Source organism: Sphingobacterium sp. E70 (assembly GCF_019285695.1).
GTDB classification, from domain to species: Bacteria; Bacteroidota; Bacteroidia; order Sphingobacteriales; family Sphingobacteriaceae; genus Sphingobacterium; species Sphingobacterium detergens.
Genome location: NZ_CP079104.1, coordinates 2,970,224 through 3,025,899, shown reverse-complemented (window position 1 = coordinate 3,025,899; position 55,676 = coordinate 2,970,224). Strand labels below are relative to the sequence as shown.

The window sequence follows — 55,676 nt, the reverse complement described above, 5'->3', positions numbered from 1 at the left end:
TTCACCAAGTTTGGCACCAAATCAGCGCGGCGCTGGTACGCATTTTCAACCTGTGCCCATTTCCTTTGACGTTCTCATCTTGAGAAACCATCGTATTGTAACCACATGAGTTTAATGACACTAATGCAAATAAACCACATAGGGCTACTAAAAATCTTTTCATTTTCATTGTTCAAAGAATTAAATACTATTCAAATTATATGGTTACACTATCAAAGCATATACCAAGCTCTTACTAAGATAAGAATATTTTTATTTCCAAATCGGCAAACAGCCAATATTCCGTAACTTTGTCGCGGTTTTGGGATAAAAACCCAGCCCTTTATCTTATGCAAAAAGAAATTGAGATTGCTATCCTTCCCGAAAAAATCGAAGATGAGCAATATATTCTACAACAAGGTGTAAAAGCCCTACGTCTGAAACCACAACAGGTCAAAGGTTATAAAATCCGTAAACGTTCTATCGATGCCCGCAGTAAGCAGGTGGTCTATCGAGCAAGGGTCATTTATTATATCGACGAACTTCCGGTACCGGAGATTTATGAAAACCACTTTAAGTCTGTCCAGGATGGCAAACCGGTCATTATCGTTGGTGCTGGCCCTGCTGGCTTATTTGCGGCAATTCGCTGTATTGAACGTGGCCTCAGACCGATTGTCATCGAAAGAGGAAAAAAAGTACAGGACCGAAGACGTGATCTTGCGAAACTGAACCGCGAAGGTGTTGTAAACCCTGAATCCAACTACTGTTTTGGAGAAGGTGGTGCAGGAACTTATTCAGACGGGAAGCTCTATACTCGCTCCAATAAAAGGGGATGTAGACAAAGTTCTCAAACTTTTTGTATCTCATGGAGCGACAACAGACATCTTAGTGAATGCCCGCCCCCATATCGGTACAAACAAGCTCCCTCATATTATTGAGGCGATGCGGGAGAGTGTGATTGAATTTGGCGGTGAATTTCTTTTCGACCAACGTGTAGATAATATTTTGGAATCCTTTGGTCAGGTTCGTGGTGTAAAATTAGCCAGTGGGGAGGAAATCAAAGCTGATCATGTTATCGTGGCCACTGGCCACTCCGCTAGGGATATTTTTGAACTGTTTCATCGCAACAACTGGCTGATCGAAGCAAAAGCCTTTGCCTTAGGCGTCCGCATAGAACATCCACAAGCAATTATCGATCAGGCACAATACCATTGCCAAGTCAGAAGTGAGCATTTACCTCCAGCTTATTATAGTCTGGTCGAACAGGTTAATGATCGTGGTGTATTTTCATTCTGTATGTGCCCCGGTGGCGTCATCGCTCCCTGTGCAACAGACCGTGATGAAATCGTGGTCAACGGATGGTCGCCTTCCAAACGTAATAATCCACATGCCAATTCAGGCACCGTCATCCAGATCAACCTCGAAGATGTACCTAATGCCCTAAATGATCCCTTTGCTTTACTTGATTTTCAAAAGCAAATTGAACGCAAAGCTTTCGAGGTTGGTGGAGGAAGTCTTGTTGCCCCCGCACAACGAATGGTTGACTTCGTTGAGGGACGGGTCTCGATGGACCTACCGGAGAATTCGTACAAACCTGGGACATCTTCGGCAGACTTGAGGGAGGTTTTACCGACTTTTGTGCATGAAGCCCTTCGTGGTGCCTTACCAATATTTGGAAAAAAGATGAAAGGGTATTATACAAATGATGCGATTTTGGTCGGTGTAGAATCGAGGACATCTTCACCCATACGTATACCTCGAAACAAAGAAAATCTGCAACACCCTCAGGTCAAAGGACTTTACCCTTGTGGGGAGGGAGCCGGCTATGCAGGCGGTATTATTTCGGCTGCTATAGATGGAATTAATTGTGTCGATGCAATTGATTTAAGTTAAGATTTTTTATTTTTTCTCTTGCAGAATAAGAAGAAATGCCTTACTTTTGTAGCATCAACGCGAAAGTAGCTCAGTTGGTAGAGCACAACCTTGCCAAGGTTGGGGTCGCGAGTTCGAATCTCGTCTTTCGCTCCAAATAAAAACGCTTCCAAAATTTGGAAGCGTTTTTTATTTGTGTTCAACTTACTTTTCCGTGTGTCCTAAACTCATAATTGATGCATTGAAAAAGACAGTAGCCCGACCAATACAACAATAAGACCCGCAATAATAAAAGCTGTTGCCACTCCGATTACGTCTGCGATAAAGCCTGTAAAAAGAAGTCCTATCATACTCGGTAAAATGGCTATGCTAAAATAAAGCGAGAAAACACGCCCCAACATTTCTACTGGTACCTGTTCTTGAATAATTGTCATAAATGATGCCGAGAAGATAGACATGGAGACTCCACCTAAACCTGTCATGATGACAAATGGAACAAACCAGGTCGAGGGAAACCAACCCGATAGCGCAAAGGTTATCCCCAATACAATATGCATGCTATTCACTAATACTACTTTTGATAGGGATACTTTTGCAAGTCCCAAAAAACTGCCCCCAACAAGCATACCTATCCCCAAATAATCTCAATAATACTCATCTCCCACTTGCCACCGCTATAATGACCGATCGTCAGCAAGGGAAACATAATGGCAACGGGCATAATACAGAAAGTCGCCACCATGGCATATAGGAACAACATTTTTAGTCCTTTATTATGATAGATAGCATGCATTCCCTGTTTAAGATCATCCAAAACAGCAGCAATAGAAGGTTTTACATCAGAACGGGACAGGTGTGGGATAGTCACAAAGAGTAAAGATGTAATAGCTACTGCGGCACCGATGACATCCAGATACAAGACACTCGAAATAGGAAAATAGCTGATAGCCAAGGTTCCCAATGCGGGACCTGCAATACTACTTACCGACTGTAACATTTGATTAATACCTGAAACACGTAATAATTTGTCTTCCGGAACGAGAAGTGGCGCAATTGCCTGCATGGCTGGCGAGTGAAATGCCGAACCGATCGAACGACAGGCCATTAACAGATAAATCAGAAACATATTGGTACCATCACTTTTGAGTACAAAGGTCATTCCTAATGTACAGAGCGCTATAAAGCCATCTGCAAAGATCATGACTTTCTTTCTATCCCATCGATCAATATAGACACCAGCAAATGGCCCGATGATCGCTTGCGGCAATAAGCCGGCGATAGCAGCAAAAGCCAATACTTCAGCAGACTTGTGCGTCAAACTCAACCATATCATGATCGAAAAGTTGACAGCTGAACTAGACAGCAAAGAGATAAATTGCCCAGTCCATATATAACTATAGGTACGAAACCAGTTATTTTTTTCCATAAAATTTTATATAAAATACAACAGGTGTATGATCAAGAATGACCAACACATTAAAGTAAAACGTTTATTACGCATGTCAGACCAACGAAATAAAATAGAAGGAAGTTCTTCCACGAGTATCAAATCAGTTAAAGCTGATTTTTTGATATCTCAGTATGAAACAAGCCATTCCTTTCGTGAACGGATGCGTTCTATTAAGATTTTAAAAACGTAAATGAGCTATAAAACCCAAGGTTTATAAGCGTAAGTTGTATATAAAGACGTGTACATAGCACTACAAAAGTAAAAGAAAAAGACCGAAAAAAAGGAATATTAATAAAAAAATAAGGCGTTTACCGAATTAGTAAACGCCTTATCAAGTGTATAGTTTGTGTGATTTAGTTTAGTTCGTTCTTAAACTTTCTTCCACCAATTCTTCCACATATCTCCGAACGATCTCATTTGAAAAACGAGTTGTTACGTCAAATGCGAAAGCATGTACGAGAAGAATACGTGCTGACTCCTCACCAATTCCGCGTGCTCTCAAATAAAACAAAGCTTCATTATCAAACTGACCGATCGTACATCCATGTGAACATTTCACATCGTCTGCAAAAATCTCCAGTTGGGGCTTTGTATAAACCGCTGAACTATCGGACATCAACATATTATTGTTCTGTTGGAAAGCATTGGTTTTTGTGCATCCTCCCGAACAAAGATTTTTCCGTTGAAAACAGCTGTAGATTTATCTTGAGTAATATTCTTATACCATTCGTACGATTCACAATGTGGTTTAAGATGATCTACGACAGTGTGATTATCCACCAATTGATCTCCTGCGGTCAAGTTAATCCCGTACAAATGACTTTCTACATTTTCTGCATCCAAGCGTACATTAATATTGTTACGGATAAAAGATGCACCCGGGAAATTACAATTGTAGTTATTGTAAAGACTGTGTTTCTCTTGGTATACTTCCGTATGATTAAAGTAACGGCTTACAGATTGAGCCACTTGAAGATAGTAATGTTGAACTTTAGCATTCTCTTTTACGACAATCTCTGAAACTTTATTATGCACATTGCTTGCAGCACCATCTGCAGTGATAAAGCTTTCGATCAATTCAAGTTCAGCATTAGCTTCAACAACAACCAAATTCCGTGTTTGTGCAAAGAAATCTTCTGTTCCTGTAGCGAGGTGAATAATCTGTATAGGCTTATCAAGTACAACACCTTTTTTAAATGGATAAATACACCATTGGTAAAAGCAGCTGTGTTAAGCGCCACCATGATATTATCGGATTTATCAGCGTACTTCGCAAAATGCGCTTGAAATGCAGGTTCAGTAACAGCGTCATCCATTGGAATAACAACAAGTCCTTTTACCTTTTCCAGCTCACTCACCGCCAATACATACTGGCCATTAACCAGAATAATACGGTACGCATCCAAATTTGGGATCTCTCCCGCACTAAAATCCAAGCCCTCGATATCCACATCTACATCAAGCGCATAGGGCTTATTGATAATACTGTGGATGTTTGTATATTTCCATTCTTCATTCTTAACTGTGGGAAAGCCTGCAGCTTCGAAACGTTCGAATGCTTGTTGACGTGCCTCTGTAAAGAAAGCAGGTTCGTCTGAAACACCTTGCTCTTTAAAAGCTCCCAACACTTGTTGAAGTAATGATTCTGAAACTAATGTACTCATGTTATTTTTTAATCAAATCGCCAAAATTCTCTTCCACTCCTATTTTACCGGTGTAAAAGATTAGGCGTTTTGTGTATCATATTCTTTTAACCAATCGTATCCTTTTTCTTCCAGCTCTAAAGCCAATTCTTTAGGGCCTGATTTCACGATACGACCATTGTATAATACGTGAACAAAATCTGGAACGATATAATCTAATAAACGTTGGTAATGTGTGATGACAATAAAAGCATTGTCTTTAGAACGCAACTCATTCACACCATTTGCGACAATGCGAAGAGCATCGATATCCAAGCCCGAATCTGTCTCATCCAAAATTGACAATTTAGGATTCAGCATCGCCAATTGAAAAATCTCGTTACGTTTTTTCTCACCACCGGAAAATCCTTCATTCAAAGAACGGTTAGCTAAGTTGGCTGAAAATTCAACCAGCTTTTGCTTGTCTTTTACCATTTGTAAGAACTCTTTCGCTTCCATCGGAGGCAAACCTTTATATTCACGGATATCATTTACTGCTGTTTTCAGGAAATTGATATTCGATACTCCTGGAATTTCAACAGGGTATTGGAATGCCAGAAACAGCCCCTCACGGGCACGGTCTTCCGGAGAAAGATCCAATAGATCTACTCCATCCAATAAAGCAGAACCTTCACTCACTTCGTATGATTCACGTCCAGCCAATACATTCCCTAAAGTACTTTTTCCAGCTCCATTAGGTCCCATAATAGCATGGACTTCCCTGCTTTAACTTCTAGGTTTAATCCTTTTAATATTTGTTTGTCTTCTACAGACGCATGTAAATTTTTAATGCTTAACATTTTATTCTTATTGAGTATTGAACGATAGGCCAGTATTAGCTGGCTTGCTCAATTATTTTTTATCTATCCTACTGAACCTTCTAAAGAAATCGCCAATAATTTCTGTGCCTCAACAGCAAATTCCATTGGCAGCTGATTTAACACCTCTTTGGCATAACCATTAACAATTAATCCCACCGCTTTTTCAGAGTCTATACCGCGTTGGTTCAGATAAAACACTTGATCTTCACCAATTTTTGATGTAGTTGCTTCGTGCTCTAATTTTGCAGTCTTATTCCGGTTTTCGATATATGGGAATGTATGCGCACCACATCTATCACCGATCAACAAAGAATCACATTGGGTAAAGTTTCGGGAATTATCTGCATTAGGTCCGATTTTCACCAAACCTCTGTAACTATTATGGCTTTTTCCAGCAGAAATTCCTTTTGAAACAATTTTAGACTTCGTGTTTTTACCTAGGTGGATCATTTTCGTCCCTGTATCCGCAACCTGAAAATTACGGGTCATCGCTACAGAATAAAACTCACCGATCGAATTATCGCCTTTTAGGATTACCCCTGGATACTTCCAGGTAATTGCTGATCCGGTTTCAACCTGCGTCCAGGAGATTTTACTATTATCACCTCTACAGATTCCACGTTTTGTTACAAAGTTAAAAATACCACCTTTACCATCTTTGTCACCAGGATACCAGTTCTGCACAGTAGAGTATTTAATCTCAGCATCGCGTTCAGCGATCAATTCTACCACAGCAGCATGCAGTTGATTTTCATCACGCATAGGTGCAGTACAACCTTCCAGATAGGACACATAAGCGCCTTCATCCGCAACGATTAATGTACGTTCGAACTGGCCTGTATTCTGTGCATTAATACGGAAATAAGTTGATAACTCCATTGGACACCGCACGCCTTTTGGAACATAAACAAATGATCCATCCGAAAAAACAGCAGAGTTTAATGCCGCGTAGATATTATCTGTTTGAGGAACTACTGTTCCCAAGTATTTCTTTACTAAATCGGGATGTTCTTGAACCGCCTCGCCAAACGAACAGAAAATTACGCCCTGTTCTTTCAGCTTCTCGCGAAATGTTGTTTTTACCGAAACGGAATCAAAAACAGCATCGACAGCAACCACACCTGCCAAGATCTTTTGCTCATCCAAAGGAATACCCAGCTTTTCAAAAGTCGCAATCAACTCAGGATCAACTTCGTCCATGGAATTCAGCTGTGGCTTTGCTTTAGGGGCAGCATAATAAGATAGATCTTGAAAATCAATCTCTGGAGCTCTGAAATTTTGCCAAGTAGGCATCTTTAACGTCAAAAAATGACGAAAAGCTTTCAATCTCCACTCCAATAACCATTCAGGTTCATTCTTTTTGCCGAAATAAAACGCACCGTATCCTCTGTAAGGCCTTTGGCTGCAATTTCCATTTCGATGTCTGTCGTGAACCCGTATTTATATTCTTCGAGCTCCAGCTCTTTTAATAAATCGTCGTCTTTAGTACTCATATTGCGCTCTCACGGTTTAACTAATTCGGGAGGAGTCTAGCCTCCGCAACTATCGAACTGCAAAGTTACAATTTCAAAGCCAATAAAATACATTTTATGTACCCTCACACAGGTATTTTTAATAAAAAAATGACATTTATCACTCCATTTCATTGAAATGCGCACATTTCAAACGATTATGACAGTCAAATGATTTTAAATCAATTAAACTTATAATATGGATTGAATAATATAGTCAAAATCTATTAATCGTCAATAATTTTGTATATTTTTAAATTTCCAAATATAATTTTGTATATTTACAAATACAATTGATTATTAAGACTCTAAGATATGCCGTTTGCACCAGACAAAACAGATTTAAAAATTCTTAAGCTATTACAAGAGAATGGCCGCATTACCAATTTGCAATTAGCATCAAGTATTGGCCTTTCTCCCGCACCCACGTTGGAACGTGTAAGAAAACTTGAAAATTCGGGCTTCATCAAGAGTTATCATGCTTTTGTTGACGAAGAAAAACTAGGACTTGGGATCAAATCGTTTATACAGATCTCATTGGACTTCCATACACACAATGCAATTCCCGAATTTGTTGCTGCCGTAAAAATGATCCCTGAGGTCACCGAATGTCATCACGTCACCGGAAATTGTGATTTTATCCTCAAAGTCTATGTGAAAGACATAAAGGCCTATGAAGGCGTTATCATGGAGAAGATTGCCAAAATTCCATTTGTAAAAACATTCCAGACAATGATGATCATGTCTACCAGTAAAAGGAACCGATTATTCCTTTGGAATATTAAACGAAAAACTTATGAAAACATCATCCCAATATCAGGATCTAGCGATGATCCTTGCTTGGCCTGATGCTACAATCCGTGGTGATGAGGCATGGATGATGTTTTTCAAGAAAATAGGATTTGTTAAAAACCTGAACTTTAAGGTCGGTCATACAGGTATTATTCTGATTGAGCGCGATACAGGTGAACTTCATTTTTACGATTTTGGCCGATACATTGCGCCGAGAGGATATGGAAGAACTCGCTCGAAAGATTCCGATCCCAAATTAACAATTAAAGCTAAAGCACAAATTGACGGCGACCGCATTGTAAACCTACTCGAAATTGTCCAGTTTTTTGAAGAAATAAAAGATGCGATGCAGGGTGTGGGTGATCTTTATTTTTCTATTGTCCAGGGAATAGATTTTTATAGCGGAAAAGCTTTCGCAGACCAATGGGTCCATAGAGGTTCATACCCTATGGTGCAGTAGCCTTCAGTAACAATAACTGCTCCCGATTTATTGCAAGACTCCTCAACCATGCCTCCAAAAGATTTCATTTCTGGCATTCCATCAATTTCCCCGAAACGATAAAAGCAAGCCCAATGAGCAATGTGGTAAATGCCTCTCCGAATAGATCGATCTATAAATATACAGAATCAGGCGGCCTTGAAATGATGAAAATGAACAGATTCGCATCGCTAATATTTTTATTAAAAAAACTACGAACGAATATCTGTCGTGATCTCGCAGAGTCCCTACCTGAAGATATTACAATCGGCGGAATAGTACAAAAGGACAAACCTGACTCCATCCCAACCAAAGCACAATATCTTGGTGGCGTTGGCGAAGGAGCCTGGTTCTATATCGAACCCATTGGCACCAGTCAGGCAATCATACATCGCTTTACTCCGAAAGGGGAACTAGAATATACTGTACTCGGAAAAGCCTGCCAATCAATCGATTTTGAAAGCCCTTATCAGATTACTTATGACAGCCATTTTCTATTCAGCCATATTCTACAAGCTAATAATATCATTAGACTGGAACATATTTGTGTGCTGACTGCTGGTGAAAAAGGTTTTTCTAAGAATGACAAATATGCCTAAGACAACCGCCAGTCAATCGGAGCCTTACCATGTTCCACCAAATATTTATTTGCCTTTGAAAAGTGTTTGCTACCAAAAACCCCTATAAACAGAAAGTGGTGACGGATGCACTGATGTCAAAATAAGATGTTTCCGAGCATCAATCAACACACTCTTCTTCTGCGCATAGCTTCCCAAAGCAGAAAAAACCACATGCTCACACTGTTCCGAAATAGCATGTATGATACTATCAGTGAAAACTTCCCACCCCTTTTTGATGTGATCCAGCTAAATGTGCCTGCACAGTCAACGTTGCATTGAGTAATAATACCCCTGTTTGGCCCAGGATGTCAGATCTCCAGAGCGAGGTTCTACAAAGCCTTCAATATCATCTTGTAATTCCTTAAAGATATTTTTTAGCGAGGGAGGTAAAGCAATCCCTTCTGGCACAGAAAAAGACAAACCATGTGCCTGACCATCGTTATGATACGGATCCTGTCCCAGAATAACGACCTTAACATCTTGGATCGGCGTAAGCTTAAAAGCATTCATCACCAGATCAGCAGGCGGAAACACCTTTGCCCGCTGGCGTTCCTCTTGCACAAAGGCAGACAGCTGTTTCATATAGGGCTGGCTGAACAAAGGTTTCAGCACCGATGCCCAAGATTCATCATATAGTTTTTCCATAAACCAAACTTAGATAAAGTTGTATGTAATGACAAATTTTTTCACTTGCATCTTTTCACAAAGCATTTATAGCGGCAGCATGATCGGCTACCCTAAGGAATCTTTGATAGTCATCATCTACATTAAAAACATAATTTTACAAAATAACCACTTGAACGAGTTGCTTAAACGACGAAATTAACGGATATTTGCAGAATTAAATTGAACACAAATATTTTTTAAACAAAGATTTATGTCAAATCTCGTTAGAATCATCATTTGCAGTGCATTGCTGATTGGAACAGTTGCCTTATTTTGGACTGGAAATTGGGGATGGGGAATTCTAGGCGTCTTGATCACTATCCTAGGTTTTGTCACTGTATTTTTTCATGAATACATGCTCATCGCGCAATGGTATATGCGCAAACAAGATATGGCTAGCGCCGAAAAATGGTTGAGGAAAATCACGAATTATGAAAAACAATTGATCCCACAACAACACGGTTATTACAACATGTTGATTGGATTGATTGAATCTCAACGTGCTCCGATGCAATCCGAAAAATATTTCAAAAAAGCACTGGCATTAGGGCTCCACATGGACCACAACATTGCATTGGCAAAATTGAGCTTAGCAGGTGTTGCCATGGCAAAACGCAATAAGCGCGAAGCAGAAAAATTACTTCAAGAAGCTAAAAAAGCAGACAAGAATAAATTGTTGGCTGATCAGATCAAAATGATGAAAGATCAGATGGGCATGCTGGACAAACAACAAATCCGATACAACCGATAGGTTGAGGCAAATTGCTAAAGACTAAAAAGCGCTGTAATCTTCATAGATCACAGCGCTTTTTAGTCTTTAGCCGCTCCGATCAACTATTTATTCAGCAAGATAGGGACATCCAAAAATTTACCTTCCTCCTCACTACTCTCAAAAACAAGCTTAATACTACTGGGTTTATCTGTCTTCTTCCAGTCTTTCACAATGACCTGGATATCTACCGGCTTGTCCTCCTCAAGCAAGTAATGCAAATAGTTCTGTTTGTCCTCAAATCTTATCTGGACATTTCCCATCTGAATCGAAGAGAAAAAGCGAGGCTGTTTCTTCTGATCCAAAATCTGTGTGGAGAACGTATTCATTTTAAACTCCCGAGGATCTTTGCTATAAGAGATTGCAAACAAATTAATAACCAATTCATTTGTTGCCTTGTCTACATGAAACTCTTTTAAATCAAACTGAATATCATCAACCACCAATAATGAATCTGCTGACTGGGCCTTTACCGCACCGCCCACAAAGCAAAGAAAAAGCAGCGTGGCAGTACAACGAAAAATTACATTCATATTTTATACCATTTAAAAAGCCACGCTAACCGTGGCTTTCCATATTAAAAATCTATTTAAATAAAATTATGCACGCAAACGATCAGCTGAGCGAATCAATTTTTCATCCCGTCGCACTCCACCTAATGCTAGCGCACAGAAAATAATTGATATCGGCAGCAAAAAGAAACCTACTCCAATATTACCTGCTCCCAAAAATTGATTAACGGTAGTGAGATGTGTACTTGCTGAAGAGTAAAGCCAGATCGCGAAAAAGATAATCGCAACAATCTCCACCCATATCAGCAGAAGCTGTACCTTACGCTGTTTAAATTTAAAGATCGTGAAGATCGGGAGCAATCCCAATAGGACTGTCACGATGGTCTGCAGGATATAACCAAAACCACCTTCATGCACCGGCTGTCCGGCAGCAACACCATAAACACCGGTCACCTTCACATTCTTTCCCAAACCGACTAAATCACTGTAATTTACATAAGGGAATAAAAACAAGCCGAATATAACTAATCCTGCCACTAATAAATAAACAGTTTGGATACGTTGAATCATATTTTAATTTTTGTATATCAACAAATATAATAAGCTTTCTTTCTATTTAGAAATCAGAACAATCGAAAGGGCTATTTTGTTGCAACTTTTGGTAGATAAAACACGCCCTTTGACCTTTAAGTCACCTATAATTTACTCCAAACTCATTCTTTGTGGCAGCGGAATGCCCACTATACCGTGTACGAATCTAATACCAGTCCCGATTCACTATTCCACTATAGATGCGAGCTACCTCATGGAGTTCTTTTCAGAAAGCACTATCTTTGCACAAATTTAAAAGATCATGCTATACATATATGGAGCAACAGCACATGCAAAAACTGCGGTAGATGTTGCAGAGGATTTAGATATCGAAATCGGTGGCCTTATTGACAAATCTTTGTTGATAGAGGATGTATTTGACTATGAGGTCCAACTCCACCATCGGGTTAAAGATGCTGCAGAAAATTTCTTTGTTGCCGTTAAAAACCCTGGTCTCCGTGAAAGAATTGTCTCTGAAAATCCAGAATGGAATTTTCAATCCTTAATCCACCCTAAAGCCTATGTTTCAAAAAAGAGCTGAAATCGGCGAAGGCTGTATCATTCTTCCTGGAGCAACCATAGCCCCAGATGTACAGATTGGCAATCATTGTATCATCTCAGGTTCGGCGGTCATTGAAAGCAACACCATCATTGAGGACTTTGTGAACGTTGGGCCAAACGTCTCCATTGGGGCCAATGTACTCGTAGGTCGAGGATCGGAAATCAAAGCGAATACACATATTGAAGACGAAGAAACCATCCCCAAAGAGAGTGTCGTTTAACGACTAAATTCCTGCGGAATGGAACTGTAGATCGTATAGCTTTTTATAGTAACCATCAAAAGACAAAAGCTCTTGATGTGTCCCGATTTCCTTAATTTCACCTTTATCCAATACGATGATCTTGTCTGCCTTTTGAATGGTGGACAAGCGGTGCGCAATGACAATGGAGGTCCGTCCCCGCATTAAATTGTCAATTGCACTTTGGATCATTTCCTCTGTTTCAGTATCAACGGAAGAAGTCGCTTCATCCAAGACCAGAATTCTCGGATCATGTACCAATGCCCGAATAAAGGAAATTAATTGCGCCTGTCCTGCTGACAGTGTAGCTCCCCTTTCCCTGACATCATAATCGTATCCGCCCGGAAGTCGCATAATAAAATCATGTGCGCCCACTTCTTTCGCTGCCTCGATGACCTGCTCCCTCGAAATTGAAGGATCTCCTAATGTAATATTATTGATGACAGTATCTGAGAACAGAAACACATCTTGTAACACCGTTGCAATGGTATTTCTTAAATAATCAAGATCATAATCGCGAATATTTACACCATCTAGCAAAATTTCCCCTTATTGACTTCGTAAAATCGACTTAGGATGTTAATAGTCGATGATTTTCCGGCTCCCGTAGCTCCAACTAAAGCCAATGTTTCACCAGGTTGTACGCTAAAATTCACATCTCTTAACACCCAACTCTCATCATTATAGGCAAACCAAACCTGCTTAAAAGCAATTTCTCCTTTGATATGATCGGGCTTCAATGTCCCCAAATTAGGCGTCATCTCGTCCGTATCCAGAACCTCAAAAATACGTTCAGCACTAACCATACCCATTTGAAGTGTATTGAATTTATCGATAAGCTCACGAATAGGCCGAAAAATCATGTTGATATACATGATAAAGGCAACGACCACGCCCGGTGAAATCACGTCACCCATAATCTGTTTGGCTCCAAACCAGACCAACAGACCTAGTGAAATAGCCATGATAATTTCCAGAACAGGGAAAAAGATAGAGAAGTACCAGTTCGTACGGATATGAGCATTCCTATGCTGTGCATTGATCTCCTTAAATTTATCCATCTCCTGCTTTTCGCGTGCAAAATATTGGATAATCCCCACCCCGGTGATATGCTCTTGCAAAAATGTATTCAAATTAGACACCCATTTCCGGACATCTATAAACGCTGCTTTCATTGCCTCTTTAAATACATAGGTTGCAGCAATCATCAAAGGCATAGGGATGAGCACGATCAGCGTCAATTTCCAATCTGAGTAGAACATGACCCCCAATATCACAGCCAGTTGCAATAGGTCACCAATAATCTGAATCAATCCCTCAGAGAAGATATTGGAAAGTGTTTCTAGATCAGATATCGTCCGTGTAATCAACTTTCCTAAAGCTGTGCGATCAAAATACTTAAGACGCAACTGGACGATATGATTAAAGACCTGGATGCGAATATCCTTGATAACAGACTGCCCCAGGGTATTTGTCATCAGGGTATGATAATAACGGATTAAGGTCTGCACAATGACCAATGCCAGCATGGCAATCAACATATAAGACAATCCCCCAGTGTCAAAGTTCAAGATATAATTGTCTAGTGTATGCTGGATCAGCATAGGTAGGGCTGGCGCTACAGCCGCCAATAGGATTGTTAAAACGACCGATATCCAAAATGCAACATGATAGGGTCGCATATAGCGACTCATGCGTCGCAACAAATTGACATCGTATGTTTTACCTGTTATTTTATCTTGACTCACGTTAATATTTATATATAAGGGTATGCTACTTCTGTTAAATACAATCCATGTGCAGGGACAGATACACCCGCTTTGCCACGACTTTTGCTCTTGATCACTTCTTGCATAAAGGACGCTGGTTTACCCTTCAGTCCGATCTCTAACGAAGTTCCTACAATAGCACGAACCATATTGCGCAAAAAACGATCAGCGGTAATATGAAAAACGAGATCCTGCTCGTTATGCCATAACCATTCTGCTCTACGAATATCACAAATATTTGTAAAGACTTGCGTATGAGACTTGCTAAAACATTCAAAATCTTGCCTACCCAACAAAAACTGGGCAGCTTCGTTCATTTTATCGACATCAGGGCGGTCGCGCATGAAACAAGAATAGGGATAAATAAACGGATCCTTATGGAAATGAAGGTGGTACTCATAAGATCTATGCGTCGCATCGAATCGGGCATGTGCATCATCGGCAACTTCAATTAATCTTTTAACCGCAACATCAAAAGGCAATAGGGCATTAAGTGAATGAATAAAACGCTCTGGTTTTGCTAATATCCCTACAGGAGCTGCATCAAAATGAGCATACAATTGCTTCGCATGTACACCGGTATCTGTCCTCCCGGCTCCGGTAGTCTCGATAGGCTCACGCAACAAGGTCTCCAAAGCAACATTCAATACTTCCTGTACAGAAATCGCATTGTTTTGAACCTGCCAGCCATGATATGATTGCCCAAAGTAGGCTATTTCTAAAAAAAAACGTCTTTTGTCCATTATACGATACAAAGGTACATTTTTCCAAATGAGCTACATTTCCCCGAAGGACTATTTTGCTCATTTTCGTCAATATTTAATCCTCACATGACAAAACTTAAGCCGCTTTTAGATTTAACTTAGCACCTTGAGCCCACATCAGCTCCGCATCAAGTCCACCTTTTTAAGTGCACTCAGCATGAAAACATTGCGCTGGTAGGTCAGACAAAGTCCAACCTTCATACCTGGTTGACCTTAAGAAAAATAAAAGGAACTTACAGTATGTCTATCAGATTTTCAAAAGCCATACCACGGGAAGCTTTTAATAATATGGTAGCTCCGATAATCGGTTTTTCTTGCAAGGCAGTCTTCGCTTCGATTGTCATTTCATAAAACTCGGCATCATCATTTCTATGTTCAAAAATGCCTTTCCGACAAAAATCTTGCGATCAGCGAACATACTCTTTACATTATCCACGATTTTCCGATGTTCTTCAAAAGATTCTGCTCCAAGTTCAAACATATCCCCAAGATAACCGCCTTCTTATCGGCCTCAATAATCCGAATATTATCCAATGCAGCAGCCATACTCGTTGCATTGGCATTATAATAATCACAGATCACTGTATTTTGAGCTGTCTTCATGATCTGCGAGCGATTGTTGGTCGGTGTATAACCTTCGATACCCGAATTGATCTCCTGTGGAGAGACATTGAAATGTAGGCCCACTGCAATAGCGGCTAAAAAGTTTTCTGTGTTGTATGAACCTGTAAGTTGCGTATCGATCACATAGATCTGTGGATCTTCTTTTGTCTTCCAGGAAATCTGCAACAACGGGTTTGCTTTCATCAATTTACCGATGATATCATTACTCTCTGAAAATCCGTAAGTCACAGTTTTAGCAATTTGACGGGCAGCAGCCATTTCGCCAAGATGTGGGTTATCCCCTGCAAAAAAGTGTTCCTTGGTGATCCTGGAGCCAATCATATAGTTCTCCTTTGGTTTTCTTAACACCTTCAAAAGAACCAAATCCCTCCAGATGTGCCTTACCCACATTGGAGATCAGTCCATGTGTTGGTTCAGCGATTGCACATAAAAAGGCTATTTCTCCGAGATGATTTGCCCCATTTCTATAATGGCAACCTCAACAGTTGCATCAATGGCCAACAAGGTCAAAGGAACGCCAATATGATTATTTAAATTCCCTTTTGTGGCATAAGTCTTATATTTCTGAGAGACAACCGAATATAATAATTCCTTTGTTGTTGTCTTTCCATTCGTTCCTGTTACACCGATAACAGGAATATTTAGCTGTTTCCGATGATGGTTTGCCAGCCCTTGCAGTGTTGTCAACACATCTTCTACCAAGATATATTGTTCCCCTTTTTATAAATTTCCTCATCAATGACAACATACCTCGCTCCGATTTCAAGAGCCTGTTCCGCAAAGGTATTTCCGTTGAAATTTGCGCCTTTCAGTGCAAAGAAAATACTATCCTTCTCAATTTTACGCGTATCTGTTGTAATATTTGGATACTGTTTATAAATCTGATATAGCGATTGAATGTCCATGTTTAGAAATTTGATGAGCAAATATAACCATTCTGCCTGATTTCAGATAAATCGGGAAGCACATCTAAAATAATTAGATCCCAAATACAATCCCCGATAACGTTTGCGCATTTATTTTAATCAATTTCCTTTAACTAAGGCTTTAATATTGCTAATTTCATTGACCAATTAGACAGTTTGAAATGCGGACGACCAAACTTTAAACTCTTTTGCAATTTTTTCTTTCCTTTCGCCTCAACAGCGAAAGTTATGATACTTTGTAATCGCAAAAACGGTACTGTAGTAAAATAGAATACAAGCTTATAAATTATATATATGAAAGCTTTCTTAGACGAGAATTTTTATTAAACAACAAAACAGCAGAAGAGTTGTACCACAATTATTCAAAAGATCTACCCATCATTGATTACCATAACCACTTGATTCCGGAGCAAATAGCCAACGATATCAAGTTTGACAACATCAGTCAAGCCTGGCTTCATGGAGACCATTACAAATGGCGGGCTATGCGGGCAAATGGGGTCAATGAGCGCTATATTACTGGAGATGCATCGGATGAAGAAAAATTCATCAAATGGGCCGAAACTGTTCCTTATACATTACGGAATCCGCTTCATCATTGGACCCATCTTGAGCTGCAGCGTTATTTTGGTATAACGGATTTACTTTCCCCAAAACCGCATCCCAAATATATGCAGACACCCAAGCCAAACTACAACAAGACAGTCATTCCGTACGCGGGCTGCTTCGGATGATGAATGTTGAGGTCGTATGTACAACCGATGACCCGATCGACAGCCTCCAATATCATCAACAGTTTGCCCAAGAAAAGGAATCTTTCAAAATGCTTCCGGCATTCCGCCCAGATAAATCCATGAATGCCGACAACATCGCAGCACTTAATCAGTATATTGACGAACTTGAAAGAGTAAGCAATCGGCAAATCAGTGATTTACAGGACTACCTGAATGCATTGAAATCGAGACATGATTTTTTCGCTGCCAATGGTTGTAAGGTTTCTGACCACGGGTTAGAGCAAATTTATGCGGAGGATTATACGGAACAGGAGATTAAGGATATATTCGATAAGATCAGAAGTAAAAAGAAATTAGTCTTATCGAGAATCTAAAATTCAAATCGGCCATGTTGATCTATTTTGCCGAATGGGATTATGAAAAGGGCTGGGTACAACAGTATCATATTGGCCCACTGCGCAACAACAATGCCCGCATGCACCGTTTGATCGGCCCAGATACGGGCTGGGACTCGATCGGTGATTTCAGTCAAGGACGCGCTTTGTCAAAATTTTTGAATAAATTAGATAATGAGAATAAACTGACCAAGACAATCTTATATAATCTGAATCCGGCAGACAATGAACTCTTTGCGACAATGATCGGGAATTTCAATGATGGTTCTGTAAAAGGGAAAATACAGTTTGGTTCGGCTTGGTGGTTTTTGGATCAAAAAGATGGCATGACAAAACAGATCAATACCTTATCAAATATGGGCCTGTTAAGTCGATTTGTTGGTATGTTGACTGATTCTAGAAGCTTCCTTTCCTTTCCACGGCATGAATATTTCAGGCGATTACTCTGTAACATCTTCGGACACGATATCGAAAATGGCGAAATCCCGAATGATATCCAGTGGGTGGGAAAAATTGTACAGGATATCAGCTATAATAATGCAAAAGAATATTTTGATTTTTAATAAAAATGCACGGTAAAGTATTAAGTTTCGGCGAATTGTTGCTGCGGATCTGTCCAGACATCGAGCAGGATTGGATTGAACAGCATCAACTACCCTTCTATATTGGAGGAGCAGAATTAAATGTGGCTACGGCATTGGCACTCTGGGGAGTGCCATCGTCTTATCTATCAGCCATTCCTCACAATGCAATCTGTGAAGCAATTGATCTCTATTTAAAACGAAAAAATATAGACACCTCTCCCATGCAATGGACAGGAGATAGGCTAGAATTTATTATCTACCTAAAGGAAAAGATCTGAAAAACGCAGGGGTAATCTATGACCGGGCCAACTCCTCATTTGCTAGCCTAAAAGTAGGCAGTATAGACTGGGATCAGGCATTTTCGGGTGTTCAATGGTTCCATTTCTCTGCGATCTGTCCTGCGATCAGTGCAGACATTGCCGACCTCTGCCTTGAAGCTGTTAATGTGGCGCAAGAAAAAGGGATTTTTGTGTCTTTAGATCTTAATTACCGTTCAAAGCTCTGGAAATATGGTAAGGATCCCAAAGACATTATGCCAAAGATCGCAAAACACTGTAATCTAATTATGGGCAACATCTGGGCTGCACATCAAATGCTTGGCACGCAGCTCGACAGTAAGTTCATCACACAGTCAGCAGGATACGAAGAAGAGGAATTATTACGGCAGGCAGAGCAAACAAGCAAGGAGATCATAGCGAACAACCCGCTGTGTCAATATGTTGCCAATACCTTCCGATTCGACTATGAATCCAAGGGAATAAAATATTATACCACCCTATTTAATCAGGGTAATTTAATTGAATCATCGGAATTCCGCTCGGCAGAGATTTTGGATAAAGTAGGTAGTGGAGACTGTTTTATGGCGGGCCTGATCTATGGCCTGTATTCCAACCTTTCGCCAACGGAGACACTGGAGTTTGCAACGCTCGCTGCATTTGACAAACTATTTATTCCCAGCGATGCCACAACAAGTACTGTTGAAGATATAAAAAATAGAATGATAGCATGAGTTTGAAAGAGAAAGTATTAGAAAAGATTATTGAACAGGGATGCTTCCTTTGTTCTTCCATCATGATAAAGAAGAGAGCATTGATATTCTCCGCACTTTATATCAGGCAGGAATACGTGTTTTTGAATTTACGAACCGTGGGCCTGAAGCACTAAGTGTATTCGAAAGCTTGCTCGCCGTGAGAGACCTTGAGATGCCAGATCTTTATCTGGGTATAGGTACCATTAAATCCGTCGAAGACGCAACGCAATTTCTCCAAATCGGTGCAGATTTTATCGTTGCACCACTGGTCAATCCTGCGGTTGGAGCGCTCGTACATGAACAAGATAAACTTTGGATTCCGGGTTGTATGACACCGACTGAGATTTATACTGCTCAACAGCAAAAAGCCGCACTCATCAAATTGTTTCCGGCAAATATCTTGGGGCCAGCCTTTATGTCATCTATACGCGATCTTTTAAAGGTCAAAAATTTATGCCTACAGGGGTGTAGAGATCGAAATGGAAAATTTAAAAACATGGTTCAAGTCAGGAGTATGTGCTGTTGGTATGGGCAGCAAGCTGATCGATCCAAAAATACCGACCGACTAGCTGAAAACACAAAGCTAGCACTCGAGTTCGTGTCGAAAGCACGATAAACTTAAAAACAAAATTATAAACCTATTATGATGAATACGGAGAAAAAGGGAAATTACCGTTGGGTAATCTGCTCCCTACTATTTTTTGCTACTACGATCAATTATTTAGACCGTCAGGTACTCTCTTTGACCTGGAAAGATTTTATTAGCCCCGAATTCCATTGGACAAATACAGACTACGGTAATATTACGGCCTTATTTTCGATTTTTTACGCCATCAGTATGCTTTTTGCAGGTCGGTTTGTAGACTGGATGGATACAAAAAAGGATTTTTATGGGCTATTGGCATTTGGTCTATTGGCGCCATATTGCACGCTTTTTGTGGCATCGCAACCTCCGGTATTGTCGCTGGTGAATGGTTTGTAGGCTTTGAGGGCGCAAAAGAAGCGATTTCTCACGTTAACAATGCGGGTCTTGTCATTAGCGTCAGTGTCAACCTATTTATCTTTGCCCGCTTTATCCTCGCCGTTGGAGAGGCAGGAAACTTTCCTGCGGCAATCAAAGCTACCGCCGAGTACTTCCCAAAGAAAGATCGGGCGCTGTCGACAAGTATCTTCAACTCAGGAGCAACAATAGGTGCCCTGGCTGCACCTTTGACCATCCCTGTTATCGCCGCACATTGGGGCTGGGAAATGTCATTCATTATTATTGGTGCCCTAGGATTCGTTTGGATGGGTTTCTGGATCTTTCTTTATAAAAACCTGATGAAAATCCGAAAGTAAATGCTGCGGAATTAGCCTATATCAATCAGGATGATCACGAGCAGCAGCCGGAACTACAGGGGAATACAAAAGTCCCAAGAACAACAATTTCTGAATGCCTTAAATACAAACAAACCTGGGCCTTTGTCTTCGGAAAATTTATGACAGACGGTGTTTGGTGGTTTTTCCTATTTTGGATGCCAGCCTACCTCTCCGCCGTATACGATATAAAATCGTCCGATACTGAAGGACAGCTGGCTATATTCGTGCTCTATGCAATTACAATGCTTTCCATTTATGGCGGCTGGTTACCGACCTATTTCGTTGATAAGAAAGGTATGAATGCCTATGAAGGTCGTATGAAAGCCATGCTTTTATTCGCCTTTGTTCCATTAGTGGTTCTCCTGGCACAACCATTGGGACATATATCCTACTGGATACCTGTAATCTTGATCGGTTTTGCAGGCGCAGCGCACCAATCATGGTCCGCTAATATTTTTTCTACAATCGGAGATGCATTCCCAAAACGTTCCATTGCAACGGTTACTGGAATCGGTGGACTTGCGGGTGGCGTTGGTGCTTTTATCATCAATAAAACATCAGGATGGTTGTTCGATTATGCCAAGGAAACGCAAATGACCTTCATGGGCTTTAAAGGTGAGGAAGCAGGATATTTTATCATCTTCTCTTTTGCGCGATTGCCTATTTGATTGCATGGATCGTAATGAAAACACTAGTACCTAAACTAATTTTAATAAAAAATTAACATATATTGTAAAATTTATATTATATTAGCAATATCATTACAAATATCAATCTAAACCATTTTTTAAAAACAATGAGCTTAAACTTAGAAGGTATCTTCTACGAGGAGAAAGACATTCCCGCAGAATTTACACTGGACGAACAGGTCGATCAAAGAGAGTTCCTTTCCAATGGAGAAATGATTTCTTGGACGGGTCAAGTAAACGAGGTATTTTCACCGATTTGTGTGAAGACCAAGGATGGCTTGAAACGTAAGCGCATCGGCAGCTTTCCTGTTTGTACAGAAAAGGAGTCCATCGAAGCCCTTGACGCTGCTGTAAAAGCATACGACAACGGACGTGGAGAATGGCCAACAATGAGTGTTGCCGATCGTATTACCTGTGTTGAAAATTTCACACAAAAGATGATTGCCAAGAAGGACATTGTTGTCAAGCTTATTATGTGGGAAATCGGCAAGTCTTATGCAGACTCTGTAAAGGAATTTGACCGCACAGTAGAATATATCTATGCGACAATCGATGCACTAAAAGATATTGACCGCGATTCATCACGTTTTCAGATTGAACAAGGTATCATTGCACAGATCAGAAGATCTCCTTTAGGTGTTGTTTTATGTATGGGACCATTCAACTACCCATTAAACGAAACTTTTACAACATTGATCCCTGCATTGATCATGGGGAATACGATGTTGTTCAAACCACCTAAACACGGAACGCTATTACATTACCCTTTATTAGAAGCTTTTAGAACAAGTTTTCCAAAAGGTGTAGTTAATACGATCTATGGTCGAGGCAACAAGATCGTACCTAGTTTGATGCAATCCGGCAAGATCAATGTATTGACCTTAATCGGTTCAAGCCGTGTAGCTGACGAACTTAAAAAGTTACATCCAAAAGTAAATAGATTGCGTGCAATTTTAGGATTGGATGCCAAAAATGCAGCAATTATTACAAAAGATGCCGATTTAAATCTAGCTGTCTCCGAGACTGTATTGGGTTCGTTATCTTTCAACGGACAACGTTGTACAGCATTGAAAATAATCTATGTACACCGCAGTTTAGCACAAGAATTTTTAAAACGTCTCTCTGCCGAAGTGAGCAAACTTAAATATGGAATGCCATGGGAGAAAGGAGTATCCTTAACACCACTTCCAGAAGTTAATAAACCCGCTTATCTGACTGAATGTATCGAAGATGCGAAAGCTTATGGTGCAAAAGTAGTGAATGAGAACGGCGGTCAGGTTGCCGAATCATTTTTCTATCCTGCTATTGTCTATCCAGTAAATTCACAGATGAAGCTTTATAGAGAAGAACAGTTTGGACCTGTCATCCCTGTTGTTCCTTTTGATGATCTGGAAGAGCCTATCGAATACCTCATCGGTTCATCTCATGGACAGCAGGTGAGCATTTTCAGCAATAATGCGGCGGTAGTCTCATCTTTAATCGACCCATTGGTCAATCAGGTTAGCCGTGTCAATATCAATTGCCAATGTCAGCGCGGTCCAGATACCTTCCCATTCACCGGAAGAAAAGATAGCGCCGAGGAACATTATCTGTGGTAGATGCATTACGCTCGTTCTCCATCCGTTCATTGGTCGCTGCCAAATTTACCGAGGAAAACAAAAAACTCCTAAATGAGATTGTTAGCGAAAATGAGTCCAACTTCCTGAGTACGAAGTATATTTTTTAGTAGTTAGTATAAACCAAAAGAGGGCGTCCATTTAATTGGACTGCCCTCTTTTTGTTACCACATATTTTATTAAGCTTTCTTTCTATTGAGCCCTATCTTTCTCTTCGTTACTCGTATCCTTTTTACGATAATTGTTTTTAAGATTACCAAATTTATACGAGTAGGTCAATCGTACTACCCTGCGATCTTGACGCTGCCTGATCTTAGAATCAAATTCGCCAAAAGTAGTGAGTAAATTCTGATTACCTGTATTGAACAAATCACTAACAGCTAGTTTTAATGAGCTTCGTTGATCCTTAAATGTTTTGGTCGCACCGACTTCCATATCCCATCGTCCTTCTAGATCATATACACTATATTTGAAAGGTGAGAAATAACGTAAATTAACATTGGCAGAAAGGCTCTTACTTAATTTTAGGTTATGCATAGAATTCGCTTGAAGCAGAAATGATTTCCGTTTGACCTGGATACCCGAAATCATACCATCGAAATCAAAATAGATTCCAGTGATGTTGTTGTTCATACTCCAGATCTTCGACACAGTCACAGGAATATTGAGGTTTAAATAGGAATTCAGGTTCCGCCCTAAATTCTCTCGAATGACCCAGGTTTCACCTTTGACCGAATCCTGTCCCATGCTTTCGACAATTGCATCTTTCACATCATTAACTCCCAGTGTCACATTATAACGTTGCAATAGCGTATAGTTTAATGTGAACTCATTGGAAAATTGAGGATTTAAATAAGGATTTCCACGCTCAAAGGTCAACTTGTCAATATAATAGTCAAATGGGTTCAATTGTCGATAATTAGGGCGCGTCACTTTTCTGGTGTACCCTAATGAGAGTATATGGTTTTCATTTAGCGAATAGGTCAAATTAGCATTGGGGAAAAGTTGAAAATAATCACGTTTCACACGTTTACTTGTCGTAAGAGAATTACCGTCCGAAATCGTATATTCTCCCCTCACACCTGCCTTAAGGCTCCACTTTCCGATACTGGTATTATAATCCAGATAACCAGCCACGATTTGCTCTTTGTATACAAAATGGTTTGTCCGTGTCGTATCATTTACCCAAGAATCATTCTGCAGCTTTTCGAAAAGGAGGTCATTATCAGACTTTACATTTGAATATTTAGCCCCATCTCGAGCTTTGATTTTTTTGATAAGGGATGTTCATAGTCGAATTTTGCAACATAGATGTCAATACCAATTGGCATTCCACTACGTTCATTTTCTGCAGGACCAATTGGTTTACTATTGAGATCAGCATATTGATTGAGATAAGTAACACGTTTACTGCTCCTAAATTTACTCCAGTCCAAGTCAACAGTCAGTTTCCGTCCATTGGAATCTATCTTAAACTCATTATTGAGATTAGCCGAATAACGATCAAACAATTCTTTGAAAGAAGACGAAGAGCTTAATATTGTATCATAAACGGAAACAGCTGTACCAATGTTAGTTTTACTATTATTGTCATTGCATTCGGTATTGTTAGATCCATTGAATTGCAGGGTCAACGTATTTCTTGAAGATGTCTTTTGTTCAACACCGAAACGATAAGAATGATTACGTTCGTCTTCATCCAATGTTGATTTTTGATTGAAATATTTCTTCTGACCACCATTCTGTATGACACGATCGATATACAACTTACGATGAGATTTCTCATCAGAATAAGCATATGATCCAAATAGCGTGGTATTATTCCTTTTATAATTCAATGAAAGGGAACTATTTCCGCGGAACTTTTCACCATGCCCCGCTGTCAGATTAAAGGCTCCGTTAAACCCCTCCATCCGATTCTTTTTAAGGACAATGTTAATCGTTCCCACAGCTCCCTCGGCATCATCTTTTGCGGCTCTGGTCGTAATCACTTCCACAGATTTAATTTGATTGCCATCTGTACTTTTCAGAAAATTAAGCAACTGTTCGCCAGACATGTAAGTCTGTCTTCCATCAATGGTAACCGCTACCCCGATTGCCCCATCAACTGCAAATTATTATTGTTATCGAGGCTCACACCAGGTGCACGTTGCACAATATCCAAAGCATTGTTGCCCGCTGCTAATGGAGAATTCTCTACGTTTAGGATCAACTTGCCAGGCTTACTCTCGACCATTGGGCGTTTTCCTTCCACCATGACTTCCTGCAATTTTCGGTTATCAGTATTAAGATGGATCACTGCAAGTGAATGATCGGACTTATTGATAGCAAAGGTGGCACTTCGATTTGAAGCATACCCCACCATCTTTGCTTCGACGAGATAGCTACCCGGCCCCACATCTGTAAATTGGTATTCTCCTGATTCATTCGTCCCGACAGCTTTTAGGACAACAGCAGAATTGACTTTCATCAGGTAGGCCGTTGCTAAAGGCAGCGGCACACTATCTGCAGATTGCACTTTTCCCGTAACCTTCACCTGCGCTTGGACAAAGGAGACAATCAACAAATTTAACAGTAAGCAGTAAAAACACTTTTTCATTAGGTTAATCATTTTTTAAGGCAATGAAGTTCCTACGAGGCAAATATTTATCTGGCTTTGCAGATTCAATAAGCTCATGAAGGCCTCATAATGGTATTGGCTTGTATATTTTGTCTTCCGCCCCATAGGAGCGGAAGACTTCTAAAGATTTATTTCTTTTTATCTGAACAGACACACCGTCTTTTTTCGCATTGATGATCGTATCCCTTCGAATTACAATGGATGTATCAGCAATAACAATATGATTACTATCTGAATCATCATTTTCTTCTTCTGCAGATTCCTTTTCTGGCAAGGCACATTTTACGCCGAGCGAAGTCACCACAAATTCGACATCTCTTACATTCCTTAAATCTTTATTGTATCGGTCGCGGCAATCATAAAATGAGATGTCACGTAACTTATCCTCCAGGTTATCATTGATCACCAGTTTGGTACCTACAGGCAAAAACAATGTAACATTTACCTCTTGATCCCGATAACGCTCACCCTCACTCAACTGGAATGCATTATCAAAAATCAGTGCAGTTGAATCTTGTTTAAGGGCATAATTGATTTTGGCAGCCCTATCGGTAGCCACTTTATAGGTATTTCCTTTAGCGGAATATTCATAGCGCACATAGGGAGCCTGCAATGAATCAATACGTTCGATCCGGATCCGGATATCACGTTTCAGATAGGACGAAAAGTTATCACTTTTTATGCCGACACCACTTTTAACCCCATTTTTTAAACGGATTACCCGAATATCATTTTCACTCAAAAAGTATACAGATTGTTTTTGTAGAGGCTTCTCTTCGACAATGGTACTCGATTCTCTAAATTCTTTTGCTACTGAAGTAGAATAGTAAATAATCGCTCCTATAGAAGCCAACCACACCAAGAAGAGCGTTGTTGTCAAATAATTATTCATCGGCTTCTTTTCAAAAAGAACACGTAGAAGCAAGTAAAATAACCCTGCAAGAGGAATGAATATAGACAAAAAGCCAGCTATCAAAGCAAAAGGCACATCATTAGGCTCCATTAAATAGAATGGTCCAGAGTCGTCCATTACATCAGGAATCACGTTTACAATAGCTAATGCAAAGAATATTAATCCGATAATCAATCCAATGAGTGTAGCCCCAACAAGGATAACAAAAAGACACCAATGGCTTTTACAATGATTTGCAACAGTTTTGTCACGCCATCTCCGGTTCGATCTAGTCCGCGTGAAAACGTATCACGTACACCGCTCATTTCCTCATCAAAAGAGCGCTTAAAATTCTGGATATTCGGCGCTTCGCCCCGCATCTCCATTTTATCCGCCCTGGTCATAGCGGGTGGCATGACAATCCAAAGAATGACATAGACCAACAGCCCCGATCCTCCGATGATGACAAACAGTGCAAAAAGTAGTCTAACCCATTTGGCCTCAATACCAAAAAAAGTGACCTAGCCCGCTACAGACACCACTGAAAACGCGATCATCGGGATCACGCATCAACTTTTTCCCAACCTTAAAACCATCGGAATTTGTCTCGCGGCGAAAAGAAGCATAGTCGTCCTGATCCTCTGATTCGAAATCACTCACCCTGCCCATCTGATCAATAACAGCGTTTACATCTTCCATATTGAGAACCTCTTTACTTCCTGCCTGGATCTTCTCTGTAAACATCTCAGAAATACGGTTCTCAATATCTTCCAAAATCTCGCGGCTATCCTCCGATTGACCAAAATGCTTCTGTATATCAATCATGTACGACCGCAGTACCTCATAGGCATCTTCCTCAATATGGAAGACGATGCTATTTATATTGATAATTATTGTCTTATTCATCGCTATTGTCTTTAACTGGTTTAGTTGAATCATTGTTTCTACCTACCAATGATGTGTTTACAGCAAACACTAATTCATTCCAGGTAACATCCAATCTTGAAAGGACATCGAGCCCTTCTTGGGTAATTTCATAATATTTTCTAGGCGGACCTGAAGTCGATTCCTTCCATATATAACTCAACAAGCCATTATTTTTAAGACGTGTTAAAAGCGGATATAAGGTTCCTTCCACAACCAACAATTGGGCTTTCTTCAGTTCGCTGATAATATCGGAGGCATAAATTTCTCCTCGAGAAATTATGGATAGGATACAATATTCAAGTATCCCCTTCCTCATTTGGATTTGTGTATTTTCAGCTATCATAACAATACAAAGATATATGTATTTTATGGTACCATGCAATACATAGTACCATATAAAACAAAATAAACACAATAATCAACTGATTATCAGTGCAATAATTTTTAAAATTATTTAAATTTCATTTCTATCAGGAAATTTTTGGATATTTATCCCCATGATTAAAATCCTACTGGACTATAAATGGTGTTTTATTTGGGCCATCATAGTTATTGTTTTGTGTACGCTTCCCGGAAATAATTTTGACACAGTGCCTAGCTACCCTGGCATGGATAAACTCGTTCATGCAGGTATGTTTTTCGTTTTCTGCACCCTCTTGTATAACGGTGTTATTCAGCAATTTAGAGGAAAACCAACACGTTGGATCCCTATTTTCATTGTATCATTCCTAGGCTTTTCATTTGCCGGATTGACCGAATTACTTCAGCTTTATATTTTTACTTACCGTAGTGGTGATTGGTGGGATTTATTTGCTGACTCTGTAGGTATTGGTATGGCGGGGTTTGCCTATCTATTGAATTACGTAAACAGAAGAGTGTAGAAGATCTTCTTCATGTACTCAGAACTATTTAATACTTTAGAGCGCTTGGATCAACGATAGCTTCATCATGGGCTGTCAAAGGCAATTATTGGGCACGAGCCAAAGTCGCCACCGAGACCTTACATCCCCACGATTCCTGCAGCGTAAGTGTAGCCGAAACGATTGTCGCACCGGTTGTTAGAACATCATCAACAAGTAAAACATGTTCTCCCAACGGTTGTGAAAGCTGTCTACAGACAAATACATCTTCTACATTTTCATAACGTGATAGACGGTCTTTACCTGTTTGTGTCATTGTCGCCCGTTGACGTTTCAGTACATCATCCCGCAAAGGAATATTCATTGCCCGAGATAGGCCTTGCCCAAAATATGTGGATTGGTTATATCCTCTTTTCCTGAGTTTACTCGTGTGCAAAGGAATTGGAACAATCGCAGATAAACCCCGATATAGCTCCGATTCAAGCAGTTTGAGACCATACTGATAACCAAAATATTCGGCCAAAAAGGGTTGATTATTGTATTTAATCTGGTAAATTAAACGCTCCACACGACTCCCCTTTTGTAGGAGTATAAAAGAGCAAGCTTCTTCGATAGGGACTTTCCCCAAAGCTGCCTGGCAGTATCGTTATCCGAGTAAGTATGAAAATTGGTATACGGCAAATGGAAATCGCAGGCAATACAGATATATTTTTCCTGATATTTAAGCGCACAACCGCAGCACGCACATTCCTTGGGAAAGAATATGGCGACAAAATCACCCAGAATATTTCGTAGATCAAATTGCATACAGGTAACTCCCTCAGTTAAAGATACCAACAATCTTGTAAACTACGCCTCTGAAGTCTCCTTATCCTTGTCTTTTATTGCCAATTGTCCACAAGCAGCATCAATATCTTTTCCTCGGCTTCTTCTTACATTGGTAATGATGCCTTGGCTTTTGAGGTAGTTGGCAAATACATCGATCTTATCAGCTTCCGCATTCAGGAAGTCAGCAAGAGCAATTGGGTTGTACTCAATCAAATTTACTTTACAAGGCACATGCTTACAGAATCTAGCAAGTTCCTTTGCGTCCTCCAATTCGTCATTGAAATTATTGAAAACAATATATTCAAATGTTATTGGGCTCTTCGTCTTCGCATAAAAGTATTTCAGTGCTTCCGCCAATGCAGCTAAGGAATTCTGCTCATTGATCGGCATAATCTCATTCCGTTTTTATCATTGGCTGCATGTAACGAAAGAGCCAAGTTAAAACGCACCTGATCATCACCCAATTTTTTGATCATTTTCGCAATACCGGCGGTAGATACGGTGATTCGCTTGGCAGCCATATTAAGACCATCTGGAGCTGTGATACGCTCAACAGACTTCATCATATTGGCATAGTTCAACAGCGGTTCGCCCATACCCATATAGACAATATTCGTCAGCGGCTGATTGTAATTTTCCTCAGCTTGTTTACTGATGAGCACCACTTGATCATAAATTTCATCCGCATTAAGATTACGTTTTCGATCCATATAACCCGTCGCACAGAATTTACAGGTCAAACTACAGCCGACTTGCGAACTAACACAGGCGGTCATACGTTCGGGGCAGGAATAAGTACACCTTCTATGATATTACCATCATAAAGCCTAAAACTGCTTTTTATCGTCTTGTCTGAACTGATTTGCGACTCCTTAACTTTGACAGCATTAATCGTAAAATTTTCTTTCAGCTTTTCGCGTAGGGGCTTACTCAAATTACTCATTTGATCAAAATCTACACAGGATTTTTCCCATAGCCACTCGTAAATCTGCTTTGCACGAAAGCCTTGCTCACCCAGCGCGGTCAGTTGATCTTTGATCTGACTCAAAGACAAACTCCTGATATCTATTATTTTACTTTTTTCAATCACGGTACAAAGATAAGAATAATTAAGTGACAAAAAATCCCGTTCTAAAGAAAATAGAACGGGACAACTGTTATGTATGTGTTTTAAAATAGGTAGATTTGCTATCCTTTAGCCATGTATGGCCTCTTTATTTCCGTAAGACTGGATCAGTTTACCCTCAAAATCCAACCATTCTTTCCAACGTTTGTCCACATCGACATCCACGGAATATTTCCTTGCAAAATTCAGAAATGTGGTATAATGGTTTGCTTCAGACACCATCAGATCATAATAAAATTGCGCTAGATCTTTATCTTGAATATTTTGCGATAAAACCTAAACCGCTCACAGCTACGCGCTTCGATCATGGCAGCAAATAGTAGTCTGTCTATAAAAGCCATATTCCGGCTGCCATCTTTTTTGGAGAATTTCATCAGCTGACCGACATAGTCATCTTTCCGTTCACGCCCCAATGTGTAGCCCCGTTCTTTGATAATGTCAACAACCATTTTGAAATGCTCCATTTCTTCAATGGCTATAGCTGTCAATTCATGAACCAAATCCTCATGCTCTGAGTTGTTTGTGATCAAGGATATTGCATTTGAAGCGGCTTTCTGTTCACACCAAGCATGATCTGTCAGAATCTCCTCCAAATTTCCTTCAGCGATATTTGCCCATCGCGGATCTGTCAACAACTTAAGTCCAAGCATTCTACTATCTAAAATAATTTACTGACAAAGGTAGGTAATATCTCTGCTTAAAAAAATGATAATGCGCTCTTTTAGCTATCTTTATTAAGTATCGACCTAATTTTAGGTGCTATTTTTTCGCCATAGATCTCAATAGACCGCAACATTTCTTTATGTCCGGGTGCGCCAACGTCCATGTGTGCCGAGAAACGGGTCAATCCAAATTTCTCATGGATCTCCAAAATTTTGTCCACGGCATATTCTGCATCACCAACGATAAGATGCCCCGAGACGATCTGCCAAAGTCATATTGTGTCTTTTGATAGGGTGGCCATCCGCGACTTGCTCCGATCCGATTCATCTGTGCCGAGTAGATCGGATAATAATAGTCGGCAATCTGCGCACTGTTATCACCAAAAAAGCATGCATGTGAACACCAACTTGAAATTTTGACATATCGTGTCCATTATCTTCATAAGCGTGGCGATACATTTCAAACAAATGGTCGAAACTTTCATACATCCCCCAATAATTGCGAACATGACAGGTAAACCCAGTTTTCCGGCACGGATAACAGATGAAGTGGTCCCCCTACTGCAACCCAGATTGGCAAAGATCCATTCTTTGGTCGTGGGAAAATTTCTTGATTGATCAAAGGAGCTCTAAAATTTCCACGCCAAGTCACTGGATTCTGTTTATTCAACCGAAGTAATAGTTCCAGTTTCTCCTCAAACAAATCCGCATAATCCTTCAAATCATATCCAAATAGTGGAAATGACTCAATAAACGAGCCCCTACCTGCCATAAGCTCTGCCCGACCGTCGGACAACAGATCGACTGTTGCAAAATCTTGAAACAATTTGACAGGGTCAGCCGAGCTCAATACCGAAACAGCACTACCCAACTTGATTTTTTGGGTCACTGTAGAAGCCGCCGCCAGTATAATTTCGGGAGCAGCGACAGCATAATCTTCCCGATGGTGCTCACCGATACCAAAGAAATCCAACCCGACCTGATCCATCAGTTTGATTTCTTCAATAATTTCTTTCATTCTATCCTGTGCAGCCTGGATCTGACCTGTAGCGGATCTATCCTGGAGTCACCAAACATTCCTATTCCTAATTCCATGTGTCTTCTCTATTTAAAAACTAATTCAAAAATAGTGGGTCTTTTTATCAATTTATTTGATCTAGGATAAGAAATACTAAAAAGAGACAGGGTTGTCTTAACCACTTTATCTGCATTGCCACTAAAATGGTGTCCACCTGAAAGATATTTCTTGTTAAAGTTTTTCAATCGAATCTTTTCTACCGGAAATTCGGTCTCATCATCTCCCAAAACAATGCTCGTTTTAATCCCCTCTATCCGATTAATCTCGGCAACAACGTCAAGGCTACGTTTAGTATTACTCCGTCCTAAGATGTCGGCGATATGAATCTCTAAATCTGTGGACACTGAGGGCTCCAACAGTACGATGCTTCGCACATTTTTCTTTACTAAGGGATCAATACGGTTTATGATAAAAGGTACTGCATCTGCTCCAAAAGAATAGCCCACAATAAAAAGCTGCTGGTTCTGTCTTGCCAAAATAAGGTTTTTGAGTGTATTCGAAATATCCGCGGCGATATCCTTGGCGGTCTTTTTCTTCCAAAAATAGTTCTTGGAGTCAATAGCAGCCACAGCGTAACCCGCATCAGCAATCAACTGACATATCTTATTTGAAAAAGAATTGAATCCACCATCTCCACTCAAGTAAAGCACCAGAGGTAATACTGCTTTATTATTCCAATATTTCATTTCGATCAAACGTTGTTGGGCGAGGGCATGAAATGCCATGCAACCAATGATAAATAAAACGGTCAACTTCTTCATAGGATCAGTAATACTTGCTAAATAAGGCTCCAAAGTATATTAATCATTAGGTTTCATCACCTTAACTAATGCAACAGGGAGCTGTATCAGATCAAAATCATTATCAAAGATAAGGTATTTGTTTTCCCAAAAGGTCGCATATTTCTCTTTAAAATCGCGCAAACTATGATAATGTTTGAAGTTTCCTAACCGTGTGGAAGCAAATTTCATAATCTTTTCTGCCGGACTATCTGTTGTTTCCAACCCAGTCATGGGAACCATTCCCATATTCAAATAACTATAATTTTGGGCTTTTGCATAGCTGATCATCTCAACTATTAGTGCATCCATACTGCCTCCTGGTGCTTCCAGCGACTTTCGGATCATATCATAAGTACATTCATCCTTGGCATAATCAGGAATAATATTCAGGAAGGCCACGATTTTGTCACTATCATTTTTAAGGACAATAATATCCTGCTCGACGAGCGTTTCGGCATTGAACATCCCCTGTGAAAAGACCATTTCTTTTTATCAAATTCTCTCAGCCATTCGTCAGAAATGGCCTTAAGCTCTTCCAACATCGCTAGTTGCTGCGGCGCTTTCAATACTGCCGTGGTAAACCCTTTTTCTGAATTGCATTAAGTCCATTACGAAGTGATTTACGGTCTTTTCCTTCCAGTGTAAATGTCTCTAATTCCAAAACAGCCTCTTGGCCGATTGTTATCTTTTGTTTTCGAAGCGATGAGAAATGAACCAGACTATTTTCATCAACCCGATAATAAATAGCCTTTAATCCATTTGCATAACAATACCGGTCAAACTCTTCAACCAGTTCTTCTTTATCGCCTTGTTCACAGACTGGCTCATCAATACAATTGCAAACTCATTTGCTAGTCGATAAGCTGTAAAACCCTCAGAAATCTCGGAGAAAAAAGATACTTGTCCTTCCCCAATTTGAAAAAATCCATCGCTGATTGCCCAAATTCGTCCAACAGCTGTTGTGCCCGTTCTAGTTCAGACTTACTCGAATCCTCGTCGGTGATCAAGCGTGGGCGAGCGAGCGCATAGATGAGTAGAAACCAGCAAAAATCCCCAAAACTTGCGTAATCCGCATGAATTCCTGTCCAAAATTGGTATGTGGCATCAAATCATCATCAGCGAATAACAGAAAACTTCTTACGGTATGATAAATAGACTGTCGCCAAGTAAACTCAATACCAAAATGCTGTTTATCAATAAAGTAAAAGCTTAATATCTCAAATAAACAGACCCCAATCAATCCGACCGCAAATGTTACGAATCCAATCCTTATCCAGCGAATATTACTTTTAATTGGATACTGTTTATAGCTAATCCCCAAAAGATAAGGGTCAACAGGGCTACTGATGCTTCCTCATAGTCCAATGCTTTAAACACATGTCCAAATAAAGAAAGCGCGCTGAACACAACAGCTATCCAGAATGCCACGCGAAAGCCCTTGATCAAATAGGCTGAGGTAACCAATAAACCTACTCCCAGAACAAATACCATAAACTTAGATGCGTGGATAGCTTCGAGAGGTAAATAAAACCGGTCTAGCTTCATGCGATCCGCCAACGGAGGCGTCAGTACCGAAACAATGTTGACCATACCCAAAAAGAAGATCAACAAGGCTGGTCCTACACGCGCTAAAAGCTGCCTACCGCGCCAAGCGAAAGCGATTAATCCTAACAATAGCGGCAGCCAGAATTCGAATACCCGATAAAGAATGGTTATACCCAAACCTTCGGCCTGACCGTAGCCGTATGCTTTGAAGATATATAGCATAGTTAGTTCCACCGCCCCAATCCTCTCAAAAAGGGGATACAATCATCAAAACCACTGATACCGTATAGGCGATAGCTGCCGCCTCAAAGGAATGATCCAAGCCCAAAGCATACATACTGACAAAAGCATGCGCTATCCCACAGCACTCCACGACGATTGAAGCCAATACCGTCCCCAAGAGATATTTCATCTTCACTTCTCCAGAAAATATCTCGTCTATATTGGAGGCAACTGCCGGAAATTTTAATTCCACCCATCGATAGATTCCTTTATGCGTACGAAAGGACCATACCAACCAAAACACAACGGCCAAAAGCACTCCCAAAATCAGTAATGAAATCCAAGCATCTCCAAAATTTTTATTGTCCCAAATGGTATATAATATCACGGGGACACCGATCAGAAAAACGGTTAGTAGTCCCACATAACCATAAAGGGCACCAGCCTGATGAATCTGTGTCGTATTTAGATTCCTCTTTCGCAACTGCGTGGTGGTATAGGCAAGTGAGCTAATACCACCTGCTGGGAGGAATACACTGAGCAGGTTTCTTTTTAAGAATAGATCTATGGCAATTTTCAAACTGATTGAAAGACCAATGGCTTTGAAACTCTGCACATACATCAGGCCTTGCAATAGGACATAGAGCAGGGTTATACCAATGCCGACCGAAACCCAAGTCAGATCTGCCGCCTTTAACTGTGGAATAATGGCAGCTAGCTCTTTTCTTTCATTTCTAAAAAAACAAAGGCTAACAAAATGACCAAAACAGCTATTAGCTCCTTCCAATAGGTCTTTGGCGAAAAATGTCGAATGCGTTGAACAATAGTCTTGCCCATATTATCGTTTATTGTATAATAACCAACCGTATTATAAACACGAAATAAAGCTAATCGTTTGAAAATGATAAATTGTTAAGTTTTCGTCAATTCTTTTGACATTAATCTGTAATTTTCGCCCATGAAAGAGAAAAGGGTTTTGTTTATCGGACTGGTGTGGCCAGAGCCAACATCATCAGCTGCCGGCTTTCGGATGATGCAACTGATCGAGACATTCCTGGATCGTTCCTATCAAATTACATTTGCTTCCGCCGCCGCGAAGTCTCCCTATAGTGCCGCATTAAAACCATTAGGTGTTGATGAACAATCCATTGTATTGAACAGTGATAGTTTTGACGGATTTATTGCAGCACTACAACCTGACATTGTCGTCTTTGACCGCTTTATGGTAGAGGAACAATACGGTTGGCGGGTGGCTCAGCAATGTCCTGATGCTCTACGGATACTTGACACCGAGGATCTGCATTTCTTAAGACAAGCACGACAAACTTGTATTAAAAACAAAGACGATTTTTCCTTCGAGGAATTATTTACCGACACAGCAAAAGAGAAATTGCTTCGATATTACGATGCGATTTATCATTAATCATTTCGGAGTCCGAAATGAAAATTCTAACAGAAGTATTCCGCATTTCACCCGATATTCTATATTATCTCCCTTTTCTTGAAAATGAGATTACTGCTACCGATATTAATGCCTGGAAACCATTTGAAGAGCGAAAAGACCTGCTATTTATTGGCAACTTCATCCATGAGCCGAATTGGCATACCGTGCAATATCTAAAGACAACAGTTTGGCCAATTCTTCGGAAAATGCTTCCGAAAGTAGAATTACACATTTATGGAGCTTATCCCACCCAAAAAGTACTTCAGCTGCATAACCCCGAGAGAATTTTCATATCAAGGGAAGAGCTGATTCTGCAAAGCTCACTATGTCCAATTACAGACTACTGGTTGCCCCAATCCAATTTGGCGCTGGTGTAAAGGGCAAATTTATCGATGCAATGCAAACAGGGACTCCCTCCATCACCACGTCCATTGGTGCTGAGGCGATGAGAGGTAACCTAAGCTGGAATGGCTTTATTGAAGATGATCCTGAGAAATTCTGTCAAAAAACAGTGGAACTTTATAACGATAAGATCACCTGGAAAACAGCACAGACCAATGGCATTCATATCATCAACGAGCGTTATGAAAAACGAAAATATCAAGCAGATTTCATGACCAATCTATCTTTACTTAAAGTACAATTGGATAAACATCGGCAGCAGAATTTTATTAGCCAGATACTCCTGCATCACACGGTACAGAGCACAAAATATATGTCGTTGTGGATTGCTGAAAAGAACAAGCAATAATTAATTAACCTCCCGCCACCAAGGGGAATATACGGTATCTAATTTATTCAGATGAACCAGTTCTCCTATCTTCGGGGTAATAAGTTTACTATGTTCCTTTTGAGCGGTTTCATAAAACTTTTCCATTGGCTCTTTCCATCCGTGCATGGCCAAAGCAAATTTTGAAGAGTGGACAGGCAGTGTAACTTTGGCTTGTAGATCTTTGGTTTCAAGGCCCCATTCTTCGGGTAAAGAGTGAATATAATGCCAAGCATCATTGTACTGCCCATTTTCCAAAATAGCCAGGTCAAATGGACCAAACCGTTCACCGATTGTCTTAAAATGTTTTCCATAACCACTATCGCCTCCTAAAAATAAATTATATTTTGAAGTCTTCAGGACGAAGGAAGTCCAAAGGGTATTGTTTCTCGTGACTCTACGTCCGGAAAAATGTCTAGCGGGCGTAAAAGTTACCTGAAAATCAGGCACAAGATTTATCTGATCATACCAATCGCCTTCGACAATTTGTTCTGCTTTATAACCCCAGGATTCGAAATGCGCTCCTACCCCAAACCACAGATGACTTTACCTACCTTCTCACGCAGTTTGATTATGGTCTCATAATCAAGATGATCATAATGATCATGGGAAATAAATAGGTAATCTATTTTGGGAGATCTGCTGCTGTATAATTCACTGCGATTTTAAACGCTTTGTTACTCCCCGGAACGGGCGAGGCATTTTCGCTGAATACAGGGTCGACAAGCAATAATTTACCATCAATCTTCAGGAGATAAGATGAGTGGCCAAACCACACCAGAATATCTTGTAACGGCAGTTTTTTAGATCACATTTCATGGCCGGTAATGCATCCAATGGCTTCAGTCCCGTTTTTTTGTTGAAAAGAAAATCCCACATTAAAGAGACGATGTTTACATCACTCTTCAAGGATGGTGTCACCTCAAGATTATGAAATACACCATTTCTGAAATTAGGCGATTGCTTCATCCGCTCCAATCGCGCACCTTTAAAGCTTCCGCCAAACATCGGATGGACAAAATAATAGAGCAACCCACTGACTAAGACAATCAATAGCATCCCTAAAATAACCCATCCGACGTTTTTCATTTTAGAAACTATTCTTCCACATCATGGATTCGACAGGACGGATAGTCTTGCCATTATATTTTGCATTACCCTTTGTATTGTAAAAAGTCTCTATCTCGCCTTCTACAGCAAAATAAATCAATTGACCGATTGGCATACCTGCATAGACTCTCACGGGTTGTGCAACAGATATCTCCAATGTCCATGTATTGCAAAAGCCCACATCTCCTTTACCAGCTGTCGCATGGATGTCAATTCCCAAACGACCAGTACTCGATTTTCCTTCCAAAAAGGAACATGTTTGTGCGTTTCTGTATATTCCTGAGTGACACCTAAATAAAGGGTATTAGGTTCCAATACAAAACCCTCCTCTGGAATTTCAAAATGATTAATTTCATTGTGTTTTTTGGCATCCAAAACGCGATCTGCGTAAGTTGCTAAATATTTACCCAAATGCACATCGTAGGAATTTGTTCCTAAGCACTTACGATCAAATGGTTGAATGACAATGCTGCCATTTTCAATCTCTTCAAGAATTCTTTTATCCGATAAAATCATGTGTATCAAGATAGCAAGAGCATCAGGCCATGCTATATAAATTCAAAAATACGGTTCTCACACAAATTTTTACGCTATTTTTTATTTAAAGTGCTCGTTTTTATTGATAATTCGCTCCGTCGGGTTCGGATCAGCCTCATTTGATCATTTCAAAGACGAGCGGCAGCCCGTTTTTCAAATGCTATTAACGCTAATCTCAGCAATCCGCTCAAATTGATTTTGTCCTCTTCTTTTCAGACATGCTAATCAACTTTTCAAATCGCTTGGCATTGAGTGTGCGATAATTTGCGATTTGTTTTTTAAATTTGGGTATGAGTCTAGTGTATTTACGTGAAATAGATAGCCAAACCAAATTTGCCATTTGGCGGATTGAAGAATCGGATGATGATTTATTGTCCAAACTTCAGTTGGATGAGCGTGAGAAGGCCAAATTAGCTTCTTTTAATAAGGGGAGCGGCGCTTACATTGGCTTGCTACGCGTGTGTTGTTGCGGACCTTACTAAATACTTCACGTTATATTGACTGCCCTTCTGATGCTAACGGTAAACCTTACCTTGCCAATTTCCCGCAGAAAATATCACTTTCGCACTCTTTTGACTATGCCGCAGCAATGATAAGTACCGAAGGAGAAGTAGGGATAGATATGGAAATTATCAAGACGAAAGTTGAACGGATCCAGCATAAGTTTCTCAAACCCGTTGAACTTGCTTTTATTTCACAGGGGATACACGATACGAGCAGTTGTATGCCTGTTGGTGTGCCAAAGAGGCAATCTATAAACTTCAGGGGAATTCAGGTGTCTCTTTCTTAAACAACATGACCATACAACCCTTCGAATACCAAAAACAAGGTGTCTTGAAACTTGATCTGGACAGCAACCAGACCCACCAGACTTTTGAGGTACATTATGAAAAATTCAATGAATATATGCTTGCATATGCTGTTGGCTAAGGTCGCTTAAAAAATAATTTTTCTCAATTTCAGCGAATTAGCGATGTAAGCGCACTTTTTTTTTGTGCTTATTGAAAAAGCTTCTATATTTGCAGCATCACAAAGGAAATGGCCCGTTCGTCTAGGGGTTAGGACGCAAGATTTTCATTCTTGAAACAGGGGTTCGATTCCCCTACGGGCTACAAAAAAATCCTGCAAATTTTGTTTGCAGGATTTTTTTGGTCCCATCTGAATAGATACCAATACGCAGATATCTCATTATTTTTTATCTCCTCGACAAATTTTGAACAAGACCCATAAAAATCAATAAGAACACCGTGACCATTTTTTCGATGTAACCATATGACATTGCAAAAATAAAATTTTGGTCAGCGAAATGCGAAATTTATTTATCACACACATGAAAGTAACCACGAAAACTGATTCAAGATTTTTATAGGGGTCAAATCGGGCCAAAATTATTGGAAGAATACCTGATTTTTGGCTCAATTTGATCCCCACCTTTTAAAAATAGGCTATTTTATGCATTTACAGCCGATAAACGCAGATTCCATTTGCTTTACAAATCTTCCTTTTCTCTTGACAAAAGTCTTTATTAAGTAACAAAAGCCTCTTATTGTTAAACAACTAACATATTCCTCTTAAAGAAAAATAGGGCCATTCGATTTTTTTCGAACAGCCCTATACTAACAATCTACCTGCAGATAATACGATAAATATCAAATATCGCTACAGCCCCTTTACATATACTTCGGCGATAGCAGATGAAGGTGGACGGTTACTCTCAGTAACAATACATTTCAAATAACGTGCTTTCGTCGTCGGAATATTGGTCATAAGTGTATGTTTTGGATTATTTGTACCAAAGTCAACTTTACCTACCGGAATATAGGTTTTATTATCGGTGCTAACCTCAAATAATACGGTTTTCAGATCATTGTTTGCTCGTCTTATGAGCTCAATTGCCATCATTTCGTGCTCTTTACCCAAATCAATGATCAAGAAATGAGGTAATGGCGGTTCTCCCCCACCCATACGTTATGCCAAAAGGTCTCCGTTTTACCATCCAGAATGTTCTCCTTTTCACCGCCACCGATCCATTCGGATGAAGCCTGAATAACCTTCCATCCTGTACGGGCGATATCTGGCGGTTGAAATGAAACGGGTATTAATATGGTTGACGCTTCTGGATTAATACTATTTTTTGAAACAGATTTAATCCGTAAAGGCAAGGCATATTCTCCAAATAAATTTGTGGCTCCACTAACAAGCCCCTTTTTGATGATCGTAAAATCAAAGGTCGCCTTATTTTTCTTCTCTCCAACCTTATAGGGCATCTGCGGTAACTGATACGCTGCCTTTGGAAGCAATTTCAATCGTTTATCCTTGTCTTCCTCCTTTATGGTTGCATTATATGCATCTAAAGCAGCTGGATACTCCTCGATTTCATAATCAAGACTCCACTGATTAGGATAGTTTGTTGCGACCCCTGCTTCCCCTTTTATCTGTTCGGCACTTGTTGGCGTCAATTTGACCAGATCAAGTTGCAATCCAGGCGAGATAAACTCCAAAAAGGATCCTTGACAATAGGTATTAGTAAGACGACTCCCATCTCTGGCTTAAGCGGCTGCAACAAGCCACCCTCAGATTCAATACGGCAGGAAGCACATATTGCTCTTTGTATTTACCTTGTAGCGCTTTTATTTTCTCAGTATCGAAGATAAATGGAACATCTCGCTGCGTTTCTTTATCCCCAAATGTTAAAACAGAATTACCCATTGTATAACAATCTGCTGGAAGCAGTCTATAATTTGTCCCTTCTCGAGCGTTATAATCAGCCAGATATGCTTCATCAATCTTAAAGTTCACCTTCGCTTCCTTCTGCCCAATTCCAGCTTTAACGACTGTCACATTGTAATCAAACTTCCCCAGTCAAATACAGTTATTTTATTTTCTTTAAAGTCTCTGAAATAAATGGTATCATCGACCATATTATTCATTCGATCATCCTTCTGACATCCAAGAATCAGGGCAAATGCCAACAGGAAGACACAATAGGAAATACAATTTTTCATCTTCTTCAGTATTAGTAAATTTGCACTACCATCCATAGTTCTGTGTAATGTTGACCATCTCGCTCAATTGCTTTTGATGTATCGGAAAGAAATAATGCTTTGACTGAAAAACTCTTCTTCCAGGAAAAACATCCTTCGTTCTTTCCCATGAGGCTTCATACGTTTTGGCGGCAACATTGCGCGTGTAATAAGGTTCGTTCATTTCCTGCTCTGCGATCATCCAAGTCCTTAGATCCGGATAGCGATGCCCCTCAAAAGCCATTTCTACCATCCGTTCTTTGCGGAGCAATACCCGAAGCAACTCCTTATTTCCTAAAACTTCAGGATAAGCGACCTCCATTTTATTCAATCCACTACGTTCACGCACCAGATTGACATAGCGCAATGCTTCCGCTTCATCCCGGTTTGGTTTTTCATTACATGCTTCTGCATAATTGAGGTATATCTCAGCAAGGCGATAATAGGGCCAAGCAAACTGCCCCCAGTTTCCCGACTCGATATCATTTGTCGGGTCACTCATTCTTCGCCAAAGGTACCCAGATTTTACACAGTCACCTGTTGTGGTATAGGTTGATGTTCCGCCATCAAAAACGTAACCTTCTTCATGCCATGTAATGTATTGATCCAGTACATTCCATTAGCCAAAATAGAGGCATAGAAGCGGGCATCACGTCCCACACAACTGTTATGAGCTTTGAAGTTCCCAAAATTGTCCAACGGGTGAACATAGTTATCTGTAAATCCTGTTTCTTGATAGCCCGATTTTTCATCGATAATCGGTTGGCCATTGGTACTATACCCTGTTACCGGATATCGTCCAGAACTTGCCATGGGATAACCATCTACCAATTTCAATGATGGCGCATATCCACCCCAGCCCGTTGTCACTACCCGGGGCGGAGCTGTACGGACATTATAATTAAAACCATCGTCTGACCAGCGGCCCCAAATAATTTCTGAATTCCATTTTTCGAAATAAATACCCATATAAGACTTTATAGCTCGACGAAAGGAATTTGTCTCTTTATTGTCCTGATACAGTGCATACAGATTTAAATCAATCACATCTTTGGCCGCTTTGGCGGCCAGCTCCCATTTAGTGAGATCGGTAGTCTGAGGAAACAAGAATTCTCCACTTTTATTCTTCATTCCAACATATAATTTTGCGCCATTGAATAAGGGACGTGCCATATACATTAACAGTTCCGATTTTGCAGCCATGACGGCACCTTTTGTCAAGCGACCATACCATGCCTGATCTGTAATCTCCCGCGGCAACACCGCTGTTGACTTATCAAATTCGGAGAGAATAAAATCTACATTCGCTTGCAAAGACATCCGATCCACTGACCTAGCGTCGATCTTATCATCAGCAGCTCGATCACCCCAAATAAATACTGGCCCATAGCGTCTTAACAGCAAGTAATAAAAATACGCGCGTAAGAATCTCGCTTCTGCCTTCATAATGCTTTTGGTTGATTCATCTAATTCCACGTTTTTATCAATATTATTGATAAAAACGGTCGCCTGGTTGATCCCTTGATAATTATGTACCCAAGTCGCATATTCATCTGTGGTAACACCCCATCCTCCATTAGCGAAGTTGAGCCAAGGCACCCAAGCCACCCAAGAAAATAGCGCTTCATCACTCAGCGGGACATTCCCCCTTCACTATTAAACAGATCATGCTCAACAGGTAGATAACCATATACCTGAGCTAGATATCTCTCGGTTGTAATACGCTTCATAAACGTCTCATCGAGGGTTTTTTGATTGGCCAGATCGACATCTAAATACTTGCTGCATGCCCCAAAGAAAAATGGCACCAAAAGACAAGACAGGAGGTAAATATATTTTTCATCATTTTTTCAGTTAAAATATCACACTTAGACCAATATTAAACACACGCATTTGCGGGTAGCTGCTTCCAGACACTGTTTCCAGTTCAGGATCCCATAACTTGAATTTACTGAATGTAAAGACATTCACTCCTTGTGCATACAAACGCAGGGAGGATAACTTCCATTTTTCAATCCATTGTTTGGGTAATGTATAGCCAAACTCCAAATTCTTTAAGCGGATAAAACTCATGTCCCGCTGCCACCATGTTGATGCTTGGGAATTATTTGCAATGTTAAGCGACAGGCGTGGGTAGAGCGCATTTGGATTGGGATTATCAGCACTCCAGCGGTTATCCGCGACATCTGCATAAATTTGTCCCGAATTCCAGATATTGCCCGTCTGTCCGTACAAAGGTCCTCCCGCAATAATCCGGGTGATATCCCCACACCGTGAAAAAATGCTGCAATATCGAAACCTCTCCAAGATACACTTGTTCCAAAACCATACGTCAACTGCGGCATATCGGTATCACCGATAGCGACCATATCTTCAGAAGATATCTGCCCATCGCCGTTGATATCTCGGTACTTCAAATCTCCTGGACGTGGGGGCTAAATTTTTGTACTGGACTATGTGCGATTTCCTCCTCCGACTGAAACAAACCCATCGCGATTAGACCACGTTGCTGCCCCCAACGTTGTCCTATATCCGATTGGTAGGCCCATATCGGGGTGGGTTTGTCATCAAAGATTTTTTTGTTGCGATTATAAGTGATATTACCCCGAACCTGAAGGCCGAAATCTCCTTGATGATGGTTAAATTCCAAAGAACCTTCTATCCCTTTATTCTCCATTTTACCGATATTTACTAACGGCTTTATATTAACTCCGACGATAGATGGAACACTTTCTTGTGGAATATAAATCCCTTCACGTTTCTCGGCAAAATAATCCGCCTGAATCGTCAACTTATTGAACATGGTTAATTCCACGCCAATATTGCGCTTCAAAGCGCTTTCCCAGGCGACCAATGGATTTCCTGGATAACCCGTCGCAATTCCGGTCAGTATTTTCTTCCCTGCTAAGCCAAATGTATATCCACCACGATCTTCCATCTCCGAGTTATAGGCAAATCGGCGGCGCCCATCAATCTTATCACTACCGATCTTACCAATGGATCCTCGTATCTTTAGGAAATTTATCACAGGCAATAACGGTTTAAAGAACGATTCATTACTCAACACGTAGCCCATTGCCAAGGACGGAAAGAATCCGAAACGCTTTTTGGGTGCAAAATTTTCCGATCCATTATAGCCAAAGTTTCCTTCAATAAAATAGCGGTCCTGATATGAATAAGTTAGGCGGGAGGCAATCCCAGTATTACGATAAGGAAGCGCTGCAATGTAATTTTTACTTGGAAAATTATTCGTTCGCTCGCGCATAGAAAATAAGAATAGCCCACCTAAACGATGTTTGTCAGCGAACAGCCGATCATACATCAGAGAACTTTCAAAGTTAATCGCCCGTTCGCCAGAATGAAAGTCTTCCAGTTCGAAATAGTCGCTTCCCGCACCATTATCTATCAAAATAAGATTTCCATCGCTGTCCCGTGCATTCTTCTTGTCTACATAATAGGTGACTGGATTCTTCCGCCTATCCAAAGATGTAGAGTTCTTCGCATCCCAAGAAAATTTGACATTGGCTCTTAATCCGGGCGTGATTAATTCAGAGAAATCCTGCGTTATTCCAACCAAAGACTGTGCATTATTCCAAAAATCTTTCGAATACCCTGTTGTATTTAGAAAATAATAGGGACTCATTGCATAGGCTCCTGTCGAAAATTGCGTTGGAGTGGCCACGGGGTGGTATGCAGGATGATATCATACATGGTTCCCAAATCCACTCCTAAACGATTCTTTGTTTCAAACTGATTGGAAAGATTTAAATTGACTTCGGTCGAAGGTGAAAGCCTAATGTCCACATTTGACCGGAAATTGATTCGGTCGAAATTCACAGAAGGATCATAGTTGGATGTCTTTCGAGGTTGAAAAATCCCATTTTCTTTCATATAGGAACCCGACACATAATACTTAATAAAATCTCCACCTCCAGTTACATTCATGTTGAGCCTGCCATTGGACGTTCTTTTCTTAAATATTTCCTGCATCCAATCCACATTAGGGTATACATCCGGATCTAACTTATTTATATGCTTGTTGATCTCCTCTGGCGATAGTGGTGCCACACCAGATTGTTCATAATTAAGATCGTGATAGTAGTCCAACCATTGTGCGGCATTGGCCAGTTTTGGTAGTCGTATGGGTTCCAGCATACCACGTTCTACACGTGCATTGATTGTCGGTTTGGCACTTTTCTTTCCACGCTTTGTTGTGATGATCACAATGCCATTGGCACCTCTTACCCCATAGACAGCGGTGGCTGTCGCATCTTTAAAACGGAAAATGATTCCACATCCTCAGGGTCAACTAAATCCATGGGACGTTCGATTCCATCGACCAAGATCAATGGACTGTTACTTCCAGCGAAACTACTGACTCCCCGTATCCAAAATGATGTCGCCGATCCAGGTTCACCGGAGCCTTGTACAGTAACGACTCCCGCCATTTGTCCAGCCAATGAACTACTGATTTTCGCAACGGGGCTTTTTAACTGTTGTGGTGAGACACTACTAATAGCACCTATTACACTGATTTTACGCTGTTTTCCGTAAGCAACAACAACAGCTTCCTCTAGATCACTGACCGCAGCTTCCAATGTTACGTTTACTTGGGTTGAGTTTCCGATAGGCTGTTCGATAGGTTGATAGCCCACCAAGGAAAACACAAGTGTCTTGTGCTGATCTTCTATTTCCAAGGTATATCGTCCCTGTGCATCGGTCTTTGTTGCTACACTTGTCCCTTTAACCGCAACGGTGACGCTCTCCAATGCATTCCCTTTGCATCTGAAACGACCCCAGCAATCTTTTTTTTGTACTCGAGCGACACTTTGTGGCAGGTTAGACGATGCAGGTTTTGCAACGATCAATACCGTATTCAGATTTAGCTCATAAGCGAGATTTCTTTCGGTCAAAAACTCTTGCAGGACCTCCTTAAAGTTTCTATTTTTTGCTTTAATGGTCACCCGCTTCTGTTTATCGATTAATTTATTATTGTACAAAAATTCGTACCCCGTTTGTTTTTGAATCTCATCCAGGACATCCACCAAATGTCCGTTTTTTATATCCAAGGTTACTTGTTGACCAAAGCTAGCTGCATGGACATGCACCATGGAGATGACGAGGATTAGTATACATACTTTCATCCTGATAAATGCTTTTACAAAGAATTTCTGTTTAAAAAAGCAACTTTTGCTATTCCTTTTATACATTTGTATAAGTTTGGTGTTAAATGGTTTATAACTCAATTAGGTCTATTTAATTGCTAAGCATCGATCGGGAGTGTTACGAGCACTTCCGATTACTTTTAGCTTCATCTCGTATTGTCACATAACAAGGACCCTCCCATCCTGAATTTTAAATTTATAATTGGATGTCTTTTCGAGCTGCTTGAGTAAATCTGAAAGCTTCTTGGTTCTTTTCATCATAGCAGTAAATGTATCTGTTGAAGTCGATTGTATCGTGATCTCCTTGATATCATACCATTCTTTTACTTTTTGAAGCACTGTTTCTATATCATCTTCTGTAAAGCGGAAAAAGCCATCGCGCCAAGCCAAGATCTCTTTTAGATCGGCCTGCTTCAATACGATCTGCTGTTGTTGTGGATCTGACTCCGCTTGCATACCCGGGGCTAGAATTTTATGCGTGCCGCCCAAGCTAACCTCTACTTTACCTTTGATCAAAGTCGTCAGAGTTTTGGTTTTGGTTAAATCGGATGACACATTAAACTGTGTTCCCAAAACTTTAATCCGTGTTTGCTTTGTTTCTACGATAAAGGGCTTCGCGGGATCATGGGCGACATCAAAATAGGCCTCACCATCTAAGAAAACTAATCTATTGGCGGTCTCAAAATGTACGGGGTAAGTTAAACTGGATCCTGAATTCAAATATACCTTTGTCCCATCAATCAGTTGTAGTGTCAAAGCACTCCCTTTGGGGCTATGAAATGTCCGTTTTTCAGAACCACGCTCACCATGTTTCAGTTGATATAGCAACGTTCCATCGCTGTCTCTAACAATAGTCAGATTACCCTTGTCCAACGACTTGGGATTATCGGCAGAAATCGAATATTGCTCACCTGTAGACAGTGTAAGTATGGGGGCATTCCCATCAGGGAGAGCGATCTCATTCGTTAAAACCTGTTTGGGATGTGTTATTGGCGCCGCTTCACGCTTTACAAAGTATACGATCGAAAAACAAAAAGAACAACCGCAGCGGCTAAACTCCCCACTTGACATAGTTTATTCTATTTCTTCCACTGTCTGCTGATTCTTCTTTATTTTCTTGAATACGATGGGAGAGCTGCCTGGCCACACTATCCCTGTCAAATAGTTCTGAACGAACTGGGATCTCCTCCTCCATACGCTCAAAGAGAAATGAAAACTGGGATTCATCCAGATCATCCAATTTATCCAACATCTCTTTTAACTCAGTCCGCGAGATTGTATTTCGGAAATAATTGGTCAGCAAATAGCGTAGTCTTTCTTCTTGCATGGTCAAATTGGTTCGTACTTTCTAAGTTTATTTTAGACAGTACACCACAAGAGCAAAAAGGACTACATGAAATATTCTTTTTTAAAAAAATAAAAAAATAGGGATAATAACAGGTTTCTTCCAGATCGGGCCTGTTTCAGTGATTTTGATGCTCTGGCAAGATGATTTTTTACCGTGTTTTTAGAGAGGTTTAGTTCTTCAGCTATTTGTTGGCAGGGAACTCCATCGACCCTGCTCAAGGTAAATATAAGTTTTTGTTGAGCCGGTAACTGGGAAAGGTAACCCTCAATTTCTTCGGACAGCTCTTTTCGTTCGACCATTCGATCAGCGGTCTCCGATTGGCTTTCGATGTGATATGCTAATAGTTCAAAAGCAGCATGTGAACGCTTAATACTCCTTAGTTTGTTAAAGCACTCTCTTTTGGCCAAAACATATAGAAATGGCCAAAGATCTACATCCTGTTTTATGCTCATACGATTGGTCCACAGCTTAACAAACACCTCCTGCACAATATCTTCGCTCCATCCCGTATCTTTCAACAAATGAAAGGAAACATCAAAGATTCGATCTGCATACAGCTGGTAAAACTGTAGCAAAGCGGCCTCACTTCCCATAGCGAGATCCTGAACCAAATTAGCTTCATAAAATTCTTTTCTCATAACCCAAGTCCCAACGCTTCAGTATATTGGTCGTTTTTTTTTCCGGTAAAATCAGTTTATTGAGACAATTTAGCAATTATTTCAACAGCACCGCCTTTTTTTTATTTAAAGTTTCATTTTCTCATAAAAATAAATTACTTGCGCATCAGCTTATATTATATATATATTATTTTTTTGTTTCGCCCAAGTCCTGCAACTCCGTTTTTCTTACCAAAATTATTGATATACAAATTTTAACCTGAATATATCAAACTAATAAATAGCACCGGGAGCAGCCTTTTCCTGCAATTCTTTATATTGTAAAATCTTCTGCAATACCTCAGGATTTTCGATAACTTTTGGCCCAAACTTAGAACTTTTCATGTAGGTGAGTATGGATTGCAACATCTGTTTTGCAACAGGTCGCTGATCCAAATCAGTCGCGAGGTCAAATGAGGCGACCATCAGTTTACCATTCCCCACTGCCCCTCAAATAGTGAGGCTAATTTTCTATTGTTTGCAAAATTATCTATCATCTCTACAAGGGTTTCGCCACCTTTGATCTGATCCATCAACATTGTTGTCGATTTGATCTGTAGGTCCCACCACTGCCAGTCGGTATGTCCCTCTGTCGGAAAATCAGCGAATACAGGGTGTTTTGGATCACAGAGCAATCCCATTGTCCCAGCCTGCTTCGGAAAATGTACCGGGCTCCAAAATACCGGAACAAACTTGCCTTCAATACCTGTAATTTTTTTCCAATCAGGATTTAAAAGGACCTTTTACCTGCCTGCAACAGCCGTAAAGCTTCGTCCAGCTCCCTTGTATAGCTTACATCAGCAAAATCAATTTGATTTTCTTTAGGATACACCCATATATTCCAATGATTTTCATAGCTCGTGCCTTTGAGATTAATATGAACTGTCAACTTTTTAGCTTGTTGTATAGCCTGCAGTGGCACTTCAAAACGGCCCGCATTCCCGTTGTACCCTGACCTACGACTGTTTGAAAGTGACCTTTTGCAACAGTTTTCGTACCATCTTTCATAGACCACTCGACCAACTGATCGCTCAATGCTGCAACTCCATAATTGCTGATGTCTAAAATCCCTCAAATACTTCATCATTGGTATATATGGCTTTGGAAAACTGGAGCAGGGGAACTACTGGTGCACAAAACTGCCTAAATTCAGCTGCTGAAAGAATGTTCTTACTATCCCAAAAGGCATCCAATAGCCCCACCAAAGCCGTGCCTTGGCCCGGGAAATCATGGAGATCCAATAATTGATAACCGCTGATGCCTGGTGTTTTTAAGGCCCGTTCCAGCTCTTCTTTATAGAGAATTGCTGCCAACTTGCCTGACGACATGGTATATGCCTTCGCTTTATGCAATAAACCCTTGCGTTTAAGATCTTCGGCTACAGCAATAAAGTTTAACGGCTTTAAAACGCCAGTATACTTTTTGATCTCCGCCAAATTGGGATAAACAGCATATTGTCCGATCTCATGAGTAACCACAGGAATCGAAACGCCATCCAATGAAGCGCTGTAATTTTTATTAAAGACAGGAGGTTCACTATTAAAAACCCCTGTCCTCTCACCCAACCTTTTGCCGTCCACTGCGTAATCAGAAAATCGTCAAAAGGTTCGCCGACAATTCCATGTCCTTGTTGAAAAGTAAATGATGTCGCCGTATATAGATGTCTCCTATCTTTCTCTTTTAGATTTTTTACCAGTGCGTTAAGGGCATCGAAGTCGCCACTCAGCTCATTTCCCATACTCCAAAAGCAAAACGATGGATGATTGCCATATTGCCTGATCATCTTATCGGCTTCCTCATATAAAAACGTAGCACTGCATCATCCTTACCAGCATTATTTTCCCAGATAGGCAATTCGACCTGAAGATAGAACCCCATTTCATCAGCTACAGCAAAAGCAGCTTCCGGAGGGCACCAAGAATGGAACCGTAAATGATTGAGTCCCCATTCCTTTGCAGTCAAAAAGACCTTCTTCCATCCTGCTTTGTCCATTGGGGATGCCCTGTCAACGGAAAAATACTGCATTCCAATGTCCCCGAAGAAACAGAGGCAGCCCATTGATTTTCATGACCGTTCCCTCCCTTGACAATTCACGCATACCAAATGATGTACTCATCACATTGACTCCCTCACCCGATTGGCACACCACTTCGACATCATAGAGATTTGGTGAAAATTCGCCCATGACCGGATTTTCGCGCCCAGATCATAGCTTAATTGTATGGTGGAATCACCTGGGGCTAATAAAACCTCCTTTTCTATTGTCGGAAGATACTTGCTATCACCCTTAAATTTGGCTCTTACCCGGAGTGTACTACCAGTATTTCCTTGTGTTTTATTCGAAAGAACTACCCGCAGGTCTACACGTTTTGCTGTCAAAATCGGAAAAGTACTTACTTGCTTGATATGAACTCGATCCATTGCTTCAATGTACATCGAACCGATCATTCCGTTCCACATAATCTGGGTATGATCCGTATAGGCATGCGCCATATCATCGACACTGATCGCCAGCTTCTTGCGGTTATCAATTCGGATAGTCAGACGGTGCTTTTTCCAACCTTTAAAAAGAACTTAAATCAAATTCATGTGAACCTACCAGACTGCGCTGTTTTTGCGGAATTTCTACACCGTCAACCCAGACATTGGACTCCCATATAATCCGCTCCAGCTTCAGGATCATTTCTTTACCCGCCCAGCCTTTTGGAATAAATAGCTCCTTGCTGTACCAAGCCGCCCCCACATACCGGTGTTTCCTTGTCAGATGTGAAAGTTGGGGTTTTGTAAGCGCCGGGGTTAAGCTATTCGCAGCTCCCAGTCCTGCATCGTCAGTTGTCCCAGGTAATTTAATGGGTGTTGTGAAAGACCTATTAGTCCAACCGTTCTTCACACCCATATCCTCTGGATCAAGTTGTACACTCCATTGTCCGGCAAGATTGAGCTGATGCCCTCCAACTGCCAAAACACAGTAGCTCTGTAGAAGAGCAAGCAATAAAATGAGATAACGATGCATGTCTGAATTTAATTATTTAGGTGACTTCCGCTATAAAAGAGCGTAGTATTGATAAACAACCCTGATGATTGGGCTCTAATTGCCTCACCTGTGCAAGATATTTCTTAGCCAGATCGGAATCTCCTTTACCTAAGTAACCCAAGCCCATTACATAAAAACAATGAATCCTATTTTTATGGTCAAGATCATCCTCCCAGATATCCATATCAGGCAATGAAACTGCAAAATAATCGATTTTAAAAGGTTTGTCTAGATAAGTTTTACCATGATCAATTAGACTTTGGAAACATTGTTCAGCTTTTTCTTCTTGTTTAAGCTCAAGCCATGCCAGCCCTTGGAAAAAGATCTTGTCTGGTTGTGGATCATTATAAAAAGAGCCTGTTGGGGTTCCTGAGCCCCTGTGTAGCTTTGATGAGATAGGCTGTTGCCTCCTCCTCATTACCCAACGAACCGTATGCAACACCTTTGTAATAATAAATATCGTTCTCCTCCATTGTAATCAGTTTGCCCTCACCAAGATTATGCGGATAGCTGTCAATAGCTGTCAACAAGGCTAAGGCTCCTTTGGATCATTGGCTTTTAATCTTTCTTTTGCCAGTTCCAGATGACAGATTGTATATTGACGGGACACCTTCCCTTCCCCACCTTCCCAAGGTTTAAACTGTCGGGAAGCCAGCAATTGTCGAGCCTCTTGGTACCGTCCCAGAAGATTGAAAAGTGTAATCCGTTCCAAGAAAAGATCATCTCGACTAACGACAAGATCTGCATAGCGATCCAATAGCATCAATCTTTCCGCGTAATTGTATCCTTGTTTCTTATAGAGCTGGTGGAGTTCCATCAGCAACCGCGCATCTGTCTCATCCAATGCAAATGCTTTTTCAAGCAAAGCAACAGCCTCCTCTTTTCGTCCCATTCGATTATAATAGGCCAGAGCCAGATTCCGGAAAACGGTAGGGAATTGTTGATCCAATTGTATTGCTTGCTCCCAACAGTCTACCGCATCTTGATGTTGTCTCTTGCCGTACCATAGATTCCCCAGGTAGTAATATGCTTTTGCATCGTCATTATTGTGCAGGATTGCATCCTGAAGTATAACGATCTCTTCCAACCGATTTGGGAAGCAATAAGTCGGGTCCATAATACGAGCTTTGTCATAATAGGCTTTTGCTTGATTATTTTGTCCGATACAGGCGTTAAAATAACCCAGTGCATAATATATCATTGGATATACCATTTGCGGATCATCGATTGTTTTTTCCAATAACTGGATGGCTTCTTCATACAGACCAGCTTGAACAAAATCCAATGCATATTCCACCACACTCTGTACATTGACTTTACATAAGTCTAGAATAGGCAATAATATAGTCTCGTCCTTTGTCAGCAAGTACCATTCAAATTGACAGCCTATATTGAATGGATCTATTTCAGAGAATCTTTAATGTAACTCAACGCTTCGTCTACCCGCCCCAGTTTTCTTAAAATCGAAGTTTTTAATTGCCGGGCTTTATGATGTTTCCAATTTCGGTTTATTGAACGTTCTATTTTTTCCAGAGCAACGTCCCACTGTCCACGCGTTGCATCTATCTGTGCAAGCCCAAAATAACCTGCATCCTGCCAGGCAGCATTCCAGGTTGCCTTGTAAAAAGCGACATAGGCAACTTCCAGTTCCCGGATAATTGTAAAGCTAAGCCTAGATTATAATAGGCCTCGCCATCGTAAGGATTTGGATTACGTTCGGTAAGTCGCGTAATTGCGGTACGGAAGTAAGGGATGGATTCGGCGATCTTTCCATTTCTCAATAAAAGAGCACCCATTGCATTGTTACATCGTGCATCATGCGGATCCCGTCGCAATGCCTCAAGATAGTAATCCACAGGGTTATAGGTTGCGTGCCGATATTGTTCAAGGTGTTGTCCTGTTAGGAACAATTCCTCCACAGATTGAATGTCCTCTGGTATTGACGCAGCTTGAGCCGGTTCTGGAATATCTGTAATATCTTTTTGTTTTTCCAATTGATAATGCAACATTTCATTTTGATCACTATCATAAACCGATAGAATCAAATCAAATGGATCACTCTGCAAACCAGAAACAGTTTGTTTATAAATATCACGGGGAACAATGGATCTTTTCTTCGAGATATATTCTCCGTTGCTTATCCCTCAGAACAATATTAAGTCCTTCAAATGCAGCTGTTGCATATAGAATAATGTCGGCACGCTGCTGATGGACCTCCATATTGAGGACAAGCTCTTTCGTTGCATTCTTCACATGACCAACAGCCGCATAGGGCATAAAATATTGTGACCATGATTTCACCTCATAAGGCTGTAACCAAGCAAAATCGGGCTGATTGTCGGTGTAAACACCTGCCATTAATTCGATATAAGGACCATTTTCGTCCGTCAGATTCCGGTCCCAAGCTAAACCGAAATCCCCGTTACCCCATGTCCATTGCTTCTTTCCCGGAGAAATGTGGTGATCCGCAACGTGCAACATACCCGCATTGGTGTCTCCTGCCTCGTAACCTCCCACAAAATTATATTTTGATTGGATGGCCATATAGGATGTCGGAACAGGAATATTCTTATATTGTGCTATATCAACTCCAGCTGAATAATCGTATTTATAATAGGTTCCTGTCGCGATCGGAAATGTTGAAACTTCTCTTTTGCCATGATCAAAAACTGCATTTACATCAGGTGGAAAAACAGAGTAATAGTCATCATTGACGACAACAGCTGGATTGGCCCACCAGAGGAAAGTTTGCGGTAAGGCCGTGCGGTTATAGACCTGCACCTTTATTTCAATAAAGGCTTTGTCGGGATAAAGTGTAAATCCCTGCATGGCCTTCATGCGAAACATGCGTTCGATTTCATTGCACCATACGGTCACACTGCCATCTGCATTATGCTCAACTAAATATTCTGTTGGCATAAAGGTCGTCGGACGGTGATGCTGAGGCCAGTTGAACTCGATTCCACCCGAAATCCAAGGGCCTGTAAGCCCTACCAGAGCCGGCTTTATCACCTCATTATAATAAACAAAATGCCGTTCTCTGACTTTATCATAGGCCATGTGGATCCTTCCGCCGAGTTCAGGCAGAATCATCACTTTGATATATTCATTTTCAATAAATAGTGCCTGATAGATCTTATCCTGTTTCTCATCACTAATTTTTTCAATAATGGGATAAGGATATACCACACCCGAGCTACCTTGGTATACACGTTTTTCAGCAAAAATCGGATTTTTTCCATCGTACCAACCTCGTAGGTTGGTATCGCCACAGGTTCCTCCCAAACTTTTACTATGCCGCACTGATCGACTGTAGATTTAATCAGGTAACGTGTCAATTCTGTCATGTTCTAAAGAGCTATTAGGTTATATACTGTAAGTTGATTTAATTATAAAATGGATTCCCATATGCAAAAATCAGGGTGTTATGGCTTCATCAGACCATTCCTGTTCAATTTCCTCGAGACTTTTACCTTTGGTCTCTTTCAATTGCCCCCACAAAAAGACGTAGCCAATCAAGCAGACTATTCCATAGAGCCAAAATGTGCCCGCCGCTCCCAAGCTTTGATTCAATATCGGAAAGGTATAGGTAAGTACGAAACATGCTATCCATAATAGCGAGGTAGCTATAGCCATCGCTTGAGCTCTAACTGCCGTAGGGAAAATTTCAGCAATGATAACCCAGGTCACCGGCGCTAATGTCATCGCATAAACCGCAATTCCAGCTAATACCAGAAGAAGTACAAAGATGCCGCTGCAATTAAAATAGTAGCAAGCACCTAAAGCCGCATAAATACCAAAAAGTCCCGCAGCACCAAACAACATTAATGCGCGACGCCCGACCCTATCGACCATATACATTCCTACGACGGTAAAGATGACATTGATCACACCGGTTATAATAATATTGAAGAGCATCCCCGAAACCGTGTATCCTGCAGCTGTAAAAATCTCTTGCGCATAGTTAAAGATCACATTGATGCCACACCATTGTTGAAAGACTGCGATAAAACTT

The 55,676-nt window shown here is 40.6% G+C and carries 72 protein-coding genes, 2 tRNA genes and 16 pseudogenes (2 of these 90 running past the window's edge); 25 read left to right on the top strand and 65 right to left on the bottom strand.

Annotation, left to right across the window (positions count from 1 at the left end; translation table 11 throughout):
- Positions 1-163 (bottom strand): annotated as a pseudogene (locus tag KUH03_RS21520) (LemA family protein); it reaches 415 nt to the left of the window's first position.
- 166 nt (positions 164-329) lie between these two features.
- On the opposite strand from KUH03_RS21520, the pseudogene KUH03_RS21515 reads away from it, so the two are divergent.
- Both KUH03_RS21515 and KUH03_RS21510 read left to right on the top strand, forming a co-directional pair.
- Positions 330-1,872, top strand: a pseudogene (locus KUH03_RS21515) (FAD-dependent protein).
- Between the two features lie 59 nt (positions 1,873-1,931).
- Positions 1,932-2,007 (top strand) — tRNA-Gly (locus KUH03_RS21510).
- Between the two features lie 71 nt (positions 2,008-2,078).
- Here the strand turns inward: KUH03_RS21510 and KUH03_RS21500 are convergent.
- The 5 genes and pseudogenes from KUH03_RS21500 to sufB form a co-directional block, all read right to left on the bottom strand.
- Positions 2,079-3,277, bottom strand: a pseudogene (locus tag KUH03_RS21500) (MFS transporter).
- Positions 3,278-3,659: 382 nt separating this feature from the next.
- Positions 3,660-4,378, bottom strand: a pseudogene (locus KUH03_RS21495) (SufD family Fe-S cluster assembly protein).
- Entirely contained in the window at positions 4,375-4,965 is a 591-nt protein-coding gene (locus KUH03_RS21490; RefSeq protein ID WP_257096426.1) for a hypothetical protein, read from the bottom strand. Before KUH03_RS21490 ends, KUH03_RS21495 begins: the two are co-directional and overlap by 4 nt.
- A 60-nt stretch (positions 4,966-5,025) precedes the next feature.
- A pseudogene (sufC, locus tag KUH03_RS21485) lies at positions 5,026-5,783 on the bottom strand (Fe-S cluster assembly ATPase SufC).
- Positions 5,784-5,846: 63 nt separating this feature from the next.
- Positions 5,847-7,297: pseudogene (gene sufB, locus KUH03_RS21480) on the bottom strand (Fe-S cluster assembly protein SufB).
- Between the two features lie 333 nt (positions 7,298-7,630).
- Between sufB and KUH03_RS21470 the strand changes: the two are divergent.
- The 3 genes and pseudogenes from KUH03_RS21470 (at position 7,631) to KUH03_RS21460 (ending at position 9,184) form a co-directional block, all read left to right on the top strand.
- A pseudogene (locus KUH03_RS21470) lies at positions 7,631-8,100 on the top strand (Lrp/AsnC family transcriptional regulator).
- A gap of 44 nt (positions 8,101-8,144) precedes the next feature.
- Positions 8,145-8,567, top strand: a complete 423-nt coding sequence (locus KUH03_RS21465) for a DUF6695 family protein (RefSeq protein ID WP_306429782.1) — start codon at positions 8,145-8,147, stop codon at positions 8,565-8,567.
- Complete coding sequence (locus KUH03_RS21460; protein WP_306429781.1) at positions 8,549-9,184, top strand: DUF6695 family protein; 636 nt, start codon at positions 8,549-8,551, stop codon at positions 9,182-9,184. Before KUH03_RS21465 ends, KUH03_RS21460 begins: the two co-directional genes overlap by 19 nt.
- Here KUH03_RS21460 and ung read toward each other — a convergent pair.
- Positions 9,181-9,850, bottom strand: a pseudogene (gene ung / locus KUH03_RS48910) (uracil-DNA glycosylase). The gene KUH03_RS21460 and the pseudogene ung sit on opposite strands and share 4 nt — an antisense overlap.
- Before the next feature lie 232 nt (positions 9,851-10,082).
- Here ung and KUH03_RS21450 point away from each other — a divergent pair.
- Positions 10,083-10,622: a lipopolysaccharide assembly protein LapB gene (locus tag KUH03_RS21450; RefSeq protein WP_257096415.1), complete on the top strand. Its 540-nt coding sequence runs from the start codon at positions 10,083-10,085 to the stop codon at positions 10,620-10,622.
- 83 nt (positions 10,623-10,705) lie between these two features.
- Here the strand turns inward: KUH03_RS21450 and KUH03_RS21445 are convergent, their stop codons facing one another.
- Together KUH03_RS21445 and KUH03_RS21440 are read right to left on the bottom strand one after the other, a co-directional pair.
- Complete coding sequence (locus tag KUH03_RS21445; RefSeq protein WP_257096414.1) at positions 10,706-11,125, bottom strand: hypothetical protein; 420 nt, start codon at positions 11,123-11,125, stop codon at positions 10,706-10,708.
- 114 nt (positions 11,126-11,239) lie between these two features.
- Positions 11,240-11,722 carry a DUF4293 domain-containing protein gene (locus tag KUH03_RS21440; protein ID WP_257096413.1) on the bottom strand — a complete coding sequence of 161 codons (483 nt, stop codon included), beginning with the start codon at positions 11,720-11,722 and terminating at the stop codon, positions 11,240-11,242.
- Positions 11,723-12,005: 283 nt separating this feature from the next.
- Between KUH03_RS21440 and KUH03_RS21435 the strand changes: the two genes are divergently transcribed.
- Both KUH03_RS21435 and KUH03_RS21430 read left to right on the top strand, forming a co-directional pair.
- Positions 12,006-12,284, top strand: a complete 279-nt coding sequence (locus KUH03_RS21435; protein ID WP_257096411.1) for a hypothetical protein — start codon at positions 12,006-12,008, stop codon at positions 12,282-12,284.
- A complete protein-coding gene (locus KUH03_RS21430) occupies positions 12,265-12,525 on the top strand; it encodes a hypothetical protein (protein WP_257096410.1) in 261 nt (86 codons plus the stop codon). The genes KUH03_RS21435 and KUH03_RS21430 overlap by 20 nt, the downstream gene beginning before the upstream one ends.
- Positions 12,526-12,528: 3 nt before the next feature.
- Here the strand turns inward: KUH03_RS21430 and KUH03_RS21425 are convergent.
- From KUH03_RS21425 to KUH03_RS46360, 5 genes and pseudogenes are all read right to left on the bottom strand, one after another.
- Positions 12,529-14,291, bottom strand: a pseudogene (locus KUH03_RS21425) (ABC transporter ATP-binding protein).
- An 8-nt stretch (positions 14,292-14,299) separates the two neighbouring features.
- Entirely contained in the window at positions 14,300-15,055 is a 756-nt protein-coding gene (truA, locus tag KUH03_RS21420) for a tRNA pseudouridine(38-40) synthase TruA (protein WP_257096408.1), read from the bottom strand.
- A 444-nt stretch (positions 15,056-15,499) separates the two neighbouring features.
- Positions 15,500-16,021, bottom strand: a complete 522-nt coding sequence (locus KUH03_RS46370) for a glutamate ligase domain-containing protein (protein ID WP_306429681.1) — start codon at positions 16,019-16,021, stop codon at positions 15,500-15,502.
- Positions 15,975-16,390: pseudogene (locus tag KUH03_RS46365) on the bottom strand (Mur ligase family protein). Before KUH03_RS46365 ends, KUH03_RS46370 begins: the two are co-directional and overlap by 47 nt.
- A gap of 5 nt (positions 16,391-16,395) precedes the next feature.
- Positions 16,396-16,626, bottom strand: a complete 231-nt coding sequence (locus tag KUH03_RS46360) for a Mur ligase domain-containing protein (RefSeq protein ID WP_306429680.1) — start codon at positions 16,624-16,626, stop codon at positions 16,396-16,398.
- Positions 16,627-16,916: 290 nt separating this feature from the next.
- Between KUH03_RS46360 and uxaC the strand changes: the two are divergent.
- From uxaC to KUH03_RS21370, 8 genes and pseudogenes are all read left to right on the top strand, one after another.
- Positions 16,917-18,318: pseudogene (gene uxaC, locus KUH03_RS21410) on the top strand (glucuronate isomerase).
- A gap of 5 nt (positions 18,319-18,323) precedes the next feature.
- Complete coding sequence (locus tag KUH03_RS21405) at positions 18,324-18,617, top strand: PfkB family carbohydrate kinase (protein ID WP_257096407.1); 294 nt, start codon at positions 18,324-18,326, stop codon at positions 18,615-18,617.
- Complete coding sequence (locus KUH03_RS21400) at positions 18,587-19,348, top strand: PfkB family carbohydrate kinase (RefSeq protein WP_306429780.1); 762 nt, start codon at positions 18,587-18,589, stop codon at positions 19,346-19,348. The genes KUH03_RS21405 and KUH03_RS21400 overlap by 31 nt, the downstream gene beginning before the upstream one ends.
- 40 nt (positions 19,349-19,388) lie before the next feature.
- Positions 19,389-19,985, top strand: a complete 597-nt coding sequence (locus KUH03_RS21395; protein ID WP_257096406.1) for a bifunctional 4-hydroxy-2-oxoglutarate aldolase/2-dehydro-3-deoxy-phosphogluconate aldolase — start codon at positions 19,389-19,391, stop codon at positions 19,983-19,985.
- 27 nt (positions 19,986-20,012) lie between these two features.
- Positions 20,013-20,707: pseudogene (locus KUH03_RS48905) on the top strand (MFS transporter).
- Between the two features lie 20 nt (positions 20,708-20,727).
- Positions 20,728-21,396, top strand: a complete 669-nt coding sequence (locus tag KUH03_RS21380) for an MFS transporter (protein ID WP_306429779.1) — start codon at positions 20,728-20,730, stop codon at positions 21,394-21,396.
- 128 nt (positions 21,397-21,524) lie between these two features.
- Entirely contained in the window at positions 21,525-23,015 is a 1,491-nt protein-coding gene (locus tag KUH03_RS21375) for an NADP-dependent glyceraldehyde-3-phosphate dehydrogenase (protein ID WP_257096402.1), read from the top strand.
- On the top strand, positions 23,009-23,143 hold the full coding sequence (locus tag KUH03_RS21370) for a hypothetical protein (RefSeq protein ID WP_257096401.1): 135 nt from the start codon (positions 23,009-23,011) through the stop codon (positions 23,141-23,143). The genes KUH03_RS21375 and KUH03_RS21370 overlap by 7 nt, the downstream gene beginning before the upstream one ends.
- An 82-nt stretch (positions 23,144-23,225) precedes the next feature.
- Here KUH03_RS21370 and KUH03_RS21365 read toward each other — a convergent pair.
- From KUH03_RS21365 to KUH03_RS21340, 6 genes and pseudogenes are all read right to left on the bottom strand, one after another.
- Positions 23,226-24,946: pseudogene (locus tag KUH03_RS21365) on the bottom strand (outer membrane beta-barrel family protein).
- Between the two features lie 173 nt (positions 24,947-25,119).
- A complete protein-coding gene (locus KUH03_RS21360) occupies positions 25,120-25,569 on the bottom strand; it encodes a carboxypeptidase-like regulatory domain-containing protein (RefSeq protein ID WP_257096399.1) in 450 nt (149 codons plus the stop codon).
- Between the two features lie 148 nt (positions 25,570-25,717).
- Positions 25,718-26,740, bottom strand: a complete 1,023-nt coding sequence (locus tag KUH03_RS21355) for a hypothetical protein (protein ID WP_257096398.1) — start codon at positions 26,738-26,740, stop codon at positions 25,718-25,720.
- Positions 26,737-26,988, bottom strand: coding sequence for a hypothetical protein (locus KUH03_RS21350; protein ID WP_257096396.1), 252 nt, complete (start codon positions 26,986-26,988; stop codon positions 26,737-26,739). Before KUH03_RS21350 ends, KUH03_RS21355 begins: the two co-directional genes overlap by 4 nt.
- Positions 26,989-27,046: 58 nt before the next feature.
- Positions 27,047-27,451, bottom strand: coding sequence for a PspC domain-containing protein (locus KUH03_RS21345; RefSeq protein ID WP_257096395.1), 405 nt, complete (start codon positions 27,449-27,451; stop codon positions 27,047-27,049).
- Entirely contained in the window at positions 27,444-27,815 is a 372-nt protein-coding gene (locus tag KUH03_RS21340; protein ID WP_120260448.1) for a PadR family transcriptional regulator, read from the bottom strand. Before KUH03_RS21340 ends, KUH03_RS21345 begins: the two co-directional genes overlap by 8 nt.
- Positions 27,816-28,062: 247 nt before the next feature.
- On the opposite strand from KUH03_RS21340, the gene KUH03_RS21335 reads away from it, so the two are divergent.
- The gene (locus tag KUH03_RS21335; RefSeq protein ID WP_257096393.1) at positions 28,063-28,353 is read left to right on the top strand and encodes a VanZ family protein; all 291 of its coding nucleotides are present in this window, start codon (positions 28,063-28,065) and stop codon (positions 28,351-28,353) included.
- An 85-nt stretch (positions 28,354-28,438) separates the two neighbouring features.
- Here KUH03_RS21335 and KUH03_RS21330 read toward each other — a convergent pair whose 3' ends face one another.
- The gene (locus tag KUH03_RS21330) at positions 28,439-28,960 is read right to left on the bottom strand and encodes a ComF family protein (RefSeq protein WP_257096390.1); all 522 of its coding nucleotides are present in this window, start codon (positions 28,958-28,960) and stop codon (positions 28,439-28,441) included.
- 32 nt (positions 28,961-28,992) lie between these two features.
- Here KUH03_RS21330 and KUH03_RS21325 point away from each other — a divergent pair, with 32 nt between their 5' ends.
- Positions 28,993-29,127, top strand: coding sequence for a hypothetical protein (locus KUH03_RS21325; RefSeq protein ID WP_257096367.1), 135 nt, complete (start codon positions 28,993-28,995; stop codon positions 29,125-29,127).
- Between the two features lie 54 nt (positions 29,128-29,181).
- On the opposite strand, the pseudogene rlmN reads toward KUH03_RS21325, so the two are convergent.
- The 11 genes and pseudogenes from rlmN to KUH03_RS21270 all read right to left on the bottom strand — a co-directional run bounded on the left by rlmN (position 29,182) and on the right by KUH03_RS21270 (position 35,362).
- Positions 29,182-30,247, bottom strand: a pseudogene (gene rlmN / locus KUH03_RS21320) (23S rRNA (adenine(2503)-C(2))-methyltransferase RlmN).
- 108 nt (positions 30,248-30,355) lie between these two features.
- Entirely contained in the window at positions 30,356-30,508 is a 153-nt protein-coding gene (locus KUH03_RS21315) for a tRNA isopentenyl-2-thiomethyl-A-37 hydroxylase MiaE (RefSeq protein ID WP_257096365.1), read from the bottom strand.
- Positions 30,509-30,528: 20 nt separating this feature from the next.
- The gene (gene miaE, locus KUH03_RS21310; RefSeq protein ID WP_257096363.1) at positions 30,529-30,936 is read right to left on the bottom strand and encodes a tRNA isopentenyl-2-thiomethyl-A-37 hydroxylase MiaE; all 408 of its coding nucleotides are present in this window, start codon (positions 30,934-30,936) and stop codon (positions 30,529-30,531) included.
- A gap of 71 nt (positions 30,937-31,007) precedes the next feature.
- Complete coding sequence (locus tag KUH03_RS21305; RefSeq protein ID WP_257096361.1) at positions 31,008-31,169, bottom strand: hypothetical protein; 162 nt, start codon at positions 31,167-31,169, stop codon at positions 31,008-31,010.
- A 260-nt stretch (positions 31,170-31,429) separates the two neighbouring features.
- Positions 31,430-31,966 (bottom strand): LLM class flavin-dependent oxidoreductase, encoded by a 537-nt coding sequence (locus KUH03_RS21300; RefSeq protein WP_257096359.1) that lies wholly within the window; start codon positions 31,964-31,966, stop codon positions 31,430-31,432.
- 86 nt (positions 31,967-32,052) lie between these two features.
- Complete coding sequence (locus KUH03_RS21295) at positions 32,053-32,787, bottom strand: virulence factor (protein ID WP_257096357.1); 735 nt, start codon at positions 32,785-32,787, stop codon at positions 32,053-32,055.
- A 39-nt stretch (positions 32,788-32,826) separates the two neighbouring features.
- A complete protein-coding gene (locus tag KUH03_RS21290; RefSeq protein ID WP_257096356.1) occupies positions 32,827-33,291 on the bottom strand; it encodes a phosphatidylglycerol lysyltransferase domain-containing protein in 465 nt (154 codons plus the stop codon).
- A gap of 79 nt (positions 33,292-33,370) precedes the next feature.
- Positions 33,371-33,601 (bottom strand): phosphatidylglycerol lysyltransferase domain-containing protein, encoded by a 231-nt coding sequence (locus tag KUH03_RS21285; protein WP_257097185.1) that lies wholly within the window; start codon positions 33,599-33,601, stop codon positions 33,371-33,373.
- A 210-nt stretch (positions 33,602-33,811) separates the two neighbouring features.
- Positions 33,812-34,048 carry a hypothetical protein gene (locus tag KUH03_RS21280; protein ID WP_257096354.1) on the bottom strand — a complete coding sequence of 79 codons (237 nt, stop codon included), beginning with the start codon at positions 34,046-34,048 and terminating at the stop codon, positions 33,812-33,814.
- A gap of 29 nt (positions 34,049-34,077) precedes the next feature.
- On the bottom strand, positions 34,078-34,587 hold the full coding sequence (locus KUH03_RS21275; protein WP_257096352.1) for a hypothetical protein: 510 nt from the start codon (positions 34,585-34,587) through the stop codon (positions 34,078-34,080).
- A 13-nt stretch (positions 34,588-34,600) separates the two neighbouring features.
- On the bottom strand, positions 34,601-35,362 hold the full coding sequence (locus KUH03_RS21270) for a lysylphosphatidylglycerol synthase domain-containing protein (protein WP_257096350.1): 762 nt from the start codon (positions 35,360-35,362) through the stop codon (positions 34,601-34,603).
- Positions 35,363-35,533: 171 nt separating this feature from the next.
- On the opposite strand from KUH03_RS21270, the gene KUH03_RS21265 reads away from it, so the two are divergent.
- Genes KUH03_RS21265 through KUH03_RS21255 form a run of 3 tightly spaced genes read left to right on the top strand, consistent with a single transcriptional unit; the run spans position 35,534 to position 36,770 of the window.
- Entirely contained in the window at positions 35,534-35,998 is a 465-nt protein-coding gene (locus tag KUH03_RS21265; protein ID WP_257096348.1) for a hypothetical protein, read from the top strand.
- 17 nt (positions 35,999-36,015) lie between these two features.
- On the top strand, positions 36,016-36,396 hold the full coding sequence (locus KUH03_RS21260) for a hypothetical protein (protein WP_257096346.1): 381 nt from the start codon (positions 36,016-36,018) through the stop codon (positions 36,394-36,396).
- Positions 36,345-36,770, top strand: coding sequence for a glycosyltransferase family 4 protein (locus KUH03_RS21255; protein WP_257096344.1), 426 nt, complete (start codon positions 36,345-36,347; stop codon positions 36,768-36,770). Before KUH03_RS21260 ends, KUH03_RS21255 begins: the two co-directional genes overlap by 52 nt.
- On the opposite strand, the gene KUH03_RS21250 is transcribed toward KUH03_RS21255, so the two are convergent.
- From KUH03_RS21250 to KUH03_RS21240, 5 genes and pseudogenes are all read right to left on the bottom strand, one after another.
- Positions 36,771-37,328 carry an MBL fold metallo-hydrolase gene (locus KUH03_RS21250; RefSeq protein ID WP_257097183.1) on the bottom strand — a complete coding sequence of 186 codons (558 nt, stop codon included), beginning with the start codon at positions 37,326-37,328 and terminating at the stop codon, positions 36,771-36,773.
- Positions 37,313-37,402, bottom strand: a complete 90-nt coding sequence (locus tag KUH03_RS48900; protein WP_373564833.1) for a hypothetical protein — start codon at positions 37,400-37,402, stop codon at positions 37,313-37,315. Before KUH03_RS48900 ends, KUH03_RS21250 begins: the two co-directional genes overlap by 16 nt.
- Before the next feature lie 133 nt (positions 37,403-37,535).
- A complete protein-coding gene (locus tag KUH03_RS21245; RefSeq protein ID WP_257096342.1) occupies positions 37,536-37,877 on the bottom strand; it encodes a hypothetical protein in 342 nt (113 codons plus the stop codon).
- A gap of 1 nt (position 37,878) precedes the next feature.
- The gene (locus KUH03_RS48895; RefSeq protein WP_373564945.1) at positions 37,879-38,031 is read right to left on the bottom strand and encodes a hypothetical protein; all 153 of its coding nucleotides are present in this window, start codon (positions 38,029-38,031) and stop codon (positions 37,879-37,881) included.
- Between the two features lie 12 nt (positions 38,032-38,043).
- Positions 38,044-38,414: pseudogene (locus KUH03_RS21240) on the bottom strand (dCTP deaminase); the annotation flags it as partial.
- A gap of 311 nt (positions 38,415-38,725) precedes the next feature.
- On the opposite strand from KUH03_RS21240, the gene KUH03_RS21235 reads away from it, so the two are divergent.
- From KUH03_RS21235 to KUH03_RS21220, 4 genes are all read left to right on the top strand, one after another.
- On the top strand, positions 38,726-38,917 hold the full coding sequence (locus KUH03_RS21235) for a hypothetical protein (protein ID WP_257096340.1): 192 nt from the start codon (positions 38,726-38,728) through the stop codon (positions 38,915-38,917).
- Entirely contained in the window at positions 38,899-39,225 is a 327-nt protein-coding gene (locus tag KUH03_RS21230; RefSeq protein ID WP_257098128.1) for a 4'-phosphopantetheinyl transferase superfamily protein, read from the top strand. The genes KUH03_RS21235 and KUH03_RS21230 overlap by 19 nt, the downstream gene beginning before the upstream one ends.
- Positions 39,156-39,365 carry a 4'-phosphopantetheinyl transferase superfamily protein gene (locus tag KUH03_RS21225; protein WP_257096339.1) on the top strand — a complete coding sequence of 70 codons (210 nt, stop codon included), beginning with the start codon at positions 39,156-39,158 and terminating at the stop codon, positions 39,363-39,365. Before KUH03_RS21230 ends, KUH03_RS21225 begins: the two co-directional genes overlap by 70 nt.
- 110 nt (positions 39,366-39,475) lie before the next feature.
- Positions 39,476-39,547 (top strand) — tRNA-Glu (locus KUH03_RS21220).
- Between the two features lie 547 nt (positions 39,548-40,094).
- Here KUH03_RS21220 and KUH03_RS21215 read toward each other — a convergent pair.
- The 28 genes and pseudogenes from KUH03_RS21215 to KUH03_RS21085 form a co-directional block, all read right to left on the bottom strand.
- Positions 40,095-40,337 carry a discoidin domain-containing protein gene (locus tag KUH03_RS21215; RefSeq protein ID WP_257096337.1) on the bottom strand — a complete coding sequence of 81 codons (243 nt, stop codon included), beginning with the start codon at positions 40,335-40,337 and terminating at the stop codon, positions 40,095-40,097.
- Positions 40,338-40,363: 26 nt separating this feature from the next.
- Positions 40,364-40,936, bottom strand: coding sequence for a BT_3987 domain-containing protein (locus KUH03_RS21210; protein WP_257096335.1), 573 nt, complete (start codon positions 40,934-40,936; stop codon positions 40,364-40,366).
- A 22-nt stretch (positions 40,937-40,958) separates the two neighbouring features.
- Entirely contained in the window at positions 40,959-41,276 is a 318-nt protein-coding gene (locus tag KUH03_RS21205) for a DUF1735 domain-containing protein (RefSeq protein WP_257096333.1), read from the bottom strand.
- Positions 41,273-41,440 (bottom strand): hypothetical protein, encoded by a 168-nt coding sequence (locus KUH03_RS21200; RefSeq protein WP_257096332.1) that lies wholly within the window; start codon positions 41,438-41,440, stop codon positions 41,273-41,275. The genes KUH03_RS21205 and KUH03_RS21200 overlap by 4 nt, the downstream gene beginning before the upstream one ends.
- A gap of 25 nt (positions 41,441-41,465) precedes the next feature.
- A complete protein-coding gene (locus KUH03_RS21195; RefSeq protein WP_257097181.1) occupies positions 41,466-42,056 on the bottom strand; it encodes a RagB/SusD family nutrient uptake outer membrane protein in 591 nt (196 codons plus the stop codon).
- Positions 41,984-43,066: a RagB/SusD family nutrient uptake outer membrane protein gene (locus KUH03_RS21190; protein ID WP_257096331.1), complete on the bottom strand. Its 1,083-nt coding sequence runs from the start codon at positions 43,064-43,066 to the stop codon at positions 41,984-41,986. The genes KUH03_RS21195 and KUH03_RS21190 overlap by 73 nt, the downstream gene beginning before the upstream one ends.
- Before the next feature lie 246 nt (positions 43,067-43,312).
- The gene (locus KUH03_RS21185; RefSeq protein WP_257096330.1) at positions 43,313-43,693 is read right to left on the bottom strand and encodes a hypothetical protein; all 381 of its coding nucleotides are present in this window, start codon (positions 43,691-43,693) and stop codon (positions 43,313-43,315) included.
- A 178-nt stretch (positions 43,694-43,871) separates the two neighbouring features.
- Positions 43,872-45,140, bottom strand: a complete 1,269-nt coding sequence (locus KUH03_RS21180; RefSeq protein WP_257096328.1) for a TonB-dependent receptor — start codon at positions 45,138-45,140, stop codon at positions 43,872-43,874.
- Positions 45,098-45,682, bottom strand: coding sequence for a hypothetical protein (locus tag KUH03_RS21175; RefSeq protein WP_257096327.1), 585 nt, complete (start codon positions 45,680-45,682; stop codon positions 45,098-45,100). Before KUH03_RS21175 ends, KUH03_RS21180 begins: the two co-directional genes overlap by 43 nt.
- A gap of 17 nt (positions 45,683-45,699) precedes the next feature.
- The gene (locus tag KUH03_RS21170) at positions 45,700-46,602 is read right to left on the bottom strand and encodes an STN domain-containing protein (RefSeq protein ID WP_257096325.1); all 903 of its coding nucleotides are present in this window, start codon (positions 46,600-46,602) and stop codon (positions 45,700-45,702) included.
- Positions 46,603-46,782: 180 nt separating this feature from the next.
- Positions 46,783-47,694, bottom strand: coding sequence for a FecR family protein (locus KUH03_RS21165; protein ID WP_257096323.1), 912 nt, complete (start codon positions 47,692-47,694; stop codon positions 46,783-46,785).
- Positions 47,675-47,950: a hypothetical protein gene (locus tag KUH03_RS21160; RefSeq protein WP_257096321.1), complete on the bottom strand. Its 276-nt coding sequence runs from the start codon at positions 47,948-47,950 to the stop codon at positions 47,675-47,677. The genes KUH03_RS21165 and KUH03_RS21160 overlap by 20 nt, the downstream gene beginning before the upstream one ends.
- 62 nt (positions 47,951-48,012) lie before the next feature.
- On the bottom strand, positions 48,013-48,609 hold the full coding sequence (locus tag KUH03_RS21155) for an RNA polymerase sigma factor (RefSeq protein ID WP_257096320.1): 597 nt from the start codon (positions 48,607-48,609) through the stop codon (positions 48,013-48,015).
- Between the two features lie 252 nt (positions 48,610-48,861).
- Positions 48,862-49,071, bottom strand: a complete 210-nt coding sequence (locus tag KUH03_RS21150; RefSeq protein ID WP_257096319.1) for a hypothetical protein — start codon at positions 49,069-49,071, stop codon at positions 48,862-48,864.
- Positions 49,053-49,268 carry a hypothetical protein gene (locus tag KUH03_RS21145; RefSeq protein ID WP_257096317.1) on the bottom strand — a complete coding sequence of 72 codons (216 nt, stop codon included), beginning with the start codon at positions 49,266-49,268 and terminating at the stop codon, positions 49,053-49,055. Before KUH03_RS21145 ends, KUH03_RS21150 begins: the two co-directional genes overlap by 19 nt.
- Before the next feature lie 89 nt (positions 49,269-49,357).
- On the bottom strand, positions 49,358-49,714 hold the full coding sequence (locus KUH03_RS21140; protein ID WP_257096316.1) for a hypothetical protein: 357 nt from the start codon (positions 49,712-49,714) through the stop codon (positions 49,358-49,360).
- Entirely contained in the window at positions 49,689-50,207 is a 519-nt protein-coding gene (locus KUH03_RS21135) for a hypothetical protein (RefSeq protein WP_257096314.1), read from the bottom strand. Before KUH03_RS21135 ends, KUH03_RS21140 begins: the two co-directional genes overlap by 26 nt.
- A 143-nt stretch (positions 50,208-50,350) precedes the next feature.
- A pseudogene (locus tag KUH03_RS48890) lies at positions 50,351-50,410 on the bottom strand (hypothetical protein); the annotation flags it as partial.
- Complete coding sequence (locus tag KUH03_RS21130; RefSeq protein ID WP_257096313.1) at positions 50,407-50,619, bottom strand: hypothetical protein; 213 nt, start codon at positions 50,617-50,619, stop codon at positions 50,407-50,409. The pseudogene KUH03_RS48890 and the gene KUH03_RS21130, both read right to left, overlap by 4 nt.
- Positions 50,620-50,742: 123 nt before the next feature.
- On the bottom strand, positions 50,743-51,120 hold the full coding sequence (locus KUH03_RS21125; protein ID WP_257096311.1) for a hypothetical protein: 378 nt from the start codon (positions 51,118-51,120) through the stop codon (positions 50,743-50,745).
- Between the two features lie 70 nt (positions 51,121-51,190).
- Entirely contained in the window at positions 51,191-51,640 is a 450-nt protein-coding gene (locus KUH03_RS21120) for a sugar-binding domain-containing protein (RefSeq protein ID WP_257096309.1), read from the bottom strand.
- Positions 51,641-51,656: 16 nt separating this feature from the next.
- On the bottom strand, positions 51,657-51,854 hold the full coding sequence (locus KUH03_RS21115; RefSeq protein ID WP_257096307.1) for a hypothetical protein: 198 nt from the start codon (positions 51,852-51,854) through the stop codon (positions 51,657-51,659).
- Between the two features lie 151 nt (positions 51,855-52,005).
- Positions 52,006-52,188 carry a hypothetical protein gene (locus KUH03_RS21110; RefSeq protein ID WP_257096305.1) on the bottom strand — a complete coding sequence of 61 codons (183 nt, stop codon included), beginning with the start codon at positions 52,186-52,188 and terminating at the stop codon, positions 52,006-52,008.
- Positions 52,189-52,193: 5 nt separating this feature from the next.
- Positions 52,194-53,027, bottom strand: a complete 834-nt coding sequence (locus KUH03_RS21105) for a tetratricopeptide repeat protein (protein ID WP_257096304.1) — start codon at positions 53,025-53,027, stop codon at positions 52,194-52,196.
- Between the two features lie 196 nt (positions 53,028-53,223).
- Positions 53,224-53,727 (bottom strand): tetratricopeptide repeat protein, encoded by a 504-nt coding sequence (locus tag KUH03_RS21100; RefSeq protein WP_257096302.1) that lies wholly within the window; start codon positions 53,725-53,727, stop codon positions 53,224-53,226.
- Between the two features lie 25 nt (positions 53,728-53,752).
- The gene (locus KUH03_RS21095; protein WP_257096300.1) at positions 53,753-54,946 is read right to left on the bottom strand and encodes a DUF5107 domain-containing protein; all 1,194 of its coding nucleotides are present in this window, start codon (positions 54,944-54,946) and stop codon (positions 53,753-53,755) included.
- A gap of 132 nt (positions 54,947-55,078) precedes the next feature.
- Positions 55,079-55,636: an MFS transporter gene (locus tag KUH03_RS21090; RefSeq protein ID WP_257096299.1), complete on the bottom strand. Its 558-nt coding sequence runs from the start codon at positions 55,634-55,636 to the stop codon at positions 55,079-55,081.
- A protein-coding gene (locus tag KUH03_RS21085; protein WP_257096298.1) for an MFS transporter crosses the window boundary here: on the bottom strand, positions 55,633-55,676 show its 3' end. 790 nt of this gene lie beyond the right edge of the window; the window shows 44 of its 834 coding nt (coding positions 791-834); the start codon falls outside the window, past its right edge — the gene reads right to left on this strand; the stop codon is at positions 55,633-55,635. The genes KUH03_RS21090 and KUH03_RS21085 overlap by 4 nt, the downstream gene beginning before the upstream one ends.

Excerpts from the sequence above, each read along its gene's own strand:
- KUH03_RS21490 (WP_257096426.1), bottom strand. The coding sequence starts at position 4,965 with ATGAGTACATTAGTTTCAGAATCATTACTTCAACAAGTGTTGGGAGCT.
- KUH03_RS21465 (WP_306429782.1), top strand. The coding sequence starts at position 8,145 with ATGATCCTTGCTTGGCCTGATGCTACAATCCGTGGTGATGAGGCATGG.
- KUH03_RS21450 (WP_257096415.1), top strand. The coding sequence starts at position 10,083 with ATGTCAAATCTCGTTAGAATCATCATTTGCAGTGCATTGCTGATTGGA.
- KUH03_RS21440 (WP_257096413.1), bottom strand. The coding sequence starts at position 11,722 with ATGATTCAACGTATCCAAACTGTTTATTTATTAGTGGCAGGATTAGTT.
- KUH03_RS21435 (WP_257096411.1), top strand. The coding sequence starts at position 12,006 with ATGCTATACATATATGGAGCAACAGCACATGCAAAAACTGCGGTAGAT.
- KUH03_RS21430 (WP_257096410.1), top strand. The coding sequence starts at position 12,265 with ATGTTTCAAAAAAGAGCTGAAATCGGCGAAGGCTGTATCATTCTTCCT.
- truA (WP_257096408.1), bottom strand. The coding sequence starts at position 15,055 with ATGGACAAAAGACGTTTTTTTTTAGAAATAGCCTACTTTGGGCAATCA.
- KUH03_RS46370 (WP_306429681.1), bottom strand. The coding sequence starts at position 16,021 with ATGATTGGCTCCAGGATCACCAAGGAACACTTTTTTGCAGGGGATAAC.
- KUH03_RS21405 (WP_257096407.1), top strand. The coding sequence starts at position 18,324 with ATGCACGGTAAAGTATTAAGTTTCGGCGAATTGTTGCTGCGGATCTGT.
- KUH03_RS21395 (WP_257096406.1), top strand. The coding sequence starts at position 19,389 with ATGCTTCCTTTGTTCTTCCATCATGATAAAGAAGAGAGCATTGATATT.
- KUH03_RS21375 (WP_257096402.1), top strand. The coding sequence starts at position 21,525 with ATGAGCTTAAACTTAGAAGGTATCTTCTACGAGGAGAAAGACATTCCC.
- KUH03_RS21345 (WP_257096395.1), bottom strand. The coding sequence starts at position 27,451 with ATGAATAAGACAATAATTATCAATATAAATAGCATCGTCTTCCATATT.
- KUH03_RS21340 (WP_120260448.1), bottom strand. The coding sequence starts at position 27,815 with ATGATAGCTGAAAATACACAAATCCAAATGAGGAAGGGGATACTTGAA.
- KUH03_RS21325 (WP_257096367.1), top strand. The coding sequence starts at position 28,993 with ATGAAAATTGGTATACGGCAAATGGAAATCGCAGGCAATACAGATATA.
- KUH03_RS21315 (WP_257096365.1), bottom strand. The coding sequence starts at position 30,508 with ATGGTGTCTGAAGCAAACCATTATACCACATTTCTGAATTTTGCAAGG.
- miaE (WP_257096363.1), bottom strand. The coding sequence starts at position 30,936 with ATGCTTGGACTTAAGTTGTTGACAGATCCGCGATGGGCAAATATCGCT.
- KUH03_RS21300 (WP_257096359.1), bottom strand. The coding sequence starts at position 31,966 with ATGAAAGAAATTATTGAAGAAATCAAACTGATGGATCAGGTCGGGTTG.
- KUH03_RS21295 (WP_257096357.1), bottom strand. The coding sequence starts at position 32,787 with ATGAAGAAGTTGACCGTTTTATTTATCATTGGTTGCATGGCATTTCAT.
- KUH03_RS21290 (WP_257096356.1), bottom strand. The coding sequence starts at position 33,291 with ATGGTCTTTTCACAGGGGATGTTCAATGCCGAAACGCTCGTCGAGCAG.
- KUH03_RS21265 (WP_257096348.1), top strand. The coding sequence starts at position 35,534 with ATGAAAGAGAAAAGGGTTTTGTTTATCGGACTGGTGTGGCCAGAGCCA.
- KUH03_RS21260 (WP_257096346.1), top strand. The coding sequence starts at position 36,016 with ATGAAAATTCTAACAGAAGTATTCCGCATTTCACCCGATATTCTATAT.
- KUH03_RS21255 (WP_257096344.1), top strand. The coding sequence starts at position 36,345 with ATGTCCAATTACAGACTACTGGTTGCCCCAATCCAATTTGGCGCTGGT.
- KUH03_RS21245 (WP_257096342.1), bottom strand. The coding sequence starts at position 37,877 with ATGAAAAACGTCGGATGGGTTATTTTAGGGATGCTATTGATTGTCTTA.
- KUH03_RS21235 (WP_257096340.1), top strand. The coding sequence starts at position 38,726 with ATGAGTCTAGTGTATTTACGTGAAATAGATAGCCAAACCAAATTTGCC.
- KUH03_RS21215 (WP_257096337.1), bottom strand. The coding sequence starts at position 40,337 with ATGATGGCAATTGAGCTCATAAGACGAGCAAACAATGATCTGAAAACC.
- KUH03_RS21200 (WP_257096332.1), bottom strand. The coding sequence starts at position 41,440 with ATGAAAAATTGTATTTCCTATTGTGTCTTCCTGTTGGCATTTGCCCTG.
- KUH03_RS21170 (WP_257096325.1), bottom strand. The coding sequence starts at position 46,602 with ATGAAAGTATGTATACTAATCCTCGTCATCTCCATGGTGCATGTCCAT.
- KUH03_RS21165 (WP_257096323.1), bottom strand. The coding sequence starts at position 47,694 with ATGTCAAGTGGGGAGTTTAGCCGCTGCGGTTGTTCTTTTTGTTTTTCG.
- KUH03_RS21160 (WP_257096321.1), bottom strand. The coding sequence starts at position 47,950 with ATGCAAGAAGAAAGACTACGCTATTTGCTGACCAATTATTTCCGAAAT.
- KUH03_RS21155 (WP_257096320.1), bottom strand. The coding sequence starts at position 48,609 with ATGAGAAAAGAATTTTATGAAGCTAATTTGGTTCAGGATCTCGCTATG.
- KUH03_RS21145 (WP_257096317.1), bottom strand. The coding sequence starts at position 49,268 with ATGGGATTGCTCTGTGATCCAAAACACCCTGTATTCGCTGATTTTCCG.
- KUH03_RS21140 (WP_257096316.1), bottom strand. The coding sequence starts at position 49,714 with ATGATGAAGTATTTGAGGGATTTTAGACATCAGCAATTATGGAGTTGC.
- KUH03_RS21130 (WP_257096313.1), bottom strand. The coding sequence starts at position 50,619 with ATGGACAAAGCAGGATGGAAGAAGGTCTTTTTGACTGCAAAGGAATGG.
- KUH03_RS21125 (WP_257096311.1), bottom strand. The coding sequence starts at position 51,120 with ATGGCGCATGCCTATACGGATCATACCCAGATTATGTGGAACGGAATG.
- KUH03_RS21120 (WP_257096309.1), bottom strand. The coding sequence starts at position 51,640 with ATGCATCGTTATCTCATTTTATTGCTTGCTCTTCTACAGAGCTACTGT.